The organism is Paucimonas lemoignei (genome assembly GCF_004342585.1).
Taxonomy (GTDB): domain Bacteria; phylum Pseudomonadota; class Gammaproteobacteria; order Burkholderiales; family Burkholderiaceae_D; genus Paucimonas; species Paucimonas lemoignei.
Window position 1 is genome coordinate 1 of sequence record NZ_SLZQ01000005.1, and the last position, 56826, is coordinate 56826.

Consider the following 56826-nt stretch of genomic DNA (forward strand, 5'->3'; position numbering starts at 1 on the left):
AGCTCGCTCGGCTACCTGGCACCAGACCAGTTTGCAGATAGTTTTATTACCGCAGACTCCATGTCCATTTCGGACTAAATCGGGTAGCAGGTCAAGCACACCAAAACCAAGGCCCACCATCCGCAGACCAACGGCATTTGCGAGCGCTTCCACAAGACGATCCTGCAGGAGTTTTACCAGGTTGCGTTCCGGCGCAAGATTTACCGATCTATTGAAGAGCTGCAGGTCGATCTGGATGAATGGCTGGCTTACTACAACAATGAGCGCACGCATCAGGGCAAGATGTGCTGTGGCCGCACGTCGATGCAGACATTAATTGACGGTAGAAAGGAGTGGCACGATAAAATCACCACATTGAATAGCTGAATTTGACCTGACAGCCGCATACGTCAAACCGGACAACTGTCAGATCAAATCGCGTTTACTACAAACAAACTGAATTTCGGCTCATTTTAATGATTAACCAAGCCAATGCAATATTAGCACAATGAATATCTCTCTACATCGCAATCAACATATAAATTTAAGGCAACTTTATTCTTTTCAATTGGGGAAATTTTTCTTGCGCTAACATTTCCCAATGAGCTTTAATATTATTGTAGGCTTTCTCGCCATGTAAAGCGCGCATAACACGCAATTGCCGAATCGACTCTCCCGTTTTTCCATTTAACGCTAGAGATAGTGCATATTTGTTTTGTGTAGCAGTCCAAGGGTAACGCATTGCCACTGTCCTAGCGAGCTCTAATTGAGCATGCGTCATGCCAGGTTTAGGCGAAATTCGAGCACCATCGAGTAATGCGCCCAATTGAGTCAACATTATCACACTAGGTCTCTCATATTCGCTTGGAGTTTTACCCATATTAAGGGCTTCAAATCGAGCGACTCGGAAATCCTCTTCAATTTTGATGTATTCAATTACTGACCATGCTGCGATGCCATTCAATATCAACAGTCCCACAACCATAGAATTAATTTTTATTTTGAATGCGACTTTGCCATTAGCTATACCCTCCATAAAGCCCAGAGCGAATATCACCGGGACGAGAAAATACGCATAAGCATATGGAAACTCAAACATTGAATGAACCATTATTGGCATAGCCACAGCTAAACAGTACCAGTTAAACAACTGGTTCGCGTCCTTTAAACGTGCCCATAACCATAGAGAAATAAATATACAAAAAAATACTGCTGCAGGAATCCCTATTCCAATTCCTAGATCAAGCAAAACGTTATGGCTGTATGAAAAAGCGTCACTACGACTGTAGGCGTGTGCTACTGCATTGTGAGCTTCTGAAATCTCTCCAATGCCCCACCCAAACCAAGGTCGTTGTAACAAAGCCTCGATCAATTGTGGCCATACTAGGAACCGAGAACCTGCTCTAATATTCACTTCTGCGGTGTGGTCAAGTTGATGTATGTGTACAAAAATTGATGGCCAAAACCAGAAAGATATTAAAAACGTTGTAACGCCAGCTATTGGCACCCAAACAGGCAATTTAAAATTTATTTCCCCCTTTTTTAAAAACCACCATGCAATTAAAACCAAAAAACTTATGATACTTGTTCGAGATTCGGTAATTACTAAAGCAGTGAGTAGAATAATAAAAATTAGTGTTGATGATAAAAATCTTAATTTACCTAGTTCGTATAAGAACAAGAGGCTTACTATTCCCATCAAGACTAAAGTAGCAAGATGATTAGGCTGCCCTAAATTTGCTCCAGGACGACGCAGTTCGGGCATTCTGCTTATCCAATTCGAGTTCCATATATCTAAAACCTGAGCAAACGCGACAATAGCTGATGCACATGCGCCAGCAAGGATTATCCCTGCGACTGGCATCAACACTGTTTCGCCGCTCGTATGATTCACGGCTAGCAAGTGATTTCTTTCCAAATTCGCAGTAGTAAAGCCGAATACTATGCATAGTACACATAGCGCCATGTACAGCATAAAAACTATTGCGTCACCTGCAAAAGTAATTTGTCCAGCAGCGTATTGACATACAGACAACACTGCAAGCCCAATAAAAGGAAGAGCCAACACAGGGACACTAATTGCTTTTGTTGCTGGCACACCCCTCCATTTCCATAACATAGCCCATGAAAACGCAAACATAGCTCCAAACGCCAAGCACTCTAAATGCCAGCTGACCCATGGTGGAAAATGCAATGGTAAGAGCCACGAGAAAAATAAACTTAGTGCCGAAATAATAATAAACATAAAAAAAAGGGCTCCTTTGGAGCCCTTCATGTAATTTTTCTTAAAATTACTCAGTTGCGAAGCCGTCCAAGCTAGCAACAGAAGTATCACGGCAAGAACCTGGAAGGTACTTAGCAATGCCAGCAGTGCTTGGACCACACAGCCAACCAGTGACTTGTTGATTGTCAGCACCGCCCAGCGTTGGGCTCAAGCGAACAGCACCAACAACCTGCGGCAGATTTGTGTCGTTAACCGTGACCTCAATGTCACCACGGTCATTTGTGCCGATCGTCTTGACATATTTAGTTGTTGATTGCGAGCTTTCACATCCCCAGCTACCGGCGGTCGGCAAAGAAGCAGCATTATTTGTTTGACGAGTTTCAGTCACACTTGTACGACAAGCAGATGCTGCCAAAACTACTTCAGACATCTTAGCACGGACCGTATAGTCCTGGTATGCAGGCAAAGCCACTGCTGCCAGAATACCGATAATCGCTACAACGATCATCAATTCAATCAGAGTAAAGCCGCGCTGTGCTTTCTGGATCATTTTCATCGATTTCATTTGCATCTCCCTGTAAAAAATAAACACAACAATGTGCTGCCTTTCAATGAGCAACAGTTGTGCCAGCAAGAAAAACGATGAAAAACAGAAGACTTAGATAGTACAAATGTGGAAAACCAGAATTAATGCGGCGCGTCATGACAAATACTGTCAAACAACACTAACAAAACTTAACAAATGACAATATTGGTCAAGGCCATAGTAGTTAGATGCCCCAAGTGGAGTATTCATCTACCTCACCCACTTCAACACCCGATCCAGCAACTTTTCACTTTTGACCTCCACTGTCAGCACCTTTGCCAGGATCACCGACACATTATCTTTGCCACCACGCGTATTAGCACGCTGAACAAGCGTGCCACAAGCCGATTCCAGATCACTTCCAAACTCATTCAGCGTCGCCGTGATATCAGCATCGCTCAGCATGTCGGACAGCCCATCCGAACAGAGCAAATAAATATCCCCTGGTCGGGTAGTATGCTCATGCACTTCTATATCGAGTTCCCGGTCCACGCCAACTGCACGGGTGATCAGATTGCGATTGGGAGAAGTCAGGGCGGCTTCCGGCGTGATGAGGCCGGCGTCGATCTGCTCCTGCAATAATGAATGGTCACGGGTGATTTGACTTAACTCGCCATCGCGCAGGCGGTAAGCACGCGAGTCGCCGACATGCGCCAGGATCAGGCGATCCTGATAAAACATGCCGACCACGACAGTGGTACCCATCCCGTGAAACTGCGGCTCGTTTTCCGCCGCATCGATAATCGAGGAATTGGCACGTGCCACGGCTTCCACGATCAGTTGCTGCAATTGGCGGTCGCTATGCCGCGTCCACTCCTTGAAGAGTCCGGGCAAGCGATCTTCAAGCGTTTCCTGCACTACGGTTGCGGCAATACTGCTTGCCACTTCCCCGGCACTATAGCCGCCCATGCCATCAGCCAGAACCACAAAGCCATGCCGGGCACTGATCGCAATGAAATCCTCATTGTGCGATCGCACCATGCCAGTATCAGTTTTGGCAACGCATTCTAGCGATACATGGTAAGCCATAGGCAACTTAGGCGAATGGCCTCCGTAGTGGAGAAAAGAAAATCACAAAAGCACTTTCAATATTGTCTAAAGGAAAATCATACCGAAAAACTATGGAAGTTGTCAGTCTTACTTAAGAATTAATACAAAAATAACAACGGGGAGCCAAGGCTCCCCGTTGCATACTTAGCAATCTCGAAAGCTTGCCAAACGATTTTACAGAATCGACTTCAGCAGGCGGCCCATCTCGGAAGGATTGCGGGTGATCTTGATGCCGCATTCTTCCATGATGGCGAGCTTGGCATCAGCAGTGTCAGCGCCGCCGGAGATCAGCGCGCCGGCATGGCCCATGCGCTTGCCCGGGGGGGCAGTGACACCGGCGATGAAGCCAACCACCGGCTTCTTCATGTTGTCCTTGATCCAGCGGGCGGCGTTGGCTTCGTCGGGGCCGCCGATTTCACCGATCATGATGACGGCGTCGGTATCCGGATCGTCATTGAACATCTTCATGACGTCGATGTGCTTCAGGCCGTTGATCGGGTCGCCGCCGATACCAACCGCGGAAGACTGGCCCAGACCCAGCGCAGTCAGCTGACCGACGGCTTCATAGGTCAGGGTGCCCGAGCGGGACACCACGCCGATGCGGCCCTTCTTGTGGATGTGGCCCGGCATGATGCCGATCTTGATTTCTTCCGGGGTGATCAGGCCTGGGCAGTTCGGGCCCAGCAGCAAGGTCTTGCTGCCTGCCTTCTTCATCCTGTCCTTCACGACCAGCATGTCGCGCACGGGAATGCCTTCGGTGATGCAGATAGCAAGGTCGAGTTCGGCTTCGACGGCTTCCCAGATCGCGTCAGCGGCGCCAGCGGGCGGCACGTAGATGACGGATACGGTGGCGCCGGTCTGCTGCTTGGCTTCCTTGACACTGCCGTAAATGGGGATGCCCTCGAAATCCTCGCCTGCCTTTTTCGGATTGACGCCGGCGACGAAGCAGTTCTTGCCGTTGGCGTAGTCGCGCGAACCGCGAGTGTGGAACTGGCCAGTCTTGCCGGTGATGCCCTGGGTGATGACCTTGGTGTCTTTATTAATCAGAATCGACATGTCTCTTTTCCTCGCTTACTTACCGTTGGCCGCAGCGACAACCTTTTGCGCGGCTTCTTCCATGGTGTCGGCCGAAATGATCGGCAGGCCGGAGTCGGCCAACATTTTCTTGCCGATGTCTTCGTTGGTGCCCTTCATGCGCACAACCAACGGCACGCCGAGCTGGACCGCCTTGGAAGCGGTGATGACGCCTTCGGCGATCACGTCGCAGCGCATGATGCCGCCGAAGATGTTGACCAGAATGGCTTTCAGGCCCGGGTTCTTCAGCATGATCTTGAAGGCTTCGGTCACTTTCTCCGCGGTAGCACCGCCGCCGACGTCGAGGAAGTTGGCCGGCTCGCCGCCGAACAGCTTGATGGTGTCCATGGTGGCCATGGCCAGGCCGGCACCGTTCACCAGGCAGCCGATGTTGCCGTCGAGGGAGATGTAAGCCAGGTCGAACTTGGAAGCTTCGACTTCCGCCGGGTCTTCTTCATCCAGGTCGCGGTAGGCGACGATTTCCGGATGGCGGAACAAGGCGTTGGAGTCGAAGTTGAACTTGGCGTCGAGGGCGATGACCTTGCCGTCGCCAGTCAGGATCAGCGGGTTGATTTCAGCCAGGGAAGCGTCGGTTTCCCAGTAAGCCTTGTACAGGCCTTGCAGGTTGGCGCGGGCAGCAGGAATCGATGCTGCCGGGATGCCGATCTTGGCAGCGATGTCGTCGGCTTGCGCGTCGGTCAGGCCTTGTTCCGGGTCGATCTCGCACTTATGGATCAGTTCCGGGTGCTTCTCGGCGACTTCCTCGATATCCATGCCGCCTTCGCTCGATGCCATCAGCACCACGCGCTGGCTAACGCGGTCGGTCACCAGGGAAACGTAGAGTTCCTTCTTGATGTCGGCGCCCTCTTCGATCAGCAGGCGGCGGACTTTCTGGCCTTCCGGGCCAGTCTGGTGCGTCACCAGTTGCATGCCCATGATGGCATTCGCATATTCTTTGACCTGTTCCAGGGACTTGGCGACCTTGACGCCACCGCCCTTGCCACGGCCACCGGCGTGAATCTGTGCCTTGACGACCCAGACCGGGCCGCCCAGTTGCTCGGCTGCCTTGACGGCTTCATCGACGGACAGGCAGGGTATACCGCGCGGTACGGTCACGCCGAACTTGCGGAGGATTTCTTTGCCCTGATACTCATGGATTTTCATGCGAACTTCCCTTCAGACGCTTGGTGATAAAGTAGATTTGATACTTGCTGAATTCTTGGCAGGCAAACGCTTGATGCATCGGAGACCCGCTAACCATCGTTGCGCTGACCATGTCCTGATGGGACAGGTAATTTGCGGGGGCAGCGGGGGCTCAAGGGTATTGGAGGCAACAGCGCCGGCAGAATGGCCAAAATTTATGCCGTATGCTGTGGCGCTGCGGCTTGTCGCGCTTGCCATGAGCATCCGGCCTAAAAAAGCCGAAAAAGTGTAGCACAGTGGACCGTGCCAGAGAAGCAAATGCTCTTGTGCGGCGCAGCGTACGGGCAGGCGCAAGAAGCCTACGCGCGCTTATTCGTCATCGGTCTCCTGCGCACGGATGGCGGCACGGATGGCATCGTGAGAAAACCCGCGCTGCTGAAGAAACCGCATTCGTTTTGCCCGCTCGGCGGCATCCGCTGGCGGACTGTGATATTTACGTGCCAGAATGGCCCGTGCCCGCTCTGCCTCGTCTTTACTCAGTTGCTCACGAATTTGGGAAATAGATTCGTCTTCAATTCGATGACTTTGCAACTCCGTCAGAATGCGCTGATTCCCGAAGCGGGCGGCACGGCGGTGCACCAGGGATTCGGCAAAACGCTCCTGCGAAAGAAGCTTGGCGGCTTCCAGCGCGTCGAGCACCGCTTCCACGTCCTCGCCTTCCTGGGCATGACGAGCCAGCTTACGTCCGAGTTCAAGCCGGCTATGCTCCCGCATGGACAAATATCGTAGCGCGCGGCCTTTAAGACTCAGTTGCAGTTTTGCCATGATCCGATCAAATAAAAAAGCCATGGACGATGCCATGGCTTTTGCTGGTTAAGCAGGGAACAGGACTAACCTTACTCCACTTCTTTCCCTTCTTTAGTTTCCTTACCTTCCTTGCCGCCCGCTTTTTTTGCCGGTGCCGGCTCGGCACTCGCAAGAGGCGGAAGTTCAGGAACACCCAATCCGGCGCGAACCTTGTTTTCGATTTCGCGTGCCAGTTCTGGATTTTCCTTCAGGAAGTTACGGGCATTGTCCTTGCCTTGGCCAATCTTTTCGCCATTGTAGCTGTACCAGGCGCCTGACTTCTCAACAATCTTGGCTTCCACGCCCAGATCGATGATTTCGCCTTCGCGTGAAGTGCCTTCTCCATACAGGATGTCGAAGTGTGCTTCCTTGAACGGCGGCGCCACCTTGTTCTTGACGACCTTGACCTTCGTTTCGTTACCGATCACTTCGTCACCCGACTTGATCGAACCGGTGCGGCGGATGTCCAGACGCACGGATGCGTAGAACTTCAGCGCATTGCCGCCGGTCGTGGTTTCCGGGTTGCCGAACATGACACCGATCTTCATACGGATCTGGTTGATGAAAATAACCAGGGTATTGGTACGATTGATCGAACCGGTCAGCTTGCGCAAGGCTTGCGACATCAGGCGTGCCTGCAGGCCGGGCAGCGAATCACCCATCTCGCCTTCGATTTCAGCGCGCGGCGTCAGGGCTGCAACCGAGTCGACCACGATCAGGTCAACGCCGCCGGAACGCACCAGCGCATCGCAGATTTCCAGGGCTTGTTCGCCGGTATCCGGCTGGGACACCAGCAGGTCGGACAGATTGACGCCCAGCTTCTGGGCATACACGACGTCGAGCGCATGCTCGGCATCGATAAAGGCGCAGGTACCGCCCAGCTTTTGCATCTCGGCGATGGTTTGCAGGGTTAGCGTGGTCTTACCTGAAGACTCCGGACCATAGATTTCAACCACACGGCCACGCGGCAAGCCGCCAACGCCCAGTGCGACATCCAGTCCAAGCGAGCCGGTCGAGACTACTTGCACTTCTTCGGCCACGGCACCGTCTTCCATGCGCATCACGGAACCCTTGCCGAACTGCTTCTCAATCTGTGCCAAGGCGGCTGCGAGAGCCTTGCTCTTGTCCAGATTAGGTACTAACTTTTTGTCGTCCATAGTTCTCTTTCGAAAGTAGGCGGGCAATAAATGTTTGTCAAAAATGAGGGCTTGTTTGGAAATCGCTTACTGACTGCCAGGTACAACTACCAGATGCAGGAATACAGCTATTACCTTGAATTCGTGTTTTGCGGCCGAATCGGTACTGTATAAAAAAACAGTGATCAATGCAAGCGAAATTTACGATTACGGCACAGTTTATTTCTCCCGTTAATTGGAACTTTCCTGACGGCACTCTTTGAAAATCCGCTTCAATTTGGTGCAATCCTGACTCGTGAAGCTAGTTTTATCCTGGCATGTTTCTTGTTATTCACATGCAAACAGCTCATCACGCGCATCATGCCAAAATTTTTCGATGAAATGTACCGTGACGCCGCGGGCACGATACGTCCCCATTACCGCGAATTTGAAGCCTGGCTGGCCGAACAGGCGAGCGAGGCGATCACACTCAAGCGCGCCGAGGCCGATCTGGCTTTTCGCCGCGTCGGCATCACGTTCGCCGTGTACGGCAACGATGCCGGCACCGAGCGCCTGATTCCTTTCGATATTATCCCGCGCATCATTCCGGCCGCCGAATGGGCGCAGCTGGAAAAAGGATTGCGGCAGCGGGTGCAGGCGCTCAACATGTTCATTCACGATATCTACCATGCCCAGCATATTGTCCAGGCAGGCGTGATCCCGCCTGAGCAGATTTTCCGCAATGCTCAGTATCGTCCTGAAATGCAGGGCATTAATGTGGCTTCCGATATCTATGCGCATATTGCCGGCGTGGATATCGTGCGGGCCGGCGCAGGTGAATTCTATGTGCTGGAAGACAATCTGCGCGTGCCCTCTGGCGTCTCGTACATGCTGGAAGACCGCAAGATGATGATGCGGCTCTTCCCGGAATTATTCGCCCGGCACAAGGTGGCGCCGATCGACCACTATCCCGATCTGTTGCTGGACAACCTGCGCTCCGTGGCGCCGTCCGGCGTAAACGACCCGACCGTTGTCGTCATGACGCCGGGAATGTACAACTCCGCCTATTTCGAACATGCCTTCCTGGCGCAACAGATGGGCGTGGAACTGGTCGAAGGCCAGGATCTGTTCGTCAGTGACAATGCCGTGTTCATGCGCACCACCCAGGGGCCCAAGCGCGTGGACGTCATCTACCGCCGTGTCGATGATGATTTTCTCGATCCCCTCGCCTTCCGCGCCGATTCGTCGCTGGGCGTGCCAGGACTGCTGTCGGTATATCGTGCCGGCCGCGTGACGCTAGCCAATGCCATCGGCACCGGCGTGGCTGACGACAAGTCCATCTACCCGTACGTGCCGGACATGATCCGCTTTTACCTGGCGGAAGAACCCATCCTCAATAACGTGCCGACCTATCAATGCCGCAGGAAGGAAGAGCTGGAATATACGCTCGCCAACCTGCCCGACCTGGTGGTCAAGGAAGTCCATGGCGCCGGCGGCTATGGCATGTTGGTCGGACCTGCCTCGAGCAAGCAGCAGATCGAAGATTTCCGCCAGCGCCTGCTGGCAAGACCTGAAGGCTACATCGCCCAGCCCACCCTGGCGCTCTCCGCCTGTCCGACTTACGTCGAATCCGGCATCGCGCCGCGCCATATCGACCTGCGTCCCTTTGTCCTCTCCGGCAAGTCGGTAACCATGGTGCCGGGCGGCTTGACGCGCGTGGCGCTGACTGAGGGCTCGCTGGTGGTCAATTCATCGCAGGGCGGCGGCACGAAAGATACCTGGATACTGGAGAACTGACATGCTAAGCCGCACTGCCGACCATTTATTCTGGATGGCCCGCTACACCGAGCGCGCCGAAAACACTGCCCGCATGCTCGATGTGAATATGCAGACCGCCATGCTACCGCAGTCGGCGCAGGCAGCCGAGCAAGGCTGGCGCGCCACGCTGAGCATTTCGGAGTTGCAGCGCATGTTCAATGACAAATATGCCCTGCTCACGCCGCGCGACGTGCTCGACTTCATGGTTCGCGATGCGAGCAACCCGTCGTCCATCGCTTCCTGCCTGCGCCAGGCGCGCGAAAATGCCCGTGCCGTGCGCGGAAGCCTGACCACCGAAGTGTGGGAAACGCTCAATGCCACCTGGCTGGAAATGCAGTCGCTATTGAAAGGCAATATGCTCGAACGCGACCCGGGACAATTTTTCGAATGGGTCAAGCATCGCTCGCATCTGTCGCGCGGAGTCACCATCGGCACCATGCTGAAGGATGAAGCCTTTTATTTCATTCGCCTGGGCACTTTTCTCGAACGCGCCGACAATACCGCCCGCCTGCTCGACGTGAAATTTCATGGAGTCCAAGAAGAGTCGAACATCAACGCAGCGGGAGCCGATGCGGAACAGCCGCTCGACTTCTATTACTGGGCGGCGATCCTGCGCTCGGTTTCCGGCTTCGAAATCTATCGCAAGGTCTATCGCGACGTAATTACACCGGCACGCGTGGCCGAATTGCTTATGCTACGCCCCGACATGCCGCGCTCCCTGCTTGCCTGCATGGATGAAGTGGTAGTCAACCTCAAGGAAGTCAGCAACGATATTTCCGCCGATACCGAACGGCTCGCCGGGCGGTTGCATGCGCAACTGCGCTTTGCGCGCATCGACGATATTCTCGCGTCCGGCCTGCACGATTACCTCACGGGATTCCTGGAAAGCGTCTTCACTCTCGGCAACCGCGTCAGCCGGGATTTCATGATGCCGCTCGCAGCTTGACAGCAGTCACAAGAAACAGGAATCCGCATGCTCGCCATTCGCCACGAAACCGTCTATCGCTACACTGCGCCGCTGGCGTACACCATCCAGCAATTGCGGCTGACCCCGCGCCAGGATGCCCATCAACAGCTCAAGTCCTGGGAAATCGTCACGGAAGGACACCGTCATGGCTTTGTCGATGCCTATGGCAATTCCAGTCATACGCTGACAATCAGCGGCCGCCACGACGAGGTCCGCATCGTGGCCCGTGGAGTGGTGGAGGTATCGCCCTTGACCAAGGGCCGCCTGACGGCCAGGGATGTCCTGTCGCCGCTGGTATTTACCGTTCCTACCCGCTTGACCGAACCGACCGATGCCGTTCGCTCCTTTGCCGCAAAACAGCTTGCCGGCGGAGCGCGCAGCCAGGTCATACTGGACTTGGCAGAAGCGATCCGCGGTTCGGTGACGTACCAAATTGGTGCAACCTCGGTCAATACTACCGCTTCCGATGTTCTTCAGCTCGGCCAGGGCGTATGCCAGGACCATGCGCATCTGTTCCTGGCATGCTGCCATACCCAAGATATCCCGGCCCGTTACGTTTCTGGCTATATCCATGCGGGCGCCACGAATCATGCGGAAAGCCATGCCTGGGTCGACGTCTGGGTCGATGACGTGGATTTTTCCGGCTGGGTCAGCATCGATGTCACCCATGCCCAATTTACGGGCACGCAGCATTGCCGCTTGGCGGTGGGCCGCGATTACGAGTCCGCGGCGCCGGTGCGGGGCGTCCGGCGCGGCGGCGGCACGGAAACCCTCACGGTGCACGTCGATGTCAACGAATTGCCCTGATCCTTGCGATAGAATCGGCTTTTGAATTTACTAACTTTGCCATGACTTATTGTGTAGCCATGCGTCTTGATGCCGGACTGGTTTTCCTGTCCGATTCGCGTACAAATGCCGGGGTCGATCAGGTTGGCACCTTCCGCAAGATGAGCGTGTTCGACAATCCCGGCGACCGCGTCATGGTCCTGATGACAGCCGGGAACCTGTCGATTTCACAGTCCATCCGGCAGATCGTCGCTGATTATGTCAACGAGGATGGAGAAAGCATCTGGACGGTGCAATCGATGCACGAAGCCGCACGCATCGTTGGCGACGCCATTCGCATGGTCCATGCGCGGGACGCCGCTTCGCTGGAAAAATTCGGCATTGATTTCAATGTCAGCATGATTTTTGGCGGTCAGATCGGCAATGAGCGATGCCGCCTGTTCCAGATGTACTCGGCCGGGAATTTCATCGAGTCGCACGATGAAACCCCGTATTTCCAGATCGGTGAGGCGAAGTACGGCAAACCCATCATCGACCGCGTCATCACGACGGCCAGTTCGCTCGACGAAGCCGCCAAATGCGCACTGATTTCCATGGATTCGACGCTGCGGTCCAATATTTCAGTCGGGCTGCCGCTGGACTTGCTGGTCTACGAGACGGGGCGCCTTGCCGTCACGCGTTTCGTGTGCGTCGACGAAAGAAACCAGTATTTCCAAATGATTCGTAACACCTGGGGCCAGCAGTTAAAGGCCGTCTTTGAGGGAATCGCGGATCCGGAATGGAATGCGGAAGCGGATGGAGGTAGCAATGTGCTGTCGAAGCGTAGTGTTGACGCTCAGCCGGCAAGAGTCAAGCCGCCAACTGCCTCGGAAAGAACTGCGAGGGATAATCCTGTGCCGCTGCAAACGCTTGCGCAACAGTCAGAAATTTCACAACAAACCTGATTTTACAAAAGTATGATTTCGTCGGGCTGAACAGAGAAAACTTTCATTGTCTGTTCAGCCCGTATCGCATTATTTCGATGCAGCGAGCGTACCGGTATAGCTCAAATCCGAAATCTCATTTTGAGCTTCAGCGGCATTAACCAGCTCTGGAACGATCCGACCTACCATGACGCCAAATGAAGGCGAGGTCTTGACGTATTTGACTTCGCCCTTATCCAGGGTAAACGTCAGCTTTTTTTCCACTTCGGTGCTGGTGGCGACTTCATGGTTACCGACATTCGTATCGACGAAGAAGAAACCACCCGGCTTGGATTCGCCAACCACCTTGCCATCCAGGTTGATATCCGGCTGCAAGGCGGCGCCAAGCATGCTCGCACTACGGTAAAAATAGATGCGTCCCTGGTCTGCCTTGAGTGCCGGGATGGAAGCCTGCATGTCCTTATGTTTGACACCTGAAGCGCAACCGGTCAATACAACTGCAAGGCTCAGCACCAGCATTTGAATGAATCGCATAACGAACTCCTCTCCTGATTTTATTTAATTAAATTTAAGAGCGGCTTTTCTTGCCAGAGACGAGAATCCGCGTTCGACCGGCAAGTAAAATCCAACAAGCTGGTCATTTGCCACGACCAGATTTGCTTCATGTATGTGCGCCCCTTCGAGCGTAAATACATCTTTGTAGGGTTTATAGACTTCGCCCTGGCTGATTGTTCCAGCGTGCACCCACTGGCTGCCGGCCTTGAGCGTGCGGCTATACCCTGTATCCAATTGAACTTCCGTTGTTTGCGCCAACGTCTTTAATGTTTGTTGTGCTGACCGTTCGACAGCCTTGAAAGCCTCTGGGCGATATGCAACCTGACTTGCACATCCCGCCACAAAAGCAGCCAGTATCAGGATTCGAATAAGAGAGAAAGTCCGCATTATTGTTATTTGACTAGTACGCAAGAAGGAGGAATGTAATCGCTCATGTTCTTATCTGCAATCCCATATTCATGAGATATGCAACAGAGCCAATATCATGTAGATGCATGTGCGCAAATAAAAAAAGCGGCAAGTCATCCTTGCCGCTTTTCCTTCCAATATGAGGAAATTTAAACTACGATCGTCTGCGCCTCGTCACCCTGACGCTCGCGGATCTCGCCGATGCGCATGACAGTCTCGCCGGCTGCCTGCAGTTGCGCCTGTGCGGCATCCGCATTTTCCTTAGACACGATCACCGTCATGCCGATACCGCAGTTGAATACGCGGTGCATCTCGGCATCGGCCACGCCGCCATGCTGCTGCAGCCACTGGAACAGTGGAGGCATGGTCCAGGCGTCACGGTGCAGGACTGCCGTGATGTTATCCTGCAGGACGCGCGGAATGTTTTCCACGAGGCCGCCGCCGGTGATGTGCACCATGCCCTTGACTTCCATGGATGCCATCAGCGCCAGCAGGGGCTTGACGTAAATGCGGGTAGGCTCGAGCAGGACATCGGCGAGGCGACGGCCATGGAAATCGGCATTCAGGTCAGGCTTGGCCACCGAGATGATCTTGCGCACCAGCGAGTAGCCGTTGGAGTGCGCGCCCGACGAAGCCAGGCCCAGCACCACATCGCCCGGCACGATCTTGCTGCCGTCGATGATTTTCGATTTTTCTACCGCGCCGACGGCGAAGCCGGCCAGGTCATATTCACCATCCGGATACATGGTCGGCATTTCCGCGGTTTCGCCGCCGATCAGCGCGCAGCCGGCCAGTTCGCAACCCTTGGCGATGCCCTTGATGACATCGGTGGCGGTCGCCACTTCCAGCTTGCCGCAAGCGAAATAATCCAGGAAGAACAGCGGCTCGGCGCCCTGCACCAGGATATCGTTGACGCTCATGGCGACCAGGTCGATGCCGACCGTGTCGTGCTTATTCAGATGGAAAGCCAGCTTCAGCTTGGTGCCGACACCGTCGGTGCCGGAAACCAGCACGGGCTCCTTGTATTTTTTGCTGACCTCGAACAGCGCGCCAAAGCCGCCGATGCCGCCCAGGACGCCTTCGCGCATGGTGCGCTTGGCAAAAGGCTTGATGGCTTCGACCAGGGCATCGCCAGCGTCAATGTCAACGCCGGCATCACGGTAGGACAGGGAAACGGAAGAAGGGAAACTCATGATGTGATTGGTGGCAGAGGCGGTAAAATAGAAGGTGATAGCCGTTAGAAACCTGCGGCAAACCGCTATTTTAACAAAATTGCCCCGTTTTCCGGCCTGAGGATGGCATTTTCTCCTTATCATCTGATGTCACTGGATGACTGACCGCGCTTTTGGGCCTTGTCAAAGCCTTGCCATGCTGGCAAATCCTTGGCAGAGCGTTTATCCTAGCGGCCGCTTGCATATGAACTTTTGTTAATGAAACAGTTATTGCTGGACTTGAATGCGCATGCGCCTCCTGCCCTGGATACTTTTGTAACCGGGCAGAACAGTGAATTATTGGCCTTGCTGGAGCGCGTGGCGCAGGGAGCCGTCAGCGGCTTGGGCGAGCGCTTCATTTACCTGTGGGGCGAAGCCGGCGCCGGCAAATCCCATTTGCTGCACGCCTTGGGCAGCCTGGGCGGGGCGATTTACCTCGAAGGCCATGCCGATGAAGCGGCATTGACCTATCGACCGGAACTGCGGCTGTATCTGCTGGACGATGTGGCCAGCCTGTCGCCGGCATCCCAGATTGCCGCCTTTACCTTATTTAACCAGGTGCGTGAACATGGCGGCGTGCTGGTGGCATCCGGTCCATTGCCTCCCGCCCAGCTTACCGTGCGCGAAGATCTGCGTACCCGCCTGGGCTGGGGGCTGATCTATCAGGTGCACGGCCTGACCGATGCCGAGAAGATCGCCGCGCTCGAACATGCGGCCACCGCGCGCGGGCTGGTGCTGTCTCCCGGCGTATTGCCGTATCTGATGACGCATTTCAGGCGCGACATGCCCTCCCTGACGGCGATGCTCGATGCGCTGGACCGTTATTCCCTCGAAACCAAGCGCCCGATTACCCTGCCGCTGCTGAAAGACTTGCTACTCCATGACGAACCTGGCTCTGTTTGACCTTGACCATACCCTGCTGCCGCTCGATTCGGACTTCGAGTGGGGACAATTCCTCGCGCGCACCGGTGCGGTGGATGCCAATGAAATGGAAAAGCGCAACGCCGACTTTTACGAGCAATACAAGGTCGGCACGCTCGATCCGGTGTTGTACCTGGAATTCGTGTTCGGCATCCTGTCGCAATTCCCGCGCACCCAACTCGATGCCTGGCACCGTGAATTCATGGATGAGGTGATCACACCGGCGATGAAGCCGGCGGCGCGCGACCTGGTGAAAAAGCACCAGGATGCCGGCGACCTGGTTGCCATCATCACCGCCACCAATCGTTTCATCACCGAACCGATCGCCCGCGCTTTCGGCGTCGACAACCTGATCGCCGCCGAACCGGAATTGAAAGAAAACGGCGACCTGACCGGCCGCGTCCTCGGCACGCCTCCCTACGGCGCCGGCAAGGTGGTCAATGCGCGCGCCTGGCTGGCCGGCCTCGGCCACACGCTCGAAGGCTTCGAGCGCAGCCATTTCTACAGCGATTCGCAAAACGATATTCCCCTGCTTTCCCTGGTTACCCATCCGGTCGCGACGAATCCCAATGCCAAGCTGGCGGCGCATGCGCAAGCCCAGGGCTGGCCCACTTTACATTTGTTCCCATGATAAAAAAATTCATTCGCCGCATCCTCGGCGTCAAGAACAAGACCACCGACCCGACCCAGCCTGTCGTGATCGGCCCCAAGGAACATGGGATCGATCCCAAGCTGATTTCGCCGAATGCTGTCAGGGTGACGCAAACCTTGCAGGAAGCAGGATTCAAGGCTTTCCTGGTCGGCGGCGCGGTGCGCGACCTGCTGCTGGGCGTGAAGCCCAAGGATTTCGACGTCGCCACCAATGCCACGCCGGAGCAGGTCAAGCGCCTGTTCCGGCGTGCTTTCATCATCGGCCGCCGCTTCCAGATCGTGCACGTGATGTTCGGCCAGGAACTGATCGAAGTAACGACCTTCCGTGGCCCCTCGGTAGAATCGGCGCCCAAGGATGAATTCGGCCGCGTCTTGCGCGACAACACTTTCGGTGAACAGCATGAAGACGCCGTGCGGCGTGATTTCACCATTAACGCGATGTATTACGATCCGGCGACGCAGAGCGTGCTGGATTACCACGAAGGCATGGCGGACATTCGCAGCAAGACCCTGCGCATGATCGGCGTGCCGGAAGCGCGCTACCGCGAAGACCCGGTGCGTATGTTGCGCGTGGTGCGCTTCGCCGCCAAGCTGGATTTCACGATCGATCCCGCCACCAGCGAGCCGATGGCGGTCATGGCGCCGCTGATCAATAACGTGCCGGCGGCGCGCCTGTACGATGAAATGCTCAAGCTCTTGATGAGCGGCCAGGCATTGGCATGCCTGAAACAGCTGCGCAAGGAAGGCTTGCACCATGGCTTGCTGCCGTTGCTGGACGTGGTGCTGGAACAGCCGTTGGGCCGCAAGTTCGTCACCCTGGCTCTTAACAATACCGACAACCGCATTCGCCAAGGCAAGCCGGTTTCTCCAGGCTTCCTGTTTGCCGCCCTGCTCTGGCACCAGGTGCTGGAGAAGTGGCACGCGTATCAGGCTGCGGGCGAATATCCGATTCCCGCCCTGCATCAGGCAGCCGACGACGTGCTGGAATCGCAGGCCGAGAAACTGGCACTGCAGCGCAAGACCACCTCGGATATGCGCGAATTGTGGGCCATGCAACCGCGCTTCGAGCGCCGCACCGGCAAGTCGCCCTACAAGCTGCTGGAGCATCCGCGCCTGCGCGCGGGCTACGACTTCATGCTGCTGCGCTGCGAATCGGGCGAGCTCGATCCTTCGCTCGGCCAGTGGTGGACCGACTTCATGGAATCGGATGGTCCGGGGCGCGAAACCCTGCTCGCGCAGAAATCGCGCGCCGAAGGCGAAGCCGGCCCGGCGAAGAAACGTCGCCGGCGCGGCGGCCGCAATCGCGGCAAGGGGGCCGGCGGTGAAACGAATGGCGCGACTGCCGGCAACGGCAATAGCGCTGACAGCGGCGGCGAATGATGGCGACTGAGGTAACGGCTTATATCGGCATTGGCGCCAACCTCGGCGACGCCCGCAAGCAGGTCGAAGAAGCCATCGCGGCCCTGAACAAATTGCCGCAAACCCGCCTGCTTGCGCAATCGAGCCTGTTTCGCACGGCGCCGGTGGATGCCGCGGGCGATGATTACATCAATGCCGTGGCCAGCATCAAGACCGGTTTATCCGCGCAAGACTTGCTGGAACAACTCCAGGCGCTGGAACAGGCTGCGGGTCGCGAGCGGCCTTATCGCAACGCCCCGCGCACGCTGGATCTGGACATTCTGCTGTACGGCGATCAGATCATCGCTACGCCAACCCTGACCGTGCCGCATCCGCGCCTGACCCAGCGTGCCTTCGCGCTCATTCCGCTTATACAGATCGCCCCTTTCATTGCCATTCCCGGACATGGTCCCGCGCACCAGTTCGCACCGCAAGTGGCGGACCAGGCCATCGGAAAAATCTGAACGTATCTTTATATCTATGCCTATCGCTCTGCAGACAGCCGGCCTGCTGATCCTGTCGAATATTTTCATGACATTCGCCTGGTATGGCCACTTGAAAAACCTGTCGAGCAAGCCATGGTGGATCGCCGCGCTCGTCAGTTGGGGCATCGCCCTGTTCGAATACCTGCTGCAGGTGCCGGCCAACCGCATCGGTCACACCGAACTGAGCCTGGCACAACTGAAGATCATGCAGGAAGCCATCACGCTGGCCGTGTTCGTGCCCTTTGCCATGATTTACATGAACCAGCCCTTCAAGCTCGACTATGTCTGGGCCGGGCTATGCCTGGTGGGCGCAGTGTATTTCATCTTCCGCACCTGAAACTGGCGGGCTGCTCCCCGCACTTTTGACCCTGCCCTGAAAGTTGGCGTGATTTCTTTTATGATTACGGCGCCTTAGCTGGAATAACTGCAATCAAAGGAATCGACATGACCGGATACGCCCACGACAACCAGAGCGGCATCGCTCGCAAGACGGTCACCATACCGGCATTGATGGCCATGCGCGCAGCGGGTGAAAAAATCGCCATGCTGACCTGCTATGACGCCAGTTTCGCCGCGCTGATGGACCATTGCGGCGTCGATGTCCTGCTGGTGGGCGACTCGCTCGGCAACGTCAGCCAGGGACAAAGCTCGACTTTGCCCGTGACGATCGATGACATGGCTTATCACACGGCCTCCGTCGCGCGCGGCAACAAGTCGGCTTTCCTGGTGACCGACATGCCGTTCGCCACCTACGGCACCAAGGAAGCGGCGTTTCAGAATGCCGCCAAATTGATGCAGGCCGGCGCGCACATGGTGAAAATCGAAGGCGGCGCCTGGCTGGCCGAGACCGTGCATTTCCTGGTCGAGCGCGGCATCCCGGTATTTGCCCACATCGGCCTGACGCCGCAATCGGTGCATATATTGGGTGGAAACCGGGTGCAGGGGAAAACCGCGGAAGGCGCGGAAAAACTGAAAGCCGACGCCCTGGCGCTGCAGGCTGCCGGCGCATCGATGCTGTTGCTGGAGGCGATCCCGGCAGCGCTCGGCAAGGAAGTCACGGAACTGATGAGCATCCCGACCATCGGCATCGGCGCGGGCCCCGATTGCTCGGGCCAGGTGCTGGTCATGCACGACATGCTGGATGTCTTCCCGGGCAAGAAAGCCCGTTTCGTGAAGAATTTCATGCAGGGGCAGGACAGCATCGGCGGCGCCTTCCGTGCCTATATCAGCGCCGTCAAGGACAAGTCCTTCCCGGCGCCCGAACACTGCTTCTAACAACGCTAGGCAAGATGCCGCTTGCAGCATTGCGGCATCTTAGCCCGGACAGTAATCCTCATAGCGCGCATAGGCGGCCTGCAAGCGTTCGCTTACTTCCTGTGCATCGCCAATCGTTACGCCAAGATTACGCAGGCGGCCATCCTGCAATCCATAGATCCAGCCGTGGATAGTCAGGTTCTGGCCACGTTCCCACGCATCCTGAACGATCGTCGTCTGGCAGACATTGGCGACCTGCTCGATCACATTCAGCTCGCATAGCCGGTCCTGCTTTTCGCGCGTCGGCAGCACATCGCCGAGGTAGCGCTCGTGTTTGGTATGCACGTCCCGTACATGGCGCAACCAGTTGTCCGCCAGGCCGATGCGGCGCTTGGCCAGGGCGGCGTGCACGCCCGAACAGCCGTAGTGGCCGCACACGATCACATGCTTCACGCCCAACACCTCGATCGCGAACTGCAACACCGACAGGCAATTCAAGTCGGTATGCACGACCACGTTGGCGACATTTCGGTGAACGAATAATTCTCCCGGCGCCAGTCCGACGATTTCATTGGCCGGCACGCGGCTGTCCGAACATCCGATCCAGAGATATTCCGGGGATTGCTGCGCCACCAGCTTCTTGAAGAAATCCGCATCCGTCTTGATCATCGATGCAGCCCATTGGCTGTTGTTGTCAAACAGTACCTTCAAGTCGTCATGTTTTGGAGTTGTCATTGATGTTCCAATAAGGGCTTGAATGTATAAAAAACCACACAATTGTTGCCAAGCTGAAAAAAAATAATGTTACATTAGCGCATCTTTTTACATTCTTAAGCGGCTGCTTTTTGTGAGCAGCCAGTCTCGCAGCATGCCAGCATGATAACGGCGTGATGCATTTATGCAAAGGAAGCAGATTGAAGTTATTGCCGCGTGCTCTGGCAGTCGCTTTTATTGTCTGCATGGCCGGACTTGCTGCTCCTGTACAGGCCGGCCAGGCTGAAACTCCCGCTTTCATATTTGGCGTCATCAGTCCGCGCAGTGCCGTCATCACGGCACAATATTGGAATCCTATTCTGCGCTATCTCACCCGGCAAAGTGGAGTGCCGCTGAAATTAAAAGTGGCCAAGAGCTCGCCAGAACTGGCTGCCATGATTCAGCATGGCGAACTTCACTTTATTTATTCCAATTATCAATTCGCTCCCGGGAACGACGGTGCGGGATACATCGTCATCGCTCGACCTCTTGCGAGTCCGTCTCGCGGACAGATTGTCGTGTCTACCAATTCACCTTATACCTCACTGGAACAATTACAAGGCCGCGAAGTTGCCTTTCCTTCTAAAGTCGCCTTTACCGGATTCCAGGTGCCGATGGATGCACTGCTACGTGCCGGCATCCATGTCAAGCCTCGTTTCGCCGGGACGATCGAAGGGGCGCTGGGACAAATGCTGTCTGGCCGTGCGGCAGCGGCTGGGGTCAGTGCCGTTATCGCCAATGCCTATGCGGAACGTCAGAATGTCAGCTACCGCGTGTTGTGGAGTTCGGAAGAATATCCGACCGTTCCCATCGCCGTTCATCCTGCCGTACCCAAGGAAAAGGTCGACGCGGTGCGTACGGCATTACTGTCGATGAGCGAGCGTTTCGAAGGCCGCGAAATTTTAACCGCCAGTTCTCCCCTGTTCGGACAGCCGACATCGTTTGGGTTTGTTGCGGCAAGTAACGCAGAATACGAACACATGCACCGGTTCTATCGGCAGCGCCTGCCTTTGCCGGAAGGCCAATAATCATGCTCAACCTATCCAGTCTATTTAAAGCTGGCCGTGACCTGAGCCTGGCTGCCCGTATCAAGCTGGTATCCGGCGTCGTGCTTACACTGGTGGGCTGCACGATCTTCACCCTTGACCTGCGCAACGAGATTTCATTCCAACGCGACAAACTCGCGCAAAGCCTGCAATATGAACTGGACTTCCTGGCCCAGGCGCTGACCGAGCCTGTCATTACCGGTGACTATGCAGCCGTGCAGCAATTGCTGAACAAGGGCGTGGAGCAGCCGGCGATCCACAGCATTGCCTGGACCGACAGTGAAAATCATCTTCAAATCGCCGATACGCCTCAGAGCGATGTCGTCTTGACGGCGCCGGCCTGGTTCGCGCACTGGACAAACATTCCGCAGTATTCCGAAAACAAGGACATTATTGTTGGCGGCGAAAACTATGGGCGACTGCGCGTAGAGATCGCCACCACTCCGGCCATTAATCAGATTTGGGAAAAGATGCTCGGCAAGCTGTGCATCCTGCTGTTGGGGATCGGCAGCCTGTTTGCTTTGCTTGGCACGCTCGTTTCCAATGGCTTGCGGCCGCTGTATGTGCTGCAAAAGGCTGCCCACCAGTTCGGCCAGGGCGATCACGCGCTGCGCATTCAAGCCAGCGGACCGCCGGAAATGCAGGCATGTATCCATGCCTTCAATAACATGGCTGCCAATATCGAGCGCCTGCTGGGATCGCTGCGCGACAGCGGCTCGCGCAATCGCCTGCTGGCGGTGATCGTGGAGCAGTCGAATGTCCCGATTATCACCGTCGATCTGGATGGCATCATCACCAGCTGGAACACGGCAGCCAGCATGCTTTATGGCTACGGAGCGGAAGACGTTATCGGCCGTCCCGCGAGCATGCTGTACCACCCGGAATTGGTGCATGAGTTCAAGGACAACGTAGCACGCATCCAGCAAGCACAGCCGACCACGTTCGAGGCGCACCGCCGGACTCGCGACGGACGTCTGCTGCATTTATCGATCAGCGTATCGCCGCTGTACGACGAGAACAATCGCCACATTGGCGAAATCAGCATTTCCCGCGACATCACCCGGCAGAAGCGCGCGGAAGAAGCGCTCGACAAGGAAAAGGAACGCGCCCAGGTTACGCTTGCATCGATTGCCGATGCCGTCGTCACCACGGATACGGACGGCAATATCGACTATCTCAATCCTGTCGCGGAAAAGCTGCTCGGCTGGCGCACTGATGAAGCCTATGGCCGCGCGCTAGGAGAAATTTTTCAATGCGTCGATGAAGCTGGCGCCTCCATCCCCAGTCCAATTGAGCAAACCCTGCATCAGCATCAGCAGATTGAAGTCCGCGGCGACGCCTTGCTGGTGCAGCGAGACGGTGCTCGCCTGCCGATCGAGCACTCGGCGGCGCCCATATCCGACCATGAAGGCGAAGTCATCGGCATGGTGCTGGTGTTCCGCGACGTCAGCGAATCGCACGATATGGCGCGCCAGCTGTCCTGGCAAGCCAGTCATGATGCCCTCACGTCATTGGTCAACCGTCGCGAGTTCGAGCGCCGGCTGGAAACTTTGATTCATTCGGCGCACGAGCAGGACCGCCAGCATGCCCTGCTGTACATGGACCTGGACCAGTTCAAGGTCGTCAACGACACTTGCGGACACGGCGCCGGCGATGAATTACTGCGCCAGCTGAGCGCGGTGCTCAATACCCGCATTCGCAGCGCGGATACCCTGGCAAGACTGGGCGGCGATGAATTCGGCGTGCTGCTGGCCGATTGCCCCCTGAATAAGGCGATGGAAGTCGCTGAGGCGCTGCGTGAATCCGTCGCCGATTTCCGTTTCGCCTGGCAGGACAAGATCTTTGCCATCGGCGTATCGATCGGCGTAGTGCCGATCGTCGGCCAGCGGGAAAACAATACCGATGTCATGGGCGTGGCGGATGCGGCCTGCTATGCCGCCAAGGACAAGGGCCGCAACCAGGTGCAGGCGAGCCCGAACACGCGCGAATTGACTCAACGCCGCGGCGAAATGCTGTGGGTATCCCGCATCAACAGCGCGTTGGAACAAAACCGTTTCCTGCTGCATTACCAGCGCATCGTCCCTGTGCATGGCGATGATGACGGCCTTCACTTTGAAGCCTTGCTGCGCATGCGGGACCAGGACGGCAATCTGGTGTCGCCCATGAGTTTCATTCCCGCCGCCGAACGCTATAACCTGATGCGCGGGCTCGATCGACGCGTCGTAACGCTGGCATTCGAAGAATGCCGCAAACTGGGGAGCATGCCGTCAATTATGATTTCCATTAATTTGTCGGGGGATTCGCTGAGCGATCCGACCTTGCTCGACTTCCTCAAGCGCCAGTTCGCCGAATTTGGCGTCGACCCGCGCGGCATCTGTTTCGAAGTCACCGAAACCGCCGCCATCGCCAACCTGGAACTGGCGAATATCCTGATCCGCGAACTCAAGGCCATGGGGTGCCGCTTCTCGCTGGATGATTTCGGCAGCGGCCTGTCATCGTTCGGTTATCTGAAGAACCTGCCAGTCAACTATCTCAAGATCGATGGCAGCTTCGTGCGCGACATGGCGCGCGATCCGACCGATGCGGCAATGGTGGTAGCCATCAATAACATCGGCCATGTCATGGGAATCAAGACGATCGCGGAATGGGTGGAAAACCAGGAAACCCTGGATGCCTTGCGCAGCATCGGCGTCGACTATGCGCAAGGTTACCTGCTCGGCCGGCCACAGCCGATGGAGACCATCCGCAACGAGATCATGCACGCAACTGCCGCTCCCCAGCCGCTGAAATCGCCGTCGCCCGAAAGCCAGCGCGAAGAGAACCTGGCGGATGAAACGCCGATCATTCCCGGGTTCTGAATGTAGCGTATTCGCGGACAGTGACACATCCAATAAAAAACGCCGGCGCTGTGCCGGCGTTTTTACTGATGCCGGAAATTCCGGCCCATTGATGTCGCTTACTCGAAGAAGCTCTTGACCTTGTCCATCCAGGATTTGGAATGCGGGCTATGCTTCGAGCCGCCTTCCATTGTCAGGCGGTCGAGTTCGCGCAGCAAATCCTTCTGCTTGTCGGTCAGCTTGACCGGCGTCTCGATCACCACGTGGCAGAACAGGTCGCCCGGATAACCGGAACGCACCCCCTTGATGCCCTTGCCGCGCAGGCGGAAAGTCTTGCCGGTCTGCGTGCCCTCCGGCAGCGAGAAGGATGCCTTGCCATTCAAGGTAGGCACTTCGACTTCGCCACCCAGCGCCGCCTTGGCAAAGGAAATCGGGATTTCGCAATGCAGGTCGTCGCCGTCGCGCTGAAATACCGCATGCTGCTTGATATGGATCTCGACATACAAGTCGCCCGGCGGACCGCCGTTCATGCCCGGTTCGCCATTACCGGAAGAGCGGATGCGCATGCCATCGTCGATACCGGCCGGGATCTTCACTTCCAAGGTCTTGTTGCGCTTGATGCGCCCGGCCCCGCCGCAATTGGTGCATGGCTCGGGAATGATCTTGCCGGTGCCGTGACACTTCGGGCAGGTCTGCTGGATGCTGAAGAAACCCTGCTGCATGCGCACCTGGCCATGGCCGCCGCAAGTCGGGCAAGTGGTCGGCTGCGTGCCCGGCTTGGCACCGCTGCCGTGGCATACATCGCAACCATCCCATGACGGCACGCGGATGGTGGTATCGAAACCGTGTGCAGCCTGTTCCAGGGTGATATCGAGGTTGTAGCGCAGGTCGGCGCCGCGATAGACCTGCGGGCCGCTGCGGCCACCGCGGGCGTTGCCGAAGATGTCGCCGAAGATATCGCCGAAAGCGTCGGCAAATCCGCCCGCGCCAGCGCCGCCGAAACCGCCGGCGCCCATGTTCGGATCGACGCCGGCATGTCCATAACGGTCATACGCGTCGCGCTTCTGCGGGTCCGAGAGCATCTCGTAGGCTTCCTTGACCTCCTTGAATTTCTCTTCAGCTCCCTTGCTGTCCGGATTGCGGTCCGGATGGTATTTCATGGCGAGCTTGCGATACGCCTTCTTGATTTCATCGTCAGAAGCGTTCTTGGCTACGCCCAGTACTTCGTAAAAATCTCGCTTTGCCATGTTGTCGGCACCTTGTTATTTCAAAACCGATTTCATGAAACTGCCTCCCGGCCGGTTTCATGAAATGGACTCTGGCGAAAACAGAAAACGCCGAGCCGACGACTGCGACAGCCAGATCGACTCGGCGTGCTGCCATCCGGCGGGAAGACCCCGCCAGACAGTCTGCGATGGCCGATTACTTGTCCTTGACTTCCTTGAAGTCGGCGTCGACCACGTCGTCTTCGGCCGGCTTGGCTTGTTGCTGCGAACCCTCGCCGCCTTCCGCTCCGGCGCCGGCAGCACCTGCTGCACCCGCCTGAGCCTGCGCGTCGGCATACATCTTCTCGCCCAGCTTTTGCGCCGCCGTGGTCAGTGCCGCGACCTTGGCTTCGATGTCGGCCTTGTCGTTGCCCTTCAGGCTGGCTTCCAGGTCCTTGATGGCAGCCTCGATCTTTTCCTTCTCGCCGGCTTCCAGCTTGTCGCCGTACTCGCCCAGTGCCTTGCGGGTGGAGTGCACCAAAGCATCGCCCTGGTTGTGGGTCTCGGCCAGTTCCTTCAGGCGCTTGTCTTCCTCGGCATTGGCCTCGGCATCGCGCACCATCTTCTGGATTTCATCTTCCGTCAGGCCGGAATTGGCCTTGATGGTGATCTTGTTTTCCTTGCCGGTTGCCTTGTCCTTGGCCGACACGTGCAGGATGCCGTTGGCATCGATGTCGAAGGTCACCTCGATCTGCGGCACGCCGCGCGGAGCCGGCGGGATGCCTTCGAGGTTGAATTCGCCCAGCGCCTTGTTACCGACGGCCATCTCACGTTCGCCCTGGTAGACCTTGATGGTCACGGCCGGCTGGTTGTCGTCGGCGGTCGAGAACACCTGGCTGAACTTGGTCGGGATGGTGGTGTTCTTCTGGATCATCTTGGTCATCACGCCGCCCAGGGTTTCGATACCCAGCGACAGCGGCGTCACGTCCAGCAGCAGCACGTCCTTGCGGTCACCGGCCAGCACCGAACCCTGGATTGCGGCGCCGACAGCCACAGCTTCGTCCGGGTTGACGTCCTTGCGCGGATCCTTGCCGAAGAATTCCTTGACCTTTTCCTGCACTTTCGGCATGCGGGTCTGGCCGCCGACCAGGATGATGTCATCGATGTCGGAGACCTTGATGCCGGCATCCTTGATAGCGGTGCGGCAAGGCTCGATGGTCTTTTCGATCAGGTCTTCGACCAGCGATTCCAGCTTGGCGCGGGTGATCTTCAGGTTCAGGTGAACCGGCGCGCCATTGGCCATGGCGATGTACGGCTCGTTGATTTCGGTTTGCTGCGACGACGACAGCTCGATCTTGGCGCGTTCGGCGGCAGCCTTGATGCGCTGCAGCGCGATCGGGTCCTTGCCCAGGTCGAGACCGTTGATCTTCTTGAATTCCTCGATGATGTAGTCGATCAGGCGCTGGTCGAAGTCCTCGCCGCCGAGGAAGGTGTCGCCGTTGGTGGACAGCACTTCGAACTGCTTTTCGCCATCGACGTCGGCGATTTCGATGATCGACACGTCGAAGGTACCGCCGCCCAAGTCATACACGGCAATCTTGCGGTCGCCCTTCTCGGTCTTGTCCAGGCCGAATGCCAGCGCTGCCGCGGTCGGCTCGTTGATGATGCGCTTGACGTCCAGACCGGCGATGCGGCCGGCATCCTTGGTGGCCTGGCGCTGGGCATCGTTGAAGTAAGCCGGCACGGTCACCACGGCTTCGGTGACTTCCTCGCCGAGGTAATCTTCGGCAGTCTTCTTCATCTTGCGCAGCACTTCGGCGGAAATCTGCGGCGGCGCGAGCTTCTTGTCGCGCACCGTGACCCAGGCATCACCATTGTCAGCCTTGCTGATCTGGTAAGGCATCAGGGCGATGTCCTTTTGCACTTCCTTTTCCTCGAACTTGCGGCCGATCAGTCGCTTGACGGCGTACAGTGTGTTCTTCGGGTTGGTGACCGCCTGCCGCTTGGCGGGCGCGCCGACCAGGATTTCGCCATCGTCCTGATAGGCAATAACGGAAGGCGTGGTGCGCGCGCCTTCGGAGTTTTCAATCACCTTCGGCTGACCACCTTCCATGATAGCAACGCAGGAATTGGTGGTGCCAAGGTCGATACCGATAATCTTGCCCATGATTTTGTCCTTATATATAACTGGATAACAGATTCAGATGTCGTCAATATGTGGCGGGTAACTCAACTTTCAAGCCGTATCTAAATGATTCAGCTCGATTTTCCTTGAGAGACCGTCACGAGGGCCGGGCGCAGCAGGCGGTCGGCAATGGTATAGCCTTTCTGCAGCACGCTGACCACGGTATTCGGCTCCTGATCTGCCGGCACCATCGAAATTGCCTGGTGCTTCATGGGGTCGAGCTTGTCGCCCGGCGCAGGGTTCACCTCGGCCAGGCGGCCCTTGTCAAAGGCCGAATTCAATTGTTTCAGGGTCATTTCGACCCCTTCCTTCAGGGATTCCACCGACGGCGTTTCCACTTTCAGGGCCATTTCCAGGCTATCCCTGACCGGCACCAGCGCTTCGGCAAAGCCCTCAATGGCAAACTTGTGCGCCTTGGCGATGTCGTCCTGGGCACGGCGGCGGATATTTTCTCCCTCAGCCTTGGCGCGCAGGAAAGCATCCTGCAACTCCGACGCCTTGGCTTCAGCTGCTGCCAGGCGTGCTACCAGATCCAACTGGGGTGCACCGGACTGGGAAGCGGTTGCCTCCCCAGCCTGAGTTGCCTGGTTCTCGGCAGCGGCGGTATTGTTAGCGCCCGGATTTTCCTCTGCACCGGCATTTTGCGCGGCTTGCTTTTCCTGTTCTTGCATCAAAAAATCTCCAACAATCAAAGACTTACGTAGTAATTTTCCCTACATGGGGCTGTTTGTCGGAATTTCAAGGGGAAAAGTGGAGCGACAAAACGGAGAAAATCGGCAGCAATTGCGACGAATCAAAATGTCACAGATATCGGCACTATCAATCCAGCTATAGCCTCAGCGACAAAGACCACACTGCTAAGGCTTCCATAAATTCAAGCGGTGCCTTTTTCTTCTTTCCTGATTACTGCTTTGCACCCAGTTCTTGTGCGCGCTTGCGACTGATCGCCAAGTCCCGCTCCCGGACTTCACGAGCCGCCCCATTGGACATGGTCGGCCAACCCAGCAAATGCTCCTCGGCGATATCAGTAAGGGCATGAATCCATGCCGGATTTTCATTCAGACAAGGAATGTAATGGAATTCGCGGCCGCCAGCCATCAGAAATTCCTGGCGCACCTCCATATCGACTTCTTCCAGCGTTTCCAGGCAATCCGCCACGAAGCCCGGGCACATCACGTCGATACGCTTGACGCCCTGCTCCGCCAGTTTTCGCACGCTCGGCGCGGTATAGGGTTGCAACCATTCAGCCTTGCCAAAGCGCGACTGGAAAGTGACCAGATAGCGGTCTTCCGCCAAGCCAAGCTGCGTCGCCAGCAGACGCGCCGTCTTGTGGCATTCGCAGTGATACGGGTCGCCCAGATCCAGGGTCCGCTTGGGCACGCCGTGGAAACTCATCACCAGTTTCTCGGGCCGCCCATGCATGTCCCAATGCGCCAGCACCGAATGGCGCAGCGCATCGATGTACGCCTCATGGTCATGGTAGTGCTTGACCATGCGCAGTTCCGGCACGTTGCGCTGGCCGGCATAGTGCTGGAACACCGCGTCGTACACGGAAGCAGTGGTACTGCCTGCATACTGCGGGTAAGCAGGCAGCACGAGGATGCGGGTGCAGCGCTGCTCCTGCAATTGCTGCAAGACTTGCGGAATGGATGGCGAACCATAGCGCATGGCATAGGCTACATGCACCTGGTGACCACGCTCACCAATATAGCCGCGCAATAGCGTCGCCTGGCGTTCGGTATGCAGTTTCAGCGGCGAACCGTCAGATTCCCAGATCGAGGCATACTTGGCCGCCGATTTACTGGAACGGAAAGGCAGGATGACGCCATGCAGGATCGGCGCCCATACGGCCTTGGGAATTTCGACTACGCGCGGATCCGACAAAAATTCCTTGAGATAGCGCCGCACGGCAGCCGGCGTCGGCTCATCGGGCGTTCCCAGGTTGACCAGCAACACGGCAGTCTGCTGCGCCGAGCCATGGGTATAGGAAGGTTCTTTGCGGAAGGCCATCGGATCTCGATTCGATCAATCAGCTCAATGAAAAGCAAGTCAAAAATTTAAGCCGCGGCCCGCTCGAAAGCCGCCGCAGAATCCATGCAGCCTTACAGCGCGAGCAATTCTCTGGCGTGCTTGCGGGTAGTCGCGGTGATTTCCAGGCCGCCCAGCATACGAGCGATTTCTTCCACGCGGGCTGTCGCGCCGAGCGGTTCGATGCTGGAAACCGTCTTGCCACCGACATTGCGCTTGCTGACCTGGAAATGCTGATTCGCCTGGCTGGCCACCTGCGGAAGATGCGTCACGCACAACACCTGGCGATCCTGTCCCAGGCGACGCAAAAGGCGCCCCACCACTTCGGCAACGCCGCCGCCTATGCCGGAATCGACTTCGTCGAAAATCAAAGTTGGTGTCGCCGTGGCGCTCGAAGTAATCACGGAAATCGCCAGCGAGATGCGCGCCAGCTCACCACCGGAAGCCACCTTGGCCAGCGAACGCGGCTGCGTGCCGGTATGTCCCGCCACCAGGAATTCGACCTGTTCCAGGCCGTACGCGGCCGGCTCGCCGGGATTGAGCGCCACCTCAAAGCGCCCGCCCGCCATGCTCAGCTCTTGCATCGCGGCGGTCACCGCTTCGCTCAGCGCCTTGGCTGCCTTCGTGCGCGCCTTCGACAGCTTTTGCGCAGCGCCCATGTAAGCGGACTTCAGCTTTTCTTCCTGCGCCTTCAAGGCTTCCAGGTCGCTGGCATCCGCCAGTTGCCGCAACTGTGCCGACAGGGTTTCCAGTTCGCCCGGCAAGGCATCCGGCTCGACATGGAATTTGCGTGAGGCGACATGCAATTCTCCCATGCGCGCTTCCACTTCCTGCAAGCGCTGCGGATCGAGTTCCAGCCGACCCAGGTAATCGTTCAGGGCATACACGCCTTCCTGCAACTGGATGCGCGCCGGCTCCAGCACTTCAAGCACCGGCTTCAAGGCCTCATCGATATCGGCCAGCTTGGAGAGTTTTTGGGTCAGCGACGTCAAGCGCGCCAGGATTGGATCGTCTTCGGCTTCGGAAATCACGTTCAGCGCTTCCTGGGCGCCGTCGATCAGGGTAGCCGCATGCGACAGGCGGCTGTATTCATGATTGACCTCATCCCATTCGCCGGGACGCGGCGCCAGCTTTTCCAGCTCGCCCACCTGCCATTCCAGCCGCTCTTTTTCGAGCAGGACGCTGCGGGCATTGTTTTCGATTTCCTCGCGCTGCCTGGCAAGCGCACGCCATGCCTTCCAGGCGGCATTCACAGCTTTGACTTCGTCTTGCAGGCCGGCCTGGTTATCCAGCAACTGGCGCTGGGCATCGGCTTTCAGCAGGGATTGATGCGCATGCTGGCCATGGATATCGACCAGCAGTTCGCCGATATCGCGCAACTGGGTTGCCGTTGCAGCGATGCCATTGATGTAAGCCTTGGAACGTCCGGCATTGTCGATCACTCGGCGCAACAGCACGGCGCCATCGTCGCCGGTGAATTCATTCTCGGCCAGCCAGGCTGCAGCTTCGGCATTGGCGGCGAATTCCGCCGTGATATCGGCGCGCGCCGCACCTTCGCGAACCACGCTGGCATCGCCGCGTCCGCCGAGAGCCAGGGCCAAGGCATCGATGAGGATCGATTTGCCGGCGCCGGTTTCACCCGTGAATACGGTAAAGCCGCCAGCCAGATCGAGTTCGATGGCATCGACGATCACGAAGTCGCGTATGGAAAGAGTGCGCAACATGTAAAGAATCCAGATTTAGATTGCCAGGATCGGCGAAGACAAACTGCAAGGGGCGCTCATTTTAACTTCCCTTCGGCCGATGGGTATTCGTGCCAGTGAAGTTTTTCACGCAAGGTGTTGAAATAGCTCCATCCCAATGGATGCAGGAAGGTCACGACATGCCGCGAGCGCCTTACAACAACGCAATCATGCAATTGCACGCTGGCGAAGGTTTGCATGTCGAAATTGACAGTAATATCCCTGCCATTGACCACTTCGATCACGATTTCGCTGGAATCCGGCAGCACGATCGGGCGGTTCGACAAGGCGTGCGGCGCGATCGGCACCATGGCGATGCCGCCCAGCCCGGGATGCAGCAATGGTCCTCCGGCTGACAGGGCATAGGCAGTGGAACCGGTGGGCGTCGCCACGATCAAGCCGTCGGACCGCTGGTTGTACATGAAGTGGCCATCCACTTGCACGCGCAATTCCGCCATCCCGGCACCGCTGCCGCGCGAGACGACGACGTCGTTAAAAGCGACACTCTGAAAAATACTGACGCCATCACGCAACACTTCGCCTTCCAGCAAGCTGCGTTGTTCAGACTCGATTTTGCCGGCAAGCATATCGGCCAGCACCGGCATCATGCGATCGACAGGGATATCCGTCATGAATCCCAACCGGCCTTGATTGATTCCGATCAGGGGCACGTTGAACGGCGCCAATTGCCGTGCAATGCCTAGCATGGTGCCGTCGCCGCCGACCACGATGGCGGCATCAGCCTGTTGACCGATTTGCTCAGGAGACAGCACTGCCGCATTGCCGACATTGACGTTTTTGGCAGTTTCGACTTCAAAAGCAACTTTATGCCCGGCATTCACCAGGAAATTGGCAATCTCGGTCAGCGAATCGCCGATTCCGGCGGCCATTGGCTTGCCGACAATGGCAATTGTCTTAACAGGAGAAGAGGAGAACTTGTTGGATGGCATGATCAAGATTAGACCATATTTATAGTAAGTCTTGAAAGATGCTGGCCAAGAACCAATCTATGTTCCAATAATGCCAAACAGACTCTAGCTTAGCCCATAGGTGGTGGTTACAATACTCTCATGCAACTCGACAGCCGCGCACAAACCCTGCTGAAAGCTTTAGTTGAACGGTATATCGCCGATGGTCAACCGGTCGGCTCACGCGCCCTTTCCAAGATTTCCGGCCTGGACCTGTCGCCGGCGACGATCCGCAATATCATGGCGGATCTGGAGGAAATGGGCTTTGTCGCCAGCCCCCATACCTCAGCAGGCCGCGTGCCGACGCCGCGCGGTTACCGTTTCTTCGTCGATACCCTCCTGACGGTGCAGCCGATCGACGAATCGACGCTGGAAAGCAAGATGCAATCGCGCCTGAAGACGCATTCGCAGCAAAAGCTGCTCTCCAACGCGGCGCAGATCCTGTCTTCGCTGTCGCAGTTCGCCGGCGTGGTGCTGACGCCGCGCCATGAATCGGTGTTCCAGCAAATCGATTTCCTGCGCCTGTCGGAAAAGCGCATCCTGCTGGTCATCGTTGCGCCCAACGGCGATGTGCAAAACCGCTTGCTGCTGACGGAAGTCGATTATTCACCGTCACAACTGACGCACGCCGCCAACTATATCAACCAGCATTACGGCGGCATGAGTTTCGATGACGTGCGCATGCGCCTCAAGAACGAATTGCGCCAGCTGCGCGACGACATGACGCAACTGATGGAAGCGGCGGTGGATGCCGGCAGCGATGCCATGTCGGACCACGGCGAAGAGGTTGTGATCTCGGGCGAACGCAACCTGTTGTCGGTGACTGATTTGTCATCCAACATGACGGCGCTGCGCAAGCTGTTTGAAGTATTTGAACAAAAGACCGGCCTGATGCAATTGCTCGACATTTCCAGCCAGGCCAACGGCGTGCAGATCTTTATCGGCGGCGAGTCGCAACTGGTGCCGATGGATGAAATGAGCGTGGTGACGGCTCCTTACGAAGCCAATGGCAAGATCATCGGTACGCTGGGTGTGATAGGCCCGACGCGGATGGCTTACGAACGTGTGATTCCAATTGTCGACATCACGGCAAAGTTGTTGTCAAACGCGTTAAGTCAGCATTGACCACAGTGATCAGGAATCGCGCCTTGCCCTGCTTGGCAAGGCCGCTCCGCCGGGACTAACTCACCAAAAAATCAAAGGCATCGCCTTGCAAGACGATGCCTTTCGACAGACACGAGCATCCGGCCTGTTTTCCAGTCTTATTGTCGGCCGCGATGCGGGCAATTGTCCTTGGTGCAGTGGCCGTACAGCGCCAGCGCATGATCGGCAATCTTGAAGCCGCGCTCGTTGGCAATACGCTGCTGTCGCTGCTCGATTTCTTCATCGACGAATTCCTCGACCAGGCCGCAATCCAGGCAAACCAGATGATCATGGTGCGATCCCTGGTTCAGCTCAAACACCGCTTTGCCAGTTTCAAAATGATTGCGATGCAATAGGCCCGCTTGCTCGAACTGCGTCAGCACGCGATACACGGTTGCCAATCCGACATCCATATTCTCGGTCAGCAGCACTTTATAGACATCTTCCGCGCTTAAATGGCGCACTGCACTATTCTGAAAAATTTCCAGGATTTTCAATCGCGGCAAGGTGGCTTTTAGGCCGCTGGCTTTCAAGTCTGAAGGATTGTTGGGCATGTTTATGCTTGCAAGGTAAGTTCTGCTTTATCATATAGTGTTTTTGTAAAAATTTCCTGACTCGATCACGATTACCTATGCGCCTGCCGTTTACCGAATCTCTTTTTGCTTCGACGCTTTCCCGCGCATGCTGCCTGCTTGCCGCGAGCGCCCTGGTCGGCTGCGCCACCAAAAATCCATTGATTGATGAACCGGCGCCAGCAGCAGCACGGACGACTCAACCGGCTGCTACAGTTCCTTCGGCATCCACCGCAATTGCCAAGACTGGTGCAGCACCTGCTGCGCCTGCGTCTACTTCAGCTCCTGCGTCTGCTCCCGCTCCGACTCCTGCTACCGCCTCGGCTACGCCATCCCAAGCTGCGCCGCCTCCGCAAGCGGCAGCAAAACCGGCGCAACCGGCTGCTGCCGTCCCGCCCGCTCAATCTGCGCAGACTGCCCCGGTTGCTCAGACTGCTTCGAGCCAGGCAGCGAAAGGCGCTGAACCGGCCGCCAGCGGCGTGCAGACGACCCGCGCCAAGCGTCTGTTCGGCATCTTTTCGCCATACCGGATCGATATCCAGCAAGGCAATTTCATTTCGCAGGAACAGCTGGATCAACTCAAGCTGGGCATGACGCCCGATCAGGTGAGGTTTGTGCTGGGCACGCCCTTGCTGACCGATATCTTCCATGCCAACCGCTGGGATTATGTATTCCGCCTGCAAAAAGGGAATGGTGAAGTCATCAGCAGCCGCATCGCCGTGCATTTCGAGGACAACCGCCTGGCCAAGATCGATGCGGGCACGCTGCCGAGCGAACGCGATTACCTGTCTCTGATCGCCGGCAAGGAAGGCGACAAGCCGAAAGTCGAGACACCGAAAGCGGAAACGCCAAAGGCGAATTCCGATAACAAATAAGATTTAGCGAATTACTGGTAGAACCTCATGAATCCTTTGAAAATTGCCATCGCCGGCGCCTCAGGCCGCATGGGCCGCATGCTGATCGAAGCCGTGCAGGAAGCGGATGACGCCATCCTGGCCGGCGCGCTCGACCTTCCCGGTGCAAGCGTCGGCACGGACGCCGCCGCCTTCTCCGGCAAGCCAGCCGGCGTCGCCATCGAATCCGATTTAGCCAAAGGCTTGGCGAATGCCGAGTACCTGATCGACTTCACACGCCCGGAAGGCACGCTGCAGCATCTCGAATACTGTGCCGCGCATGGCATCAAGATGATCATCGGCACCACCGGTTTCGATGAAGCCGGTAAAGCGGCAATTGCCGCCGCCGCGCAAAAGACAGCGATTGTCTTCGCGCCCAACATGAGCGTCGGCGTCAACGTCACCATGAAGCTGCTGGAAATGGCGGCAAAAAGTTTCGCAGAAGGTTACGACATCGAAATCATCGAGGCGCACCACCGTCACAAGGTCGATGCTCCTTCCGGCACTGCGCTGAAGATGGGCGAAGTGGTGGCGAATGCCATCGGACGCGATCTGAAGGAAGTCGGCGTGTTTGCCCGCGAAGGCGTGACCGGTCCGCGCGACCCGTCGTCGATCGGCTTTGCGACAATTCGCGGTGGCGATATCGTCGGCGACCACACCGTGCTGTTTGCCGGTATCGGCGAGCGTATCGAAATCACTCACAAGTCGTCCAGCCGCGTGACCTACGCGCACGGCAGCCTGCGCGCGGCGCGCTTTTTGGCCGACAAGAAGACCGGCCTATATGACATGCAGGATGTCATCGGCCTGCGCTGATCCAGGCCTACTAATCTGGCGGAAGGGAACCGTATGAATCCAGCTTCTTCGACCCTCGGTTTCGCGCACTACTGGGCGCAGGGCGATGCCGTCTCGCACGGCGTGGCTTACGTCCTGCTGCTGATGTCGATTGCAAGCTGGTATTACATCCTTTCCAAGGCCTGGATTTCCTGGCGCATCCGCAAAAGTGCCAGGAATCTGGAGGCATTCTGGAATGCGCCAACGCTGAATGACGCCATCGAGCTCATCCGCCGCACCGACCCGGAAAACGTCTATACGCCACTGGCAGCACAAAGCGCCCAGGCCGCCAATGTCAGCGCCCAGGCAGGCTCGCTGAATGCCCATACCGATCCAGGCGAACTCATCACGCGCACGCTGCGCCAGGAAATCAACCGCGTTTCAGCGCGCCTGGAAAATGGCCTGACCCTGCTGGCTTCGGTCGGCTCGACTGCCCCCTTCGTCGGCCTGTTCGGCACGGTGTGGGGCATTTACCACGCGCTGCTGGCGGTCTCGACTTCCGGCACCGTGCAGATCGACAAGGTTGCAGGGCCAGTCGGCGAAGCGCTCATCATGACGGCACTCGGGCTGGTCGTGGCGATTCCCGCCGTGCTGGCCTACAATGCCTTCACCCGGGTCAACCGGCTCACGCTGGCGGAACTTGATGCCTTCGCCCACGATCTGCATGCTTATCTGACGACCGGCGCGCGCGTCGTGCCGGCCGCTGCGAAACAAAGCGCATAAGGAAGAAACATGGCTTTCGGCGGATTCAACCAGAATCAGCAACAGGCACCGATGGCGGACATCAATGTCACGCCCATGGTCGACGTGATGCTGGTGCTGCTGGTGATTTTCATCATCACCGCCCCGTTGTTCACTCATGCCATCAAGCTCGATCTGCCCTCGGCCCAGGCGGAAGCCGCGCCCGAAAAGCCGCAGACCATTTCCCTTTCGATCAATGGCGAAGGACAGATTTTCTGGGGCAATGAGGCCATTACCCAAAAAGACCTGGAAGCCCGCCTGACTCAGGCGGCAAAACAGCAGCCGCAGCCGGAATTGCACCTGCGCGCCGACAAGGCGACCCGTTACGAAATCATCGCCCAGGTCATGGCGGCCGCCCAGGCCAACGGCGTGACCAAGATGGGCTTCGTCACCGAACCCAGTCCGGCAGCTTCACAGCCGGCATCCGGAAAATAAGCCATGGCGCGTGTTCGACTGGATGGCGCGACCATCACCGACTGGGCCTCGTTTCATGCGCAATGTCGCGAAGCCTTCGGCTTTCCTGATTTCTATGGCAACAACCTGGATGCCTGGGTCGATTGCCTGAGCTACCTGCGCGATGACGAGGGCATGACGAAGTTTCATCTTGCCGAGAATGAAGTGCTGGAAATCGAGGTGGCGAACGCGGAAGCCTTGCGCAAGCAGGCACCCGATCTGCTGGAAGAAGTCAGCTTCTGCATCGAAGGCATCAACGAGCGCTACACCGATTACGGTGAAAAACCGGCCTTGAAACTGGTATTACGCTAGCTTCCGGCGCTGAACCCGCGCAAGCTTCTGACGCCCATTTGCCATGATTGATACTTTTTCCCGGCAAATTTGCGAATTTTGAGCGGCCCATCCCGAATTTGCCTTCTCGTAAGCCCCTGCCCGAAACAGTATAATGTCGGGTTCATATCCTATTTCCCTACCAACCGTCATGCAAGACAAATACAGCCCCGCCGACGTCGAGAAATCGGCGCAACAACATTGGCAAGCCATCGACGCCTACCGCGCGGTCGAGCACGCAAAAGACAAGAATGGCCAGGACAAGAAGAAATTCTATGCCTGCTCGATGCTGCCCTACCCGTCCGGCAAGCTGCACATGGGGCATGTGCGCAACTACACGATCAACGACATGCTCACCCGCTTCCTGCGGATGAATGGCTATAACGTCCTGATGCCGATGGGCTGGGATGCCTTCGGCCTGCCGGCGGAAAACGCCGCGCTGAAGAACAAGGTGCCGCCGGCGAAATGGACTTACGACAATATCGCTTACATGAAGAAGCAGATGCAGGCGATGGGGCTGGCGATTGACTGGTCGCGCGAAATCGCCACCTGCGCCCCGGAATACTACAAGTGGAACCAGTGGCTGTTCCTGAAGATGCTGGAAAAAGGCATCGCCTACCGCAAGACCCAGGTCGTCAACTGGGACCCGGTCGACCAGACCGTGCTGGCCAATGAACAGGTGATCGACGGCCGCGGCTGGCGCACCGGCGCGCTGGTGGAAAAGCGCGAGATCCCGGGTTATTACCTGAACATTACGGCCTATGCCGAGGAACTGCTCGACCACGTGGTCAACAAGCTGCCGGGCTGGCCGGAGCGCGTGCGTCTGATGCAGGAAAACTGGATCGGCAAGAGCGAGGGCGTGCGTTTCGCCTTCCCGCACGATATCAAGGATGCATCTGGTCAGCTGATCCAGGACGGCAAGCTGTTCGTCTTCACCACTCGCGCCGATACCATCATGGGCGTGACTTTCTGCGCCGTGGCGCCGGAGCATCCTCTGGCTGCGCATGCGGCGGCGTCGAACCCGAAGCTGGCTGCCTTCATCGAGGAATGCAAGAAAGGCGGCACTACCGAGGCCGAACTCGCCCTGCGCGAGAAGGAAGGCATGCCGACCGGCCTGTTCGTCACCCACCCGCTGACCGGCGACAAGGTCGAAGTCTGGGTCGGCAATTACGTCCTGATGAGCTACGGGGACGGCGCCGTGATGGGCGTGCCTGCGCATGACGAGCGCGACTTTGCCTTTGCCAAGAAATACAACCTGCCGATCAAGCAGGTCGTCGCCGTCGAAGGCGAGACGTATTCCACCGACGCCTGGCAGGAATCGTATGGCGACAAGCAGCGCGGTGTCACCGTCAATTCAGGCGCCTATGATGGCTTGAGCTACAAGGCCGCGGTCGACAAGATCGCCGCCGACCTCGCCACCAAGGGCGACGGCGAAAAGAAAACCACCTGGCGCCTGCGAGACTGGGGCATTTCGCGCCAGCGCTACTGGGGCACGCCGATTCCCATCATCCATTGCGAATCCTGCGGCCCGGTGCCGGTGCCCGAGAAGGATTTGCCGGTGGTACTGCCGCAGGATTGCGTGCCGGACGGCTCGGGCAACCCGCTCAACAAGCGTGAGGATTTCCTGGCCTGCACCTGCCCTTCCTGCGGCAAGCCGGCGCGGCGCGAAACCGACACTATGGATACCTTCGTCGATTCGTCGTGGTATTTCATGCGCTATTGCGATGCGCGCAACGATGAAAAGATGGTCGATGGCGGCACCGATTACTGGATGCCGATGGACCAGTACATCGGCGGCATCGAGCACGCGATCCTGCACCTGCTGTACGCGCGCTTCTGGACCAAGGTCATGCGTGATCTGGGACTCGTGAAGATCGACGAGCCTTTCACCAACCTGCTCACGCAAGGCATGGTCTTGAAGGGTGCGTTCTTCCACAAGCCGGCCGACGCTGGCAAGAATTACTACTGGGAGCATGAAGTCGATGTCATCACCAACGAGCAGGGCCAGATCATCGGCGGCAAGCTGAAGAAGGATGGCACCCCGGTCGAGTACGAGATGACGACGATGTCGAAGTCGAAGAACAATGGCGTCGATCCGCAGGAATTGATCGACCAGTACGGCGCCGACACCGCGCGCCTGTTCGTGATGTTCGCTTCGCCGCCGGAGCAGACGCTGGAGTGGAACGATGCCGGCGTCGAAGGCGCACATCGCTTCATCAAGCGTGTGTGGGCTTATGCCAATGCACAGTCGGCGCGCGTGACGGCAGCCGGCGCGCTGGACGCGGCAGCGTTGAACGATGCGCAAAAGACCTTGCGCCGCGAAGCCTACAAGATCCTGCAACAGGCCGAGCACGACTATAAGCGCCTGCAATACAACACCGTGGTGTCGGCCTGCATGAAGATGTTGAACACCATGGAAGGCGCCAAGCTGGATGAGTCGCCAGCCTCGAACGCGGTAATCGCCGAAGTGCTGTCCATCTTCCTGCGCATCCTGAACCCGGTGGCGCCGCACGTGACCCACGTGCTGTGGAGCGAACTCGGCTACGACAAGACCTTCGGCGACATCCTCGACGCGCCCTGGCCGCAGGTTGATGCCGCGGCGCTGGAACAGTCGGAGATCGAACTCATGGTGCAAGTCAACGGCAAGCTGCGCGGCTCGATCAAGGTGGCGAAAGATGCCGACAAGGCTGCCATCGAAGCGACGGCGCTGGCTAATGAAAACGTGAAGAAATTTGTCGAAGGCGCGCCGAAGAAAATCATCATCGTGCCCGGCAAGCTGGTCAACATCGTCGCGTAACCGATACCGAAGACACTTGAGGAACAAGCGCATGAGCAATCCACGCCGCACCGTCCTTGCCCTGCTGGCCGGCCTCGCCGGCGCGTCCACCCTTTCGGCCTGCGGGTTCCGGCTGCGCGGCGCGGAACAAACCAGGCTGCCGTTCAAGACGATTTACCTCGGGTTTGCCGACAACTCGCCGCTGGGCGTGGAATTGCGTCGCTATATCCGCGCCAGCGGCGGCACGGAAATCGTTGCCGATCGCAAGGCTGCCGAAGCCGTGCTGGAACCATTGGACGAAAGGCGCGAAGAATCCGTCCTGTCGCTAAACAGTCAGGGCCGCATTCGCGAACTGTCACTGTTCTACCGATTCAGCTTCCGCGTCCTGGATGGCAGCGGCAAGCAACTGCTGGAACCGACCAATATCCTGATCAAGCGCGACATGAGCTTCAATGAAGCCGCCGTGCTGGCCAAGGAAGGTGAGAAGGCGATGCTGTACCGTGACATGCAATCCGACCTGGTGCAGCAAATCCTGCGTCGCTTGGCTGCTTTGCCAAGCACCTGACAAGAGAGGCTGTGATGCAACTGCGGATGGATGCCTTGCAAGCGCATTTGGCTAAGCCACTGGCACCGCTGTATGTCATCACCAGCGATGAACATCTGCTGGCGTTGGAAGCCGCGGACCAGATCCGCAAGGCCGCGCGCGCGCAGGGTTTGACCGAGCGTGAAGTGCTGGTGGTCGAACGCAGCTTCAAATGGGGCGCGCTGCTGGAAGCCAACCAGTCGCAGTCGCTGTTCGGCGACCGCAAGCTGATCGAGCTTCGCATCCCTTCCGGCAAGCCCGGCAAGGAAGGCGGGCAGGCGCTGCAGAATTACGTCGCCAATCTTTCACCTGACAATGTCACGCTGATCACGCTGCCGAAGCTGGATTGGGGGACGCAAAAAGCCGCCTGGGTCGGCGCCTTGCAGCAGGCCGGCGTGTACATCGATATTCCGCTGGTGGAGCGCAACCAGTTGCCGAACTGGATCGGCACGCGCCTGGCGGCGCAAAAGCAGTCAGCCGATCGGCAGGGTATCGATTTCATTGCCGAGCGCGTCGAAGGCAATTTGCTCGCCGCGCATCAGGAAATCCAGAAGCTCGCATTGCTCTACCCGGATGGCAAGCTGTCGTTCGAGCAGATCCAGGATGCCGTGCTGAACGTGGCGCGTTACGATGTATTCAAGCTGAACGAGGCCATGCTGGCCGGCGACAGTGCCCGGCTGACGCGCATGCTGGAGGGCTTGAAGGGCGAAGGCGAAGCATTGCCGCTGGTGTTGTGGGCCGTTGCTGAGGAGATCCGTACGCTGTTGAAGCTGAAAGTCGGTATGTCGTATGGCCGGCCGCTCGGCATGCTGCTGAAGGAGTTTCGCATCTGGGGCCCGCGCGAGCGGCTCATGGAGCCGGCATTGCGCCGGCTCTCTTTGCCGACGCTGGAAACCGCGTTGCAGGAAGCCGCGCAAATCGACAAAATGGTCAAAGGCTTGCGGGCCAAGGCATTCGCCGGCGATCCCTGGGATGCTATGCTGCAATTGGGCCTGAAAGTCGCGACGGGACGCTAAGAGTGCCCATTAAAATACCGCTAGCGGCGTTGCGCCGCCTTGCCGCACATTTGTACTGTCTTCGTCGGCGCGTCTTGCCACCGGTACTTTAATAGGCACTCTAATTAATAAGCGAACGCAACGAGAATTGAATTAATTTTTCCGGATCCACATCATGGATATCAAACACTACATGAATGAAGTCGGCCAGCGCGCCCGCAATGCTTCGCGCGCCATGGCCAAGGCCGATACTGCCGCGAAGAACCGCGCGCTGGAATTGATTGCCGCCGCTATCCGGCGCGAAGCCGATGCCCTGCGTGCCGCCAACCAGCAAGACCTGGAAGCCGCGCGCGCCAACGGCATGGAAGCCGCCATGCTGGACCGTCTCACGCTATCCGACAAGGCCATCGCCACCATGGCGGAAGGCCTGCAACAGATCGCCTCTCTTGCGGACCCGATCGGCGAAATCTCGAACATGAAATTCCGCCCGACGGGCATCCAGGTCGGCCAGATGCGCGTGCCGCTGGGCGTGATCGGCATCATTTATGAAGCGCGCCCGAACGTCACTGTGGATGCTGCCGGCTTGTGCATCAAGAGCGGCAATGCAACGATCCTGCGTGGCGGCTCGGAAGCCATCCATTGCAACCAGGCGCTGGCCAAGCTGGTGAAAGAAGGCTTGCATGGCGCCGGTCTGCCAGCCGATGCGGTGCAGATCGTCGAAACTACCGACCGCGCCGCGGTGGGCGAACTGATCACCATGCCGCAATACGTCGACGTGATCGTGCCACGCGGCGGCAAGGGCTTGATCGAGCGCCTGATGCGCGAATCCAAAGTACCGATGATCAAGCACCTCGACGGCATCTGCCATGTGTATATCGACGACAAGGCCGATATTGCCAAAGCCCTGCGCGTGGCCTTCAATGCCAAGTGCCACCGCTACGGCACCTGCAACACCATGGAAACACTGCTGGTGGCGCGCGAGATCGCGCCACGCGTGCTGCCGGAACTGGCCAAGCTGTACCAGGAAAAGGAAGTCGAGCTGCGCGGCGACGAGGAAGCACGCGCCATCCTGAAAGGCTATCCGCACCTGGCGACGGCGACCGAGGAAGACTGGAAGACCGAATACCTGGCGGCGATCCTGGCCGTGAAGATCGTTCCCGGCATCGATGAGGCGATCACGCATATCAACCTGTATTCGTCCCAGCATACCGATGCCATCATCACCGAGGATTACAGCCGTGCCATGCGCTTCCTGCGCGAAGTCGATTCCGCTTCGGTGATGGTGAATGCCTCGACGCGCTTTGCCGACGGTTTCGAGTATGGCCTCGGTGCGGAAATCGGCATTTCCAACGACAAGCTGCATGCGCGCGGCCCGGTCGGTCTGGAAGGCCTGACTTCGCTGAAGTATGTGGTGTTCGGGCATGGAGAAGTTCGTGTGTAAATGCCATGTTTACGGAGTGTCGCCTTACAAGGCGACACCGTTACGCGGGCACGGGACATGTCCCGTGAATTCCCCGCTTCACCATGGCGAAGTACGCGTATAAATCAGGCCGCTCGTCTCTTTAGACAGTAAAGGATCAGACTCCATGCTCTGGGTTAAATCACTGCACATTGTCTTCGTCGCATCATGGTTCGCCGGCCTGTTTTACCTGCCGCGCATCTTCGTGAATCTGGCTGAAGTCAACGATACCGCCACCACTGAACGCCTGCTGTTGATGGCGCGTCGACTGTACCGATTCATGACGATGCTGGCGATTCCCGCATTGGGCTTCGGCCTGTGGCTGTGGTTGGGTTACGGTATCGGCAAGGGTCCCGGCAATGCCTGGCTGCATGCCAAGCTGGCGATCGTCGTGCTGCTGGTCGGTTATCACCATGCCTGCGGATCGCTGTTGAAGAAATTTGAGCGAGGCGCCAATACGCGCCAGCACACCTGGTACCGCTGGTTCAATGAAATCCCGGTGATTGGTTTGCTGGCAGCCGTGCTCCTCGTCGTATTGAAACCGTTTTAATGAAGCCTGCTGCTGGAGGCAGGCGCTGACACGCAACACTTACGGATAAAGGGTTCCCCATGAATTACTCCTATTTCTGCCCCTGCCCGCGCGGCATGGAAGGGCCGCTGGCCGAAGAGCTGAATGAAATCGCTCGACAGAGCACGACACTGAAAGTGCATAACCAGGTGCCGGGCGGCGTGCACTGTTCCGGCAAGCTCACAGACGCCTGGCGCATCAACCTGCATTCGCGCATCGCTTCGCGCGTGCTGCTGCGCCTTGCCCATGGCGGCTACCAGAACGAGAACGACATCTACGACATGACCTTGGCGCAGCCTTGGGAAGACTGGTTCGATGTCGACCACACCATCCGCGTCGACCTCACCGCGATCAAATCGCCGCTGAAAAGCCTGGAATTCACCACGCTGAAAATCAAGGATGGCGTCTGCGACCGCTTCCGCGACCAGTTCGGTAAGCGCCCCTCGGTCAATACCCGCACGCCGGACATGCGCATTGCCGGCTTTCTCGATCAGCATACCTTCACGCTTTATCTCGACACCTCGGGTGAAGCCTTGTTCAAGCGCGGCTGGCGTGAAGATACGGGTGACGCGCCCTTGCGGGAAAATCTGGCGGCGGGACTGCTGCGCGTATCGGGCTGGAAGCCTGGCATGGTGTTGTTCGACCCGATGTGCGGTTCCGGCACCATCCTGGCCGAAGCCGCGCAGATGCTGGCGGGTATTCCGCCGGGTGCGCGTCGTCGCTTCGCCTTCGAAAAATTCCACGAGTTCGACAGTGAAGCCTGGCTGGCGATGAAGGGCAGCTTCAAGCCCAATCCATTACCCACTGAACCGACGATTTTCGGCAGCGATATTTCCGGTGACATGATCGTCATGGCTCGGAACAACCTGCAGCGCGCCGGCATCCAGTTTGAAGTGCCGCTCAAGCAGATCGAGGCGCAGGAAGTCAAACCGCCGACCGACAAGCCCGGCATCCTGCTGACCAATCCGCCGTATGGCGAGCGGATCGGCGTGCGCGGCGACAAAACCATCGCCACGGATGACATGGCCCAGGCGTTTTTCAGCGCCTTCGGCACCACACTGAAACAGCGCTTTGCCGGCTGGTCGGTTTTCCTGTTCACGGCCGACCTCTCCGTGCCGAAATTGCTGCGCCTGAAGGAAGCGCGCAAGACGCCGTTCTATAACGGCGCGCTGGAATGCCGCTTGTTCCGCTTCGATATGGTGGCGGGCTTCAATCGGCGCGAAGGCGCGCTGCCGAAGGAATCCTTGCCAAAGCATGTGCCGCCGCAGGCGCAATGATACGGAGCGTCACGCCGACGCGACACTGAACTCGGAACTTGACCGCCATGGATAAGAAACCCGATGGAGCAGCCTCCGCGACAATCCATGAAGATCTATTGGATTGCATGCCCGAGGCAGTGATTTTCGCCGATGCGCGCGGCATGATCCGGATGTGGAATCCGGGCGCGACAGCGCTGTTCGGCTTTGGCGCGGACGAGGCACTGGGCCTGAGCCTCGACCTCATCATCCCGGAGAATCTGCGCAAGGCGCATTGGGATGGCTACAACCAGGCAATCGAACGGGGTGCCACTGCGCACTGCGGACAATCGCGCATTACGCGGGCGCTGCACAAGGACGGCACGCCGCGCTATGTGGACATGAGCTTTGCAGTCGTCAAGAACCCGGCCGGCGAAACGACGGGGGCGATGGCAGTGGCGCGCGATGCCACGCAGCGGAATCAGGAAGAAAAACAGCTGCGCAAGCAGCTTGCCGCGCTGACCGCAAGACAAGAGCCTGAATGATTAAAAAAGCCCGCCGAAGCGGGCTGGTTTGCATGGCTGCGAACGCTATTACGGCTGGGTGCCGATCGCATAAGTTGTCGACATGAGACGGCGATAGGCATCAATGGATTCAGCCCGCAGCGTCCTCCAGTTGATCGTGCCGCCGCTGGCTGGCGTCAGGCCCAGCGTCTGGTTGATCGTGCCATTGGCGGCGGCGGCCACGTCATTTTCGGTTTCGCGGAAATCGTTGGTGCTTGTGTTCTGCCCAAGATAAACCCGGCCATATTTCGCAGAATTGATGTTGCTGGCGACAATCGTCACATTGCCGCTCGTGTAGCCGGCAAAATCCAGGATCGTCGGCGAGCTGATGGCCGGGAAGGCCGCTGCCTGCACTTCGGCCAGCGTCAATGGCCGGCGCTGAAGCTTGAGGGCATAGGTGCCATCGCTTGTGCCGGTCGGGAAGTTGATTTTTGCGTTGGCGCCGGTATAGGCCATAAAAGTGTAAACCGCATTGTCGGGAATCGCCGCAATCGCAGAATCGACGACAGTCTGCGCTCCCGGGTTGCAGGAATCCGCCATGACGTAATACGGCGAAACCTGGCCGCTGATTTTCCATTTCCCGCCGAGGCCCGGCGCATCGTAGCGCAATCCGCCATTCGGCAAGCCCGGGCCGGTGACCAGGATGTAAGAGATCGTCCCGCCGTTGTTGGCGGTGTTGTAATCCTCGATGTCGAATTCAAGCCCGGTCAAGAAGCAGGTGCCGCCGGGGTTGATTCCCTTGACCATGTGCGCATAGGCCGAAATCTCGAGCGCGCGCTGGTTGCCGTGCAGGCGCCAGTTGTTGGCGTCAATCTTGCGTACGCGCCAGTTACGCTCGCGCTCGATTTCCACGCCATTCTTGTCCAGCAGCGTGAAGGAAACCCGGGCAGTGACTTTGGTAAGGTCACTGTAATCGATGTCGTGGATCTCGACTTCGCTGATGGTGGCGCCGACCAGGGCGCTATAGGCGCTGACCTCGCTCCGGAAGGTGGCGCCATCCTTATCGTCAAGCAGGAAGCCGGTGGTGATGTAGGGCATCAACTGGGCCGCCGTCGGCAAGCCGCTGGCGAACTGGGCGAAAAAGTCGGTCAGCGCCTTCTTCACCAGAACGGCGTCGCTGGCAGTCGAAGCGACGCTATCTGCCGTGACGTTCGTGGCATCCAATTTGGGCGGATTGACTTCGGCCACCGCCTTGACCGCCAGGTCGTCGGTGATGGTGATCGTGTTGACCAGGGTCGAAATGGTGGCAACGTTGGCATTCGGGTCGACCGATACCTGGATGGCATCGAGCGCCTTGTCCAGCGCGCTGGATAGCGGCGTGAAGGGCGTGCGCAGCAGGTCGATGCCGGCATCCACGCCCAGCGCCGTCAAGACCGGCAGCAGTTTTTCCTTCAGCTTGTCCACTTCGGCATCGACGGCGGCCTTGGTAGCGGCATCGGCATTGCCGTTCTGTTCGAACTTGTCGAAATAATTTTTGGCGATCTGGCCGGCGATGTTGGCGACCACCAGGTCGGTCAGCTGGGTGATATTGATTTTGCCGGAGGCGGCATCGGCTGCCGTGGCAATCGAATGGACCACATACGTCTGTCCATTCGCCGTGCCCTGGGCGCGGAACACAAAGGGCGCGGTCATGCCGGTGACATCGATCGTATAAGAGCCATTCGGACCGATCGGCGTGGTCTTGGTGGCGCCGAGCGCATCCTTGACCGTCACGGTGCCTGCCAGCGGGGCGCCGACCGCCGCGCTGCCGGAGAAGGACATGGAAGCCGCCTGCTGGTTGGCCGCGGGAGCGCCGGATGAACCGCCGCCGCAAGCCACAAGAGTCGCCAGCAATGCGCCTGCGACTGCCAGATGTATCCGTTTGAACCTAAGTTTGCTATCCATCTTGATCCCCTATCGACGAAATGATGACTAAAAGAAATTGAAAATGATTCCGAGGGTAATGGATGTTGCTTGATTGCACTATCACCCGAACGGATGATTGGCTCACATAAAGATATGAATTTTTATGAATCGAACTGGATAAAAGAGGGGGGAAAGTGCTTGCTTTGCTGTGGGGTTTCCGGCAACGAAGTGCCTGTTATACCTCTGCTCAATCGATGGCACCCTGCGCGCAGCAAGAGTGACGGCGTCTTATCGACCTTGCTGATCCTGCGCCAGAAAATAGGCCGGGCTTGCCAGGAGCAGTGAGACAAGCTCGGATTGGCGCTTGGTGCCGGTCTTGAGAAAAACGCTCTTGAGCTGGCTCTTGACGGTGTTGATCGAGGTGCCGCGCTGCTCGGCCACGTCATCCAGGGTTTTGCCGCAACACAGGGCTACGGCCAGTTCAGCCTCGGCTTCGGACAGCGCAAACAGGCGCCGTACCAGCTCGCCTGTCACGCTCGGTGTGGATTCCGGGTCGAAGGCAAACAGCAGCGCCGCGCCATGCGCCCGTGCGGAATTTGCCAGGCGCAATGGCGCGACCATCAGCATCAACGGCAATTTGCCGTCGCGCTGTAATAAGACGACGCTGTTCAGGTCGCTGCCGGCGCCCCGGCTAGCGCTGATGGCGTTGCCGATTTCCAGGCTGAGTTTGCCGGTGACGATCCGATCCTGAGTTTGCAAGTGCCCATTGTCCAGCCACATGCTGCCGCCTTCCCGCAGCAGCGCCGCTGCGCTGCGGTTGGAATGCGCCACCCGGCCGTATTCATCGAATAGAAAGGTCGGCATCGCCAGCACGTCCAGGCCGCCCGCCAGGAAGTTCTGTCCCAGCTGCAGCTCGGCAAAGCGCTCGCGCATCTGCAGAGTACGCTGCAAGTGCGGCACTAGGCGGTTAAGCCGATCCATTTCCGCGCGGGTGAATTCCGCTTCAGACGGTGCCCGCTGCAAAAAAAGCTGGGTAAGCCAGTTCCCCTCTTGCAGGACGACCGCACCGGCAGCATAAGCCACGCCTTGCGGGACGATCCATTCATTGTAAAAACGCGTTTCAACGATGCGTTCAGGATTTGGCAAATCGAGATTGCTGGCATAAAAATGGGCCATTGGGGAACGCATGATATGCAGCGCCAGCATGTCTTCGCGCGCGTAATCGAGCGCATAACTTTCCACCGACTCCCTGGAAATCCCGGTCAGCCACAAGCCTTTTATTTCCTGCGTTGCGACATGCCGGATGATCATGGTCACGGCTTTCAGCCGGAAGCCGGCAAGCAGCGATTCGATAAATTTCTGGAATCCGTCCGGCGCCATGACGGCATCGTACAAATGGCCAAGCAGTTCATCATCAGGCGAGCGGGCAGTGATTGTCATTTTTATCAGGCGGGACCATATATTGATGATTAAGCAAAACCGCTGCTGCTCGAGCCTGCATGCAAGTCAGCGCCCTTTTAAGCGCTAACGCCTCTCGTCCATACCTGGTTGACAATGAAGCAATATTTATAGGGGATAAGCCCCAAGCGGCCAGTCCAAGCCATTAAGAAATCTCGCCGAGGCCAATAGCGCCCTCTTGAAAGAAGAACGGCCCGGCCGACGTGTCGACCGGGCCGTCAAGGCCTTCCCTTACTTTGATACCGTTCGCGTACGTAAAAGGATCTTTTTAACCGAACGGTTGAGAGTTGAAACTCTCGTGCTTTTTTATTAACAGCCACCATGCCAGCCTCGGCATGGCAAGCCACGTCAAACGTTAGCGCTTGACGGTCAGCGGACCGCTGTAGCCGCTGTTTTCCCAGGTGCCAGCCAGGGTGTTGTCACCCTTCGGCGACAGCTTGATCACAGCCGAACCCTGCTTGGCAACCAATTGTCCATTCTGGACAGTAGCCGAGTTCAGCGGAGCCTTGGTGTCGCCAGCCGCAGTGCCGTACCAGTTGGCATTGCCCTTGACATCGGTGCCGTTAACTTCGGTCACGATCAATTCAAATTTGCCGCTGCCAAAGCCTGGCAGAGACCAATCACCAGCCCAATTGCCTTTCAGCTTGGCGGCCAGGGCAGCATCGCTGGCAGCAGCCGCAGCGGCAGCTTCCTTGGAGACAGGCTTGGCAGGTTCTTGGGAAGCGCAGCCGGACAGAACGAGAGCAGCAGTCAAACCAGCAAGGGTCAACACGGAACGGATCATATTTGTCGCCTCAAAGTTAATAAACGGGCATTTAGTATATGCAATTTGCATAAATTCAACAAACAAAAAAGCCTCTCCTAATAGAGAGGGCATTCTTTTTTCAGAACCTCACTATCAATGCTAGAAGCGATACGCGGCACGCATGCCGGCGCTCCAGTTGCGGCCGGGTGCAGGTTCGAAATAGCGGCCATTGCTTTCATTGATGATGGCCGACCCGGCATACTGGCGGTCGAACAGGTTATCCAGGCGGGCGAATGCATCCACCGACCAGCGATCCTGCTGCAGCACATAACCAGTGTGAATGGAAAAGCTGCAGTAGCCGGGTGCCGCCTCGGTATTGCTGTCATTGACGTACATGCTGTCGAGACAATGCCATTCCGCGCCGGCACGCCATCCTTTCGGCGGCGCCCAGCCTAACGAGGCAAAGGCCATGTGCCGGGCGATGCCGGGAATGCGGTTATCGGCCGGGATGCCGGCGAAGCCGTCGCGATAGGTGGCATCCAGATAGGTATAGGCCGCCTGCATGCGCCAATTGCGCGCGACTTCGCCGTCCAGGGCGAGCTCCAGTCCATTGCGCAGCGTGCGCCCCGCGTTGCGAAAGCTTGCCCTTCCGCCGGAGCTGCCGGCACTGACGATTTCATCCTCGGTACGGGATTGGAATACCGCTGCAGTCAAGCTGCCGCGCTCGTGCCTTGCTTTTGCGCCGAGCTCGACGCTCGTATTGACCGAGGCTTGCAAACTGAAATTCAGCCCCGGCAAGCCATCGCTGCGGTAGGAAATTTCATTGAGGGTTGGCGTCTCGAAGCCGCGTCCAACCGTTGCATAAAAACTTATATCTTGCGCAGCCTGATAACGCAATGCCGCGACCGGCAGGGTCTTGCGATAACGTGCTGTCCCGCTGTCGTCGCCATTGACGCCAACGATATAGTTATCGTCCGAAGAGAATCGCACGCTACTGTGCCGCACACCCGCATCCAGCGTCCAGCGTTCGGCGAACTTCCAGGAGGCCTGCAGATAAGGATCGATATTTCTCACTGTGTTGTCTTCATCGCGGCGCAATCTCCCCTGCACGCCAAGTTCGCGCACGCCGTTCACATCAATGAAGTTTTCATAGCCCTGGCGCTGTTCATCCAGGGTATCCCACGCCAGGCCACCAACAATGGTAAGCGGCTGACCAATAAACTGAAGGCGGGAAGTCCAGCGCGCATCGATGCCGCCATAGTCGCGCGTCAAGGCGATTACGCCGCCGGCATGGCGAGGATCGGCTTGCGGAGCCGGCGGAATGGCCTGAAATTGCTGCGTCTCGCGCTGACCGTAATAGGTCATCAAGCGTACGTCATTGTCACGATTGATCCGATGCTCATAGACCAGGCCACCCTGCGACTGCTGCACCGTCTTGCGCGTATTGAACTGTTCGGCTACAAGCGCCACGTTGCGCGGGTCTGTTCTGAACTGGTTGCGATCCAGGCCGAGCGGATCCTGCGCCTTCAGGTCGACGCTATTCACGACCAGGGTCAGCCTGCGATCGTCGGAAAGCTGGATGCCGAATTTACCGTTCAAGAGGTTCTTGCTGGTGGCACTGTGCTCGCGATAACCATCGGTGGTAAAGCGGCTGGCGCTCATCACATAATCGATCTTGCCCGAAGCGCCGGCCCCCTTGATGGCATGGCGCCGGGAATCGTAGCTACCGAAGGTTACATCAGGCGTCACCACTGGCGTGCCGCTGCCATGCTCCGTAAATACCTGGATGACGCCACCGGAGGAATTCCCGTAAAGCGCGGAAAACGGCCCGCGCAAAATTTCCACGCGTTCGATCGAGGTGATATCGATGTTCGAACTCTGTCCCTGCCCGTCGGGCATGGTGGCAGGAATGCCATCGACATACAGGCGAATGCCGCGGATACCGAACGTCGCGCGCGCGCCAAACCCGCGGATGGCAATTTGCAGGTCTTGCGCGTAATTCTGCCGGTTCTGGATCAGCAAGCCCGGCACGCTTCCCAGGCTTTCCGACAGATTGATCTGCGGCAGACTATTGCGCATGGCTTCGCCCGCCACGACATCGACCGATGCAGGCGTGGCGAATGGGCTCGCGCCAATCCGGGTAGCGGTTACCACGACCGGCTTCAGCGTTTCCTGTTCTGACGGAGAAGGATTGGCTGTCTGTGCCCACAGCTTGCCGGAAAATGCCAGCATGACGATGCACGCTGCATACATCCTCGCGTAACGGGACAAGGGCCCATGCGCCCCGCAGCGCTGAGCGCGCTGTTCCGCACGCACATCAGCTTTCCGGCATCTCTTTATTCTCATGGACGTTGCCTGTCATTTCTGCGTTGATCATCGATATCAGCAAGTAGCTGCGACGCACTTGCTGCCCAAATTTTAGGCCACAGAAATTTTGATATCTTGATGCAGGCTGGGCGACAACGTTTCTGATCACTAGCTCAGGAAGCAGGTTCGGCATCGACGCACAAACGGAGCGTGCCGCCGGCTTGCATCACATCGCATTGTTCAGCAAGCCGACGGAGAAGCGGCCAAGAACTCAGCCGCGCAAGGCACAGATTAATTCGCTGCGATCACGCCGCAGGCGACACGACCGCCCGAGTTGCCGGTCGGTTGAGTCTTGAAATCGTCAGGAGCGGCGTGGACGATGACACCGCGTTCGACGATACCATTTTCGCCCTTGGTCAGGCCAAGCCCGGACAATGTCGCCGTCAGGCTGGCATTGCCATTGGCATCAGCTTCCAGCATCGGCAAGTCGCCTGCATGATGTTCGCCCTGCTTGGGATGGCCATGCGGCTTGCCAGCCGGGTTGAAGTGGCCGCCCGCGCTGGTGGCGTCCGGCGCGCTGCAATCGCCTTTTTCATGGATATGGAATCCATGACCGCCGGGAGTCAAGCCGGAGAACTTGGCCACCACGGCAACCTGGTCGCCTTGCTGGGTGAACGTGACAGTGCCACGGGCAGTATTGCCCTGGGTCGGTTTCAATTCAGCCTGGGCCGATGCGCCGCCGGTCGGTGTCGACGCGCAGGCTGCGAGGGCAACGGCAATCAAGGATGCGGTAAGTGCGGATGTTATTTTCATTCGTTTCTCCTGTAACCATGCTGGGAAGGGAAAGCAGATTGGCCAACCATACTGCTCGACTGGCTTGATGTTTCAGTGCCCTCGTCATTGCAAAGGCATTGCAATGGAAGAGCTTGAGAGTTGCTCAAAAAGCAGTGCAATTTTACTATTTATCTGCACGGGACCGGGTGTGAACCATTACCAAATGGTGCAGAAATGACAAGGCCCGCCGAAGCGGGCCAATTTGTTGAATGCATCCATCAATGGTGGCGAGGATTATCCGGCTTGCGGTCATAGCGGTTCGGCACGCCATCGCCGTCGCGGTCACGATCGGCGTAATTCGGCACGCCATCGCGGTCCTTGTCACCTCTGCCGTAGGCATGGCCGTTTGCCCGGTTAATTTGCGGCTTGCGGTACTCCGGCGCACGCTGCCATCCACCATGTGCCAGGCGCCAGCCGCCGCGATCCTGGCGCCATTGCGGACGCTGGTAGGTGTAGCCGGGGCGGCTGCGTTCCCAGTGGCCGCCGACCCACACATGCTTTCTGCCATTCCAGTCCCAATAACCCGGCGCCCACACGTAACCCGTGCGCGGCGGCGGCACGACTTCATAGCGAGGCGGCGGCGGCGCATTGCCGATCACGATGCTGAAATCCACCTGGGCGAGTGCCTGGGTCGGAATAAAAGCGGCGCTGCTGATCAGGATGGCAGCGGCAGTGGCGAGGATGCGTTTCATGGTGGTCTCCATTCATTGTTGCGACGGATTCACTTTAATCGATCGCCTGTCATGAAAGCGCAAATGAAGCAATTGCTTACAAGTGATACATCTGATGGAAATGCATAGCCATGCCGCCGCCAGTAGATAGAACGCATCGGCGCCCAACGTCTCATTCGCAAGACGTTCCGGCAATTCGCCGTATCTCTGCCACAGTGAGGAATACCTCGTCCGGTGCAAGGCTCTTCAGGGAAGCAAGGCTGCCATATCCCCACGCCACGGCGCCGAATGCCATGCCTGCGTCACGCGCCGCTTCGAGATCGGTCAGTTGATCGCCAATGTATATCGCATCAGCCTGATTCACACCGCTCTGCCGCAGCACGCGACGCAACCTGGAAGCCTTGCCGAACACCGAGGCGCCGCATTCCACGGCATCGAAAAGCCGCATCGTATCCGGACCCAGCACCTGCGAGATGTTGTCTTGCGAATTCGACGAGACGATTGCGAGATGCATTCCCTGCCTGGACAGATAGGCCAGCATGTAGGCAACGCCCGCGAATGGCTGGACGCTGTCGCGGTTCTTTCTCATGCGCGAAATAAAGTCGCGCGCCACGAATGGGAATCGCCATGCCGACAAGCCGACGTGCGCCATCAACTGCCGCGCGCCATAGCCACGCAAGGCTTCGATTTCTTCCGGCGAAATCGATTTGAATCCGTGGCGCGCCGCCAGATCATTGAACACGGAAATAAAAAAGGGAAAAGAATCCGCCAGCGTGCCGTCGAAGTCGAATATCGCCAGTTTGTATTTCATGATGAGCGACAATCCATTCCGAGCAGTTGCGCCGCTTCGTTTTCTATCGGCAGCCTGGAGAACATGCTGATATTGGTGCCGCCTGTATTGCCAACCGGGACCACGCCGATGGCCGAACCGAGCGCGCCAATGATGATGCGGATCGCCTGCCCGGCGACCTCTCCCGCCGAACGGCGCATCATCCCGACTTTCAACATCGCCCAATGAGAACGGACATGGGGCACGACATGCCTTTGGCCGAGCACGTGAGCGCGCTCCAGATGCCTGAAGGCCTGCGTCAAACGACCGCTTGCAACAAGACGACGTGCCGCCGACATTTCAGCTTCGAATGCCAGTTTGAGCTTTTCATTCATGATACGAGTCTCCTTGAGATGCGTTACTGATAACTGGCTTGATGTTGAAGCTTCCCATGATGGCAATGTCAATAGCTTATCAATCGCCGCGTTGAATTTCAGCATAAGGCTGGAACTCGCCAGCCACTGCCGGATCCATTTATTACTGAATCGGCATGTCCGTCTGGCACACTACGTCCATTGCAGTCACAGCATGACTTAATGAAATGAGAGAAGCATTATGGAAAGCATGAAGGCAATTATCCGGGGCGACGGCGTGAATAGCTCCGTGGAATTCTCGGTTGAAGAAGTGATTGCTCGGCATCATGGCAAGCCATGGCGCGAGCTGGATGAAGCGGATCGCGAAACAGAATTCAAAGAATATGCCCGGGGCCTTTTTTCCCGGCAAACCGGGTTGAATGCCGATGTCGATATCACGCTGGAGCCGGGCACTTCGTCAAAGACATCGATCTAGGATGCGGTCTTCCCGAAGTCGAGCTGCTGAGAATCCCTTGCAGCCGCCGGCTCCCTCTTGCCGCACAACGCACCCTGCGACGGAGGGATCCCCTCCCTTAACCCATGGCCGGTTATCAGGGCATGCATTTTCCATCGTATAATTCCTACCCGTCGCGGGTGTAGCTCAATGGTAGAGCAGAAGCTTCCCAAGCTTACGACGAGGGTTCGATTCCCTTCACCCGCTCCAGAATGCCCGAGGCACCGCGCGCCGGTGCTTTTTTGTTGGCACAACTTTCAATTTGTCTTTCGACTACAGCATGTCCGACCTTCCAGAAAACGCCGACGGCAAACCTCTCTTCTACGATCCGACCGAGCGCCGCATCCGCAGCTTCGTCACCCGCGCAGGCCGCCTCTCCACCGGGCAGGCGCGCGCACTGGAAGAACTGGGCCCACGCTTTTGCATCCCTTATCAGAAGTCCCTGCTCGACCTCGATGCCGCCTTTGGCCGCAAGGCGCCTGTCATCCTGGAGATCGGTTTTGGCATGGGTGATACGACGGCGGCCATCGCAGCGGGCATGCCCGAGAAAAACTTCCTCGGCGTGGAAGTGCATACGCCGGGCGTCGGCAGCCTGTTGAAGCTCATCGGCGAACAGCATCTCGAGAACCTGCGCATCGTTCAGCATGACGCCGTGGAAGTCGTAACCAATATGCTGGCGCCCGAATCGCTGGCCGGCGTGCATGTCTTCTTTCCCGACCCCTGGCACAAGGCTCGCCACAACAAGCGCCGCCTGATCCAGCCGCCGTTCGTGAGCTTGCTGGCGTCCCGCATCGCGCCCGGCGGTTATCTGCATTGCGCTACGGACTGGCAGGATTATGCGGAGCAGATGCTGGAAGTGCTGTCGGCTGAACCAACGCTAGCCAACACTGCCGAAGGCTATGCCGAACGTCCGGCTTACCGCCCCAATACCAAGTTTGAGAAGCGCGGCCTGCGCCTGGGCCATGGCGTGTGGGATCTGGTCTTCGTTAAACGCTAGGCGTCACGACGATACGCTTTTTACCCGCATCAGTGATTGCCCGTGCGCGCAACTGGCCGCATCCGCCATCCACTTCCTGCGCGGCGGAATCGCGCAACTTGGTCAGCACGCCGCGCCGATGCAGTTCGCTTGCCATGGCGCGCGCGCGCTCCCATGACGGGCGCTGGAATGGCAGATCCGGGATGCTGTTATAGGGAATCATGTTCAGCACCGCGTACTTCCCCTTGAGGAGCGCGACGATACCCTCGATTTCATCTTCGCCATCGTTAACCCCTTCCAGCAGCGTCCACTGGTATTGCACCGGATAGGCGCTGGCAATCGCGTATTGCTCCGCCAGTTCCACGAGCTGCTGCGGCGTCATCCTGGGCGCGCGCGGCAACAGCGTTTCGCGCAATGCCGGCTTGGAGGTATGCAGCGAAAGCGCCAGCGCCGGCTTCACAACGCTTTGCGCCAGGCGTTCGAATACTCGCAGGTCGCCGACCGTCGACAGCACCAGATTCTTATGGCCGATATTGCCCTCCGTGCCCAGCAGATGGATCGTTTCCATCACGTTTTCGAGGTTGTGGGCCGGCTCCCCCATTCCCATGAAAACGACCTTTTTCACCGTGCGATGCTGACGCGCCAGCGCAACCTGGGCGAGCATTTCGCCACTCGTCAACTGGCGGATCAGGCCGCTGCGCCCGGTCATGCAGAACTGGCAGCCGACGGCGCAACCGACCTGCGTGGAGATGCACAAGCCATCGCGAGGCAACAGTACGCTTTCCACCATTTGCCCATCCATCAAGCCAACCAGCAGGCGCGCCGATCCGTCCTCGGTCGGATGCGTCGTCACCAGGCGGGCAATACCGTTCAACTCGGCATCCAGCGCCGGCAACGCCTCGCGCAAAGTCAGCGGCAGATAATCCTTGGGACGGCGACGGCCCTGGTCGTAATTCCTGGCTTGCAGCCAGTCGCGCAACACGCGCTGTTCGTGCTCGGGTTTGGCGCCCAAGTCACGCAGACGCTGGCGGATGAGTTCGATTTCCATGATAAG

At 57.7% G+C, this 56826-nt stretch carries 54 protein-coding genes, 1 tRNA gene and 1 pseudogene; 29 read left to right on the forward strand and 27 right to left on the reverse strand.

Annotated elements, in window-relative coordinates; translation table 11 throughout:
* Positions 1 to 90: 90 nt before the first annotated feature.
* A pseudogene (locus EDC30_RS09060) lies at positions 91 to 366 on the forward strand (integrase core domain-containing protein); the annotation flags it as partial.
* A 157-nt stretch (positions 367 to 523) separates the two neighbouring features.
* Here the strand turns inward: EDC30_RS09060 and EDC30_RS09065 are convergent.
* The 7 genes from EDC30_RS09065 to recA form a co-directional block, all read right to left on the reverse strand.
* Entirely contained in the window at positions 524 to 2254 is a 1731-nt protein-coding gene (locus EDC30_RS09065) for a PglL family O-oligosaccharyltransferase (RefSeq protein WP_132258516.1), read from the reverse strand.
* 16 nt (positions 2255 to 2270) lie between these two features.
* Positions 2271 to 2753, reverse strand: coding sequence for a pilin (locus EDC30_RS09070; RefSeq protein ID WP_132258793.1), 483 nt, complete (start codon positions 2751 to 2753; stop codon positions 2271 to 2273).
* Positions 2754 to 2999: 246 nt separating this feature from the next.
* On the reverse strand, positions 3000 to 3818 hold the full coding sequence (locus tag EDC30_RS09075; protein WP_132258517.1) for a Stp1/IreP family PP2C-type Ser/Thr phosphatase: 819 nt from the start codon (positions 3816 to 3818) through the stop codon (positions 3000 to 3002).
* 195 nt (positions 3819 to 4013) lie between these two features.
* Positions 4014 to 4895 carry a succinate--CoA ligase subunit alpha gene (gene sucD, locus EDC30_RS09080; protein ID WP_132258518.1) on the reverse strand — a complete coding sequence of 294 codons (882 nt, stop codon included), beginning with the start codon at positions 4893 to 4895 and terminating at the stop codon, positions 4014 to 4016.
* Positions 4896 to 4910: 15 nt separating this feature from the next.
* Entirely contained in the window at positions 4911 to 6077 is a 1167-nt protein-coding gene (gene sucC, locus EDC30_RS09085) for an ADP-forming succinate--CoA ligase subunit beta (RefSeq protein ID WP_132258519.1), read from the reverse strand.
* A gap of 348 nt (positions 6078 to 6425) precedes the next feature.
* Positions 6426 to 6881 carry a recombination regulator RecX gene (gene recX, locus EDC30_RS09090; protein ID WP_132258794.1) on the reverse strand — a complete coding sequence of 152 codons (456 nt, stop codon included), beginning with the start codon at positions 6879 to 6881 and terminating at the stop codon, positions 6426 to 6428.
* Between the two features lie 71 nt (positions 6882 to 6952).
* On the reverse strand, positions 6953 to 8059 hold the full coding sequence (gene recA, locus EDC30_RS09095; RefSeq protein ID WP_132258520.1) for a recombinase RecA: 1107 nt from the start codon (positions 8057 to 8059) through the stop codon (positions 6953 to 6955).
* A 339-nt stretch (positions 8060 to 8398) separates the two neighbouring features.
* Here recA and EDC30_RS09100 point away from each other — a divergent pair, with 339 nt between their 5' ends.
* The 4 genes from EDC30_RS09100 to EDC30_RS09115 are packed head-to-tail and all read left to right on the forward strand — an operon-like array spanning position 8399 to position 12532.
* Positions 8399 to 9814, forward strand: a complete 1416-nt coding sequence (locus tag EDC30_RS09100; protein WP_132258521.1) for a circularly permuted type 2 ATP-grasp protein — start codon at positions 8399 to 8401, stop codon at positions 9812 to 9814.
* A gap of 1 nt (position 9815) precedes the next feature.
* Positions 9816 to 10781 carry an alpha-E domain-containing protein gene (locus tag EDC30_RS09105; RefSeq protein WP_132258522.1) on the forward strand — a complete coding sequence of 322 codons (966 nt, stop codon included), beginning with the start codon at positions 9816 to 9818 and terminating at the stop codon, positions 10779 to 10781.
* A gap of 27 nt (positions 10782 to 10808) precedes the next feature.
* A complete protein-coding gene (locus EDC30_RS09110; RefSeq protein WP_132258523.1) occupies positions 10809 to 11609 on the forward strand; it encodes a transglutaminase family protein in 801 nt (266 codons plus the stop codon).
* Between the two features lie 41 nt (positions 11610 to 11650).
* The gene (locus EDC30_RS09115) at positions 11651 to 12532 is read left to right on the forward strand and encodes a proteasome-type protease (protein WP_132258524.1); all 882 of its coding nucleotides are present in this window, start codon (positions 11651 to 11653) and stop codon (positions 12530 to 12532) included.
* A 69-nt stretch (positions 12533 to 12601) separates the two neighbouring features.
* Here the strand turns inward: EDC30_RS09115 and EDC30_RS09120 are convergent, their stop codons facing one another.
* The 3 genes from EDC30_RS09120 to purM form a co-directional block, all read right to left on the reverse strand.
* Complete coding sequence (locus EDC30_RS09120; protein WP_132258525.1) at positions 12602 to 13045, reverse strand: DUF2846 domain-containing protein; 444 nt, start codon at positions 13043 to 13045, stop codon at positions 12602 to 12604.
* Positions 13046 to 13069: 24 nt separating this feature from the next.
* Positions 13070 to 13453, reverse strand: coding sequence for a hypothetical protein (locus EDC30_RS09125; RefSeq protein ID WP_132258526.1), 384 nt, complete (start codon positions 13451 to 13453; stop codon positions 13070 to 13072).
* Between the two features lie 170 nt (positions 13454 to 13623).
* Positions 13624 to 14667: a phosphoribosylformylglycinamidine cyclo-ligase gene (purM, locus tag EDC30_RS09130; RefSeq protein ID WP_132258527.1), complete on the reverse strand. Its 1044-nt coding sequence runs from the start codon at positions 14665 to 14667 to the stop codon at positions 13624 to 13626.
* A gap of 237 nt (positions 14668 to 14904) precedes the next feature.
* Between purM and hda the strand changes: the two genes are divergently transcribed.
* From hda to panB, 6 genes are all read left to right on the forward strand, one after another.
* Complete coding sequence (hda, locus tag EDC30_RS09135; protein ID WP_132258528.1) at positions 14905 to 15588, forward strand: DnaA regulatory inactivator Hda; 684 nt, start codon at positions 14905 to 14907, stop codon at positions 15586 to 15588.
* Complete coding sequence (locus tag EDC30_RS09140; protein ID WP_132258529.1) at positions 15566 to 16237, forward strand: histidinol-phosphatase; 672 nt, start codon at positions 15566 to 15568, stop codon at positions 16235 to 16237. Before hda ends, EDC30_RS09140 begins: the two co-directional genes overlap by 23 nt.
* A complete protein-coding gene (gene pcnB / locus EDC30_RS09145) occupies positions 16234 to 17637 on the forward strand; it encodes a polynucleotide adenylyltransferase PcnB (RefSeq protein ID WP_132258530.1) in 1404 nt (467 codons plus the stop codon). The genes EDC30_RS09140 and pcnB overlap by 4 nt, the downstream gene beginning before the upstream one ends.
* The gene (gene folK, locus EDC30_RS09150; RefSeq protein ID WP_132258531.1) at positions 17634 to 18119 is read left to right on the forward strand and encodes a 2-amino-4-hydroxy-6-hydroxymethyldihydropteridine diphosphokinase; all 486 of its coding nucleotides are present in this window, start codon (positions 17634 to 17636) and stop codon (positions 18117 to 18119) included. The genes pcnB and folK overlap by 4 nt, the downstream gene beginning before the upstream one ends.
* Before the next feature lie 16 nt (positions 18120 to 18135).
* Positions 18136 to 18477 (forward strand): DMT family protein, encoded by a 342-nt coding sequence (locus EDC30_RS09155; RefSeq protein ID WP_165973782.1) that lies wholly within the window; start codon positions 18136 to 18138, stop codon positions 18475 to 18477.
* 107 nt (positions 18478 to 18584) lie between these two features.
* On the forward strand, positions 18585 to 19415 hold the full coding sequence (gene panB / locus EDC30_RS09160) for a 3-methyl-2-oxobutanoate hydroxymethyltransferase (protein WP_132258532.1): 831 nt from the start codon (positions 18585 to 18587) through the stop codon (positions 19413 to 19415).
* A gap of 39 nt (positions 19416 to 19454) precedes the next feature.
* Here the strand turns inward: panB and can are convergent, their stop codons facing one another.
* Positions 19455 to 20129, reverse strand: coding sequence for a carbonate dehydratase (gene can, locus EDC30_RS09165; RefSeq protein ID WP_132258533.1), 675 nt, complete (start codon positions 20127 to 20129; stop codon positions 19455 to 19457).
* Positions 20130 to 20353: 224 nt separating this feature from the next.
* On the opposite strand from can, the gene EDC30_RS09170 reads away from it, so the two are divergent.
* Positions 20354 to 21175 (forward strand): phosphate/phosphite/phosphonate ABC transporter substrate-binding protein, encoded by an 822-nt coding sequence (locus tag EDC30_RS09170; RefSeq protein WP_165973783.1) that lies wholly within the window; start codon positions 20354 to 20356, stop codon positions 21173 to 21175.
* Between the two features lie 2 nt (positions 21176 to 21177).
* Entirely contained in the window at positions 21178 to 24051 is a 2874-nt protein-coding gene (locus EDC30_RS09175) for an EAL domain-containing protein (protein ID WP_132258535.1), read from the forward strand.
* A gap of 98 nt (positions 24052 to 24149) precedes the next feature.
* Here EDC30_RS09175 and dnaJ read toward each other — a convergent pair whose 3' ends face one another.
* The 6 genes from dnaJ to EDC30_RS09205 all read right to left on the reverse strand — a co-directional run bounded on the left by dnaJ (position 24150) and on the right by EDC30_RS09205 (position 32140).
* Complete coding sequence (gene dnaJ, locus EDC30_RS09180; protein WP_132258536.1) at positions 24150 to 25277, reverse strand: molecular chaperone DnaJ; 1128 nt, start codon at positions 25275 to 25277, stop codon at positions 24150 to 24152.
* Positions 25278 to 25452: 175 nt separating this feature from the next.
* The gene (gene dnaK, locus EDC30_RS09185) at positions 25453 to 27402 is read right to left on the reverse strand and encodes a molecular chaperone DnaK (RefSeq protein ID WP_132258537.1); all 1950 of its coding nucleotides are present in this window, start codon (positions 27400 to 27402) and stop codon (positions 25453 to 25455) included.
* A gap of 89 nt (positions 27403 to 27491) precedes the next feature.
* Positions 27492 to 28091: a nucleotide exchange factor GrpE gene (gene grpE / locus EDC30_RS09190; protein WP_132258538.1), complete on the reverse strand. Its 600-nt coding sequence runs from the start codon at positions 28089 to 28091 to the stop codon at positions 27492 to 27494.
* A 232-nt stretch (positions 28092 to 28323) separates the two neighbouring features.
* Complete coding sequence (gene hemH, locus EDC30_RS09195) at positions 28324 to 29430, reverse strand: ferrochelatase (RefSeq protein WP_132258539.1); 1107 nt, start codon at positions 29428 to 29430, stop codon at positions 28324 to 28326.
* Positions 29431 to 29522: 92 nt separating this feature from the next.
* Positions 29523 to 31172, reverse strand: coding sequence for a DNA repair protein RecN (recN, locus tag EDC30_RS09200; protein WP_132258540.1), 1650 nt, complete (start codon positions 31170 to 31172; stop codon positions 29523 to 29525).
* A 56-nt stretch (positions 31173 to 31228) separates the two neighbouring features.
* Entirely contained in the window at positions 31229 to 32140 is a 912-nt protein-coding gene (locus EDC30_RS09205) for an NAD kinase (protein WP_132258541.1), read from the reverse strand.
* A gap of 120 nt (positions 32141 to 32260) precedes the next feature.
* Here EDC30_RS09205 and hrcA point away from each other — a divergent pair, with 120 nt between their 5' ends.
* Positions 32261 to 33283 (forward strand): heat-inducible transcriptional repressor HrcA, encoded by a 1023-nt coding sequence (hrcA, locus tag EDC30_RS09210; protein WP_132258542.1) that lies wholly within the window; start codon positions 32261 to 32263, stop codon positions 33281 to 33283.
* Between the two features lie 137 nt (positions 33284 to 33420).
* Here the strand turns inward: hrcA and fur are convergent, their stop codons facing one another.
* Positions 33421 to 33855 carry a ferric iron uptake transcriptional regulator gene (gene fur / locus EDC30_RS09215; protein ID WP_132258543.1) on the reverse strand — a complete coding sequence of 145 codons (435 nt, stop codon included), beginning with the start codon at positions 33853 to 33855 and terminating at the stop codon, positions 33421 to 33423.
* A 77-nt stretch (positions 33856 to 33932) separates the two neighbouring features.
* Here fur and EDC30_RS09220 point away from each other — a divergent pair, with 77 nt between their 5' ends.
* From EDC30_RS09220 to EDC30_RS09275, 12 genes are all read left to right on the forward strand, one after another.
* Positions 33933 to 34748: an outer membrane protein assembly factor BamE gene (locus tag EDC30_RS09220; RefSeq protein ID WP_132258544.1), complete on the forward strand. Its 816-nt coding sequence runs from the start codon at positions 33933 to 33935 to the stop codon at positions 34746 to 34748.
* Between the two features lie 27 nt (positions 34749 to 34775).
* Positions 34776 to 35579: a 4-hydroxy-tetrahydrodipicolinate reductase gene (gene dapB, locus EDC30_RS09225; RefSeq protein WP_132258545.1), complete on the forward strand. Its 804-nt coding sequence runs from the start codon at positions 34776 to 34778 to the stop codon at positions 35577 to 35579.
* 33 nt (positions 35580 to 35612) lie between these two features.
* Positions 35613 to 36320 (forward strand): MotA/TolQ/ExbB proton channel family protein, encoded by a 708-nt coding sequence (locus tag EDC30_RS09230; RefSeq protein ID WP_132258546.1) that lies wholly within the window; start codon positions 35613 to 35615, stop codon positions 36318 to 36320.
* A gap of 9 nt (positions 36321 to 36329) precedes the next feature.
* Positions 36330 to 36773, forward strand: coding sequence for an ExbD/TolR family protein (locus EDC30_RS09235; protein WP_132258547.1), 444 nt, complete (start codon positions 36330 to 36332; stop codon positions 36771 to 36773).
* A gap of 3 nt (positions 36774 to 36776) precedes the next feature.
* Positions 36777 to 37103 carry a barstar family protein gene (locus tag EDC30_RS09240; protein WP_132258548.1) on the forward strand — a complete coding sequence of 109 codons (327 nt, stop codon included), beginning with the start codon at positions 36777 to 36779 and terminating at the stop codon, positions 37101 to 37103.
* Between the two features lie 169 nt (positions 37104 to 37272).
* Positions 37273 to 39918 (forward strand): leucine--tRNA ligase, encoded by a 2646-nt coding sequence (leuS, locus tag EDC30_RS09245; protein WP_132258549.1) that lies wholly within the window; start codon positions 37273 to 37275, stop codon positions 39916 to 39918.
* 31 nt (positions 39919 to 39949) lie between these two features.
* Positions 39950 to 40462 carry an LPS-assembly lipoprotein LptE gene (locus tag EDC30_RS09250; protein WP_132258550.1) on the forward strand — a complete coding sequence of 171 codons (513 nt, stop codon included), beginning with the start codon at positions 39950 to 39952 and terminating at the stop codon, positions 40460 to 40462.
* 14 nt (positions 40463 to 40476) lie between these two features.
* Complete coding sequence (gene holA / locus EDC30_RS09255; protein WP_132258551.1) at positions 40477 to 41496, forward strand: DNA polymerase III subunit delta; 1020 nt, start codon at positions 40477 to 40479, stop codon at positions 41494 to 41496.
* A gap of 154 nt (positions 41497 to 41650) precedes the next feature.
* Positions 41651 to 42916 (forward strand): glutamate-5-semialdehyde dehydrogenase, encoded by a 1266-nt coding sequence (locus tag EDC30_RS09260; protein WP_132258552.1) that lies wholly within the window; start codon positions 41651 to 41653, stop codon positions 42914 to 42916.
* A gap of 145 nt (positions 42917 to 43061) precedes the next feature.
* On the forward strand, positions 43062 to 43484 hold the full coding sequence (locus tag EDC30_RS09265; protein ID WP_132258553.1) for a CopD family protein: 423 nt from the start codon (positions 43062 to 43064) through the stop codon (positions 43482 to 43484).
* A 59-nt stretch (positions 43485 to 43543) separates the two neighbouring features.
* Positions 43544 to 44779: a THUMP domain-containing class I SAM-dependent RNA methyltransferase gene (locus tag EDC30_RS09270; RefSeq protein WP_132258554.1), complete on the forward strand. Its 1236-nt coding sequence runs from the start codon at positions 43544 to 43546 to the stop codon at positions 44777 to 44779.
* A gap of 47 nt (positions 44780 to 44826) precedes the next feature.
* Positions 44827 to 45282 carry a PAS domain-containing protein gene (locus tag EDC30_RS09275; RefSeq protein ID WP_132258555.1) on the forward strand — a complete coding sequence of 152 codons (456 nt, stop codon included), beginning with the start codon at positions 44827 to 44829 and terminating at the stop codon, positions 45280 to 45282.
* Between the two features lie 48 nt (positions 45283 to 45330).
* Here EDC30_RS09275 and EDC30_RS09280 read toward each other — a convergent pair whose 3' ends face one another.
* From EDC30_RS09280 to EDC30_RS09315, 8 genes are all read right to left on the reverse strand, one after another.
* Positions 45331 to 47184: a hypothetical protein gene (locus EDC30_RS09280; protein WP_132258556.1), complete on the reverse strand. Its 1854-nt coding sequence runs from the start codon at positions 47182 to 47184 to the stop codon at positions 45331 to 45333.
* Positions 47185 to 47433: 249 nt separating this feature from the next.
* Positions 47434 to 48585, reverse strand: a complete 1152-nt coding sequence (locus EDC30_RS09285; protein ID WP_132258557.1) for a helix-turn-helix transcriptional regulator — start codon at positions 48583 to 48585, stop codon at positions 47434 to 47436.
* A gap of 373 nt (positions 48586 to 48958) precedes the next feature.
* A complete protein-coding gene (locus tag EDC30_RS09290; RefSeq protein WP_132258558.1) occupies positions 48959 to 49387 on the reverse strand; it encodes a hypothetical protein in 429 nt (142 codons plus the stop codon).
* Positions 49388 to 49507: 120 nt separating this feature from the next.
* Complete coding sequence (locus tag EDC30_RS09295) at positions 49508 to 51580, reverse strand: TonB-dependent receptor family protein (protein ID WP_132258796.1); 2073 nt, start codon at positions 51578 to 51580, stop codon at positions 49508 to 49510.
* A gap of 366 nt (positions 51581 to 51946) precedes the next feature.
* Entirely contained in the window at positions 51947 to 52468 is a 522-nt protein-coding gene (locus EDC30_RS09300; protein ID WP_132258559.1) for a superoxide dismutase family protein, read from the reverse strand.
* Positions 52469 to 52707: 239 nt separating this feature from the next.
* Positions 52708 to 53181: a YXWGXW repeat-containing protein gene (locus EDC30_RS09305; protein ID WP_132258560.1), complete on the reverse strand. Its 474-nt coding sequence runs from the start codon at positions 53179 to 53181 to the stop codon at positions 52708 to 52710.
* 151 nt (positions 53182 to 53332) lie between these two features.
* Positions 53333 to 53971: an HAD hydrolase-like protein gene (locus EDC30_RS09310; protein ID WP_132258561.1), complete on the reverse strand. Its 639-nt coding sequence runs from the start codon at positions 53969 to 53971 to the stop codon at positions 53333 to 53335.
* Complete coding sequence (locus EDC30_RS09315; RefSeq protein ID WP_207907249.1) at positions 53968 to 54429, reverse strand: DUF3703 domain-containing protein; 462 nt, start codon at positions 54427 to 54429, stop codon at positions 53968 to 53970. Before EDC30_RS09315 ends, EDC30_RS09310 begins: the two co-directional genes overlap by 4 nt.
* Before the next feature lie 124 nt (positions 54430 to 54553).
* Here EDC30_RS09315 and EDC30_RS09320 point away from each other — a divergent pair, with 124 nt between their 5' ends.
* From EDC30_RS09320 to trmB, 3 genes are all read left to right on the forward strand, one after another.
* The gene (locus tag EDC30_RS09320; RefSeq protein WP_132258562.1) at positions 54554 to 54778 is read left to right on the forward strand and encodes a hypothetical protein; all 225 of its coding nucleotides are present in this window, start codon (positions 54554 to 54556) and stop codon (positions 54776 to 54778) included.
* Between the two features lie 154 nt (positions 54779 to 54932).
* Positions 54933 to 55006: transfer RNA gene (locus EDC30_RS09325), tRNA-Gly, on the forward strand.
* A 70-nt stretch (positions 55007 to 55076) separates the two neighbouring features.
* Positions 55077 to 55793, forward strand: coding sequence for a tRNA (guanosine(46)-N7)-methyltransferase TrmB (gene trmB / locus EDC30_RS09330; protein ID WP_132258563.1), 717 nt, complete (start codon positions 55077 to 55079; stop codon positions 55791 to 55793).
* Here trmB and EDC30_RS09335 read toward each other — a convergent pair.
* Positions 55783 to 56820 carry an RNA methyltransferase gene (locus EDC30_RS09335; protein ID WP_132258564.1) on the reverse strand — a complete coding sequence of 346 codons (1038 nt, stop codon included), beginning with the start codon at positions 56818 to 56820 and terminating at the stop codon, positions 55783 to 55785. The genes trmB and EDC30_RS09335 overlap by 11 nt on opposite strands.
* Positions 56821 to 56826 lie beyond the last annotated feature (6 nt).

Bases quoted from the DNA above. Each gene is read 5' to 3' on its own strand.
- EDC30_RS09065 (WP_132258516.1), bottom strand. From the start codon at position 2,254: ATGAAGGGCTCCAAAGGAGCCCTTTTTTTTATGTTTATTATTATTTCG.
- EDC30_RS09070 (WP_132258793.1), bottom strand. From the start codon at position 2,753: ATGATCCAGAAAGCACAGCGCGGCTTTACTCTGATTGAATTGATGATC.
- EDC30_RS09075 (WP_132258517.1), bottom strand. From the start codon at position 3,818: ATGGCTTACCATGTATCGCTAGAATGCGTTGCCAAAACTGATACTGGC.
- sucD (WP_132258518.1), bottom strand. From the start codon at position 4,895: ATGTCGATTCTGATTAATAAAGACACCAAGGTCATCACCCAGGGCATC.
- sucC (WP_132258519.1), bottom strand. From the start codon at position 6,077: ATGAAAATCCATGAGTATCAGGGCAAAGAAATCCTCCGCAAGTTCGGC.
- recX (WP_132258794.1), bottom strand. From the start codon at position 6,881: ATGGCAAAACTGCAACTGAGTCTTAAAGGCCGCGCGCTACGATATTTG.
- recA (WP_132258520.1), bottom strand. From the start codon at position 8,059: ATGGACGACAAAAAGTTAGTACCTAATCTGGACAAGAGCAAGGCTCTC.
- EDC30_RS09100 (WP_132258521.1), top strand. From the start codon at position 8,399: ATGCCAAAATTTTTCGATGAAATGTACCGTGACGCCGCGGGCACGATA.
- EDC30_RS09105 (WP_132258522.1), top strand. From the start codon at position 9,816: ATGCTAAGCCGCACTGCCGACCATTTATTCTGGATGGCCCGCTACACC.
- EDC30_RS09110 (WP_132258523.1), top strand. From the start codon at position 10,809: ATGCTCGCCATTCGCCACGAAACCGTCTATCGCTACACTGCGCCGCTG.
- EDC30_RS09115 (WP_132258524.1), top strand. From the start codon at position 11,651: ATGACTTATTGTGTAGCCATGCGTCTTGATGCCGGACTGGTTTTCCTG.
- EDC30_RS09120 (WP_132258525.1), bottom strand. From the start codon at position 13,045: ATGCGATTCATTCAAATGCTGGTGCTGAGCCTTGCAGTTGTATTGACC.
- EDC30_RS09125 (WP_132258526.1), bottom strand. From the start codon at position 13,453: ATGCGGACTTTCTCTCTTATTCGAATCCTGATACTGGCTGCTTTTGTG.
- purM (WP_132258527.1), bottom strand. From the start codon at position 14,667: ATGAGTTTCCCTTCTTCCGTTTCCCTGTCCTACCGTGATGCCGGCGTT.
- hda (WP_132258528.1), top strand. From the start codon at position 14,905: ATGAAACAGTTATTGCTGGACTTGAATGCGCATGCGCCTCCTGCCCTG.
- EDC30_RS09140 (WP_132258529.1), top strand. From the start codon at position 15,566: ATGACGAACCTGGCTCTGTTTGACCTTGACCATACCCTGCTGCCGCTC.
- pcnB (WP_132258530.1), top strand. From the start codon at position 16,234: ATGATAAAAAAATTCATTCGCCGCATCCTCGGCGTCAAGAACAAGACC.
- folK (WP_132258531.1), top strand. From the start codon at position 17,634: ATGATGGCGACTGAGGTAACGGCTTATATCGGCATTGGCGCCAACCTC.
- EDC30_RS09155 (WP_165973782.1), top strand. From the start codon at position 18,136: ATGCCTATCGCTCTGCAGACAGCCGGCCTGCTGATCCTGTCGAATATT.
- panB (WP_132258532.1), top strand. From the start codon at position 18,585: ATGACCGGATACGCCCACGACAACCAGAGCGGCATCGCTCGCAAGACG.
- can (WP_132258533.1), bottom strand. From the start codon at position 20,129: ATGACAACTCCAAAACATGACGACTTGAAGGTACTGTTTGACAACAAC.
- EDC30_RS09170 (WP_165973783.1), top strand. From the start codon at position 20,354: ATGGCCGGACTTGCTGCTCCTGTACAGGCCGGCCAGGCTGAAACTCCC.
- EDC30_RS09175 (WP_132258535.1), top strand. From the start codon at position 21,178: ATGCTCAACCTATCCAGTCTATTTAAAGCTGGCCGTGACCTGAGCCTG.
- dnaJ (WP_132258536.1), bottom strand. From the start codon at position 25,277: ATGGCAAAGCGAGATTTTTACGAAGTACTGGGCGTAGCCAAGAACGCT.
- dnaK (WP_132258537.1), bottom strand. From the start codon at position 27,402: ATGGGCAAGATTATCGGTATCGACCTTGGCACCACCAATTCCTGCGTT.
- grpE (WP_132258538.1), bottom strand. From the start codon at position 28,091: ATGCAAGAACAGGAAAAGCAAGCCGCGCAAAATGCCGGTGCAGAGGAA.
- hemH (WP_132258539.1), bottom strand. From the start codon at position 29,430: ATGGCCTTCCGCAAAGAACCTTCCTATACCCATGGCTCGGCGCAGCAG.
- recN (WP_132258540.1), bottom strand. From the start codon at position 31,172: ATGTTGCGCACTCTTTCCATACGCGACTTCGTGATCGTCGATGCCATC.
- EDC30_RS09205 (WP_132258541.1), bottom strand. From the start codon at position 32,140: ATGCCATCCAACAAGTTCTCCTCTTCTCCTGTTAAGACAATTGCCATT.
- hrcA (WP_132258542.1), top strand. From the start codon at position 32,261: ATGCAACTCGACAGCCGCGCACAAACCCTGCTGAAAGCTTTAGTTGAA.
- fur (WP_132258543.1), bottom strand. From the start codon at position 33,855: ATGCCCAACAATCCTTCAGACTTGAAAGCCAGCGGCCTAAAAGCCACC.
- EDC30_RS09220 (WP_132258544.1), top strand. From the start codon at position 33,933: ATGCGCCTGCCGTTTACCGAATCTCTTTTTGCTTCGACGCTTTCCCGC.
- dapB (WP_132258545.1), top strand. From the start codon at position 34,776: ATGAATCCTTTGAAAATTGCCATCGCCGGCGCCTCAGGCCGCATGGGC.
- EDC30_RS09230 (WP_132258546.1), top strand. From the start codon at position 35,613: ATGAATCCAGCTTCTTCGACCCTCGGTTTCGCGCACTACTGGGCGCAG.
- EDC30_RS09235 (WP_132258547.1), top strand. From the start codon at position 36,330: ATGGCTTTCGGCGGATTCAACCAGAATCAGCAACAGGCACCGATGGCG.
- EDC30_RS09240 (WP_132258548.1), top strand. From the start codon at position 36,777: ATGGCGCGTGTTCGACTGGATGGCGCGACCATCACCGACTGGGCCTCG.
- leuS (WP_132258549.1), top strand. From the start codon at position 37,273: ATGCAAGACAAATACAGCCCCGCCGACGTCGAGAAATCGGCGCAACAA.
- EDC30_RS09250 (WP_132258550.1), top strand. From the start codon at position 39,950: ATGAGCAATCCACGCCGCACCGTCCTTGCCCTGCTGGCCGGCCTCGCC.
- holA (WP_132258551.1), top strand. From the start codon at position 40,477: ATGCAACTGCGGATGGATGCCTTGCAAGCGCATTTGGCTAAGCCACTG.
- EDC30_RS09260 (WP_132258552.1), top strand. From the start codon at position 41,651: ATGGATATCAAACACTACATGAATGAAGTCGGCCAGCGCGCCCGCAAT.
- EDC30_RS09265 (WP_132258553.1), top strand. From the start codon at position 43,062: ATGCTCTGGGTTAAATCACTGCACATTGTCTTCGTCGCATCATGGTTC.
- EDC30_RS09270 (WP_132258554.1), top strand. From the start codon at position 43,544: ATGAATTACTCCTATTTCTGCCCCTGCCCGCGCGGCATGGAAGGGCCG.
- EDC30_RS09275 (WP_132258555.1), top strand. From the start codon at position 44,827: ATGGATAAGAAACCCGATGGAGCAGCCTCCGCGACAATCCATGAAGAT.
- EDC30_RS09280 (WP_132258556.1), bottom strand. From the start codon at position 47,184: ATGGATAGCAAACTTAGGTTCAAACGGATACATCTGGCAGTCGCAGGC.
- EDC30_RS09285 (WP_132258557.1), bottom strand. From the start codon at position 48,585: ATGACAATCACTGCCCGCTCGCCTGATGATGAACTGCTTGGCCATTTG.
- EDC30_RS09290 (WP_132258558.1), bottom strand. From the start codon at position 49,387: ATGATCCGTTCCGTGTTGACCCTTGCTGGTTTGACTGCTGCTCTCGTT.
- EDC30_RS09295 (WP_132258796.1), bottom strand. From the start codon at position 51,580: ATGCTGGCATTTTCCGGCAAGCTGTGGGCACAGACAGCCAATCCTTCT.
- EDC30_RS09300 (WP_132258559.1), bottom strand. From the start codon at position 52,468: ATGAAAATAACATCCGCACTTACCGCATCCTTGATTGCCGTTGCCCTC.
- EDC30_RS09305 (WP_132258560.1), bottom strand. From the start codon at position 53,181: ATGAAACGCATCCTCGCCACTGCCGCTGCCATCCTGATCAGCAGCGCC.
- EDC30_RS09310 (WP_132258561.1), bottom strand. From the start codon at position 53,971: ATGAAATACAAACTGGCGATATTCGACTTCGACGGCACGCTGGCGGAT.
- EDC30_RS09315 (WP_207907249.1), bottom strand. From the start codon at position 54,429: ATGCTGAAATTCAACGCGGCGATTGATAAGCTATTGACATTGCCATCA.
- EDC30_RS09320 (WP_132258562.1), top strand. From the start codon at position 54,554: ATGAAGGCAATTATCCGGGGCGACGGCGTGAATAGCTCCGTGGAATTC.
- trmB (WP_132258563.1), top strand. From the start codon at position 55,077: ATGTCCGACCTTCCAGAAAACGCCGACGGCAAACCTCTCTTCTACGAT.
- EDC30_RS09335 (WP_132258564.1), bottom strand. From the start codon at position 56,820: ATGGAAATCGAACTCATCCGCCAGCGTCTGCGTGACTTGGGCGCCAAA.